At 60.5% G+C, this 57,671-nt stretch carries 45 protein-coding genes (2 of these 45 running past the window's edge); 11 read left to right on the top strand and 34 right to left on the bottom strand.

Going from position 1 to position 57,671, the window contains the following annotated elements; genetic code table 11:
• Both E8M77_RS04615 and E8M77_RS04610 read right to left on the bottom strand, forming a co-directional pair.
• On the bottom strand, positions 1 to 1,523 hold the 5' portion of the coding sequence (locus E8M77_RS04615; RefSeq protein WP_137129439.1) for a xanthine dehydrogenase family protein molybdopterin-binding subunit. Its footprint begins 844 nt before the window's first position; the window shows 1,523 of its 2,367 coding nt (coding positions 1–1,523); the start codon lies at positions 1,521 to 1,523; its stop codon lies off the left edge, out of view.
• A 111-nt stretch (positions 1,524 to 1,634) separates the two neighbouring features.
• On the bottom strand, positions 1,635 to 2,126 hold the full coding sequence (locus E8M77_RS04610) for a (2Fe-2S)-binding protein (protein WP_137129438.1): 492 nt from the start codon (positions 2,124 to 2,126) through the stop codon (positions 1,635 to 1,637).
• Between the two features lie 276 nt (positions 2,127 to 2,402).
• On the opposite strand from E8M77_RS04610, the gene E8M77_RS04605 reads away from it, so the two are divergent.
• The 6 genes from E8M77_RS04605 to E8M77_RS04580 all read left to right on the top strand — a co-directional run bounded on the left by E8M77_RS04605 (position 2,403) and on the right by E8M77_RS04580 (position 14,415).
• Positions 2,403 to 2,660, top strand: a complete 258-nt coding sequence (locus E8M77_RS04605) for a glycine zipper domain-containing protein (RefSeq protein WP_137129437.1) — start codon at positions 2,403 to 2,405, stop codon at positions 2,658 to 2,660.
• 185 nt (positions 2,661 to 2,845) lie between these two features.
• A complete protein-coding gene (locus tag E8M77_RS04600; protein WP_137129436.1) occupies positions 2,846 to 4,759 on the top strand; it encodes an autotransporter assembly complex family protein in 1,914 nt (637 codons plus the stop codon).
• Positions 4,760 to 4,824: 65 nt separating this feature from the next.
• The gene (locus E8M77_RS04595; protein ID WP_170975742.1) at positions 4,825 to 10,920 is read left to right on the top strand and encodes a translocation/assembly module TamB domain-containing protein; all 6,096 of its coding nucleotides are present in this window, start codon (positions 4,825 to 4,827) and stop codon (positions 10,918 to 10,920) included.
• 221 nt (positions 10,921 to 11,141) lie between these two features.
• Positions 11,142 to 12,932, top strand: coding sequence for a PAS domain-containing methyl-accepting chemotaxis protein (locus E8M77_RS04590; protein WP_137129434.1), 1,791 nt, complete (start codon positions 11,142 to 11,144; stop codon positions 12,930 to 12,932).
• Positions 12,932 to 13,411: a chemotaxis protein CheW gene (locus tag E8M77_RS04585; protein ID WP_137129433.1), complete on the top strand. Its 480-nt coding sequence runs from the start codon at positions 12,932 to 12,934 to the stop codon at positions 13,409 to 13,411. The genes E8M77_RS04590 and E8M77_RS04585 overlap by 1 nt, the downstream gene beginning before the upstream one ends.
• A 143-nt stretch (positions 13,412 to 13,554) precedes the next feature.
• The gene (locus E8M77_RS04580) at positions 13,555 to 14,415 is read left to right on the top strand and encodes an asparaginase domain-containing protein (RefSeq protein ID WP_137129432.1); all 861 of its coding nucleotides are present in this window, start codon (positions 13,555 to 13,557) and stop codon (positions 14,413 to 14,415) included.
• 79 nt (positions 14,416 to 14,494) lie between these two features.
• Here the strand turns inward: E8M77_RS04580 and E8M77_RS04575 are convergent, their stop codons facing one another.
• The 8 genes from E8M77_RS04575 to E8M77_RS04535 all read right to left on the bottom strand — a co-directional run bounded on the left by E8M77_RS04575 (position 14,495) and on the right by E8M77_RS04535 (position 24,647).
• Positions 14,495 to 16,147 (bottom strand): OFA family MFS transporter, encoded by a 1,653-nt coding sequence (locus tag E8M77_RS04575; protein WP_137129431.1) that lies wholly within the window; start codon positions 16,145 to 16,147, stop codon positions 14,495 to 14,497.
• A gap of 77 nt (positions 16,148 to 16,224) precedes the next feature.
• Positions 16,225 to 16,569: a formate dehydrogenase subunit delta gene (locus E8M77_RS04570; protein WP_137129430.1), complete on the bottom strand. Its 345-nt coding sequence runs from the start codon at positions 16,567 to 16,569 to the stop codon at positions 16,225 to 16,227.
• The gene (gene fdhD, locus E8M77_RS04565) at positions 16,547 to 17,332 is read right to left on the bottom strand and encodes a formate dehydrogenase accessory sulfurtransferase FdhD (protein ID WP_348639895.1); all 786 of its coding nucleotides are present in this window, start codon (positions 17,330 to 17,332) and stop codon (positions 16,547 to 16,549) included. The genes E8M77_RS04570 and fdhD overlap by 23 nt, the downstream gene beginning before the upstream one ends.
• Positions 17,333 to 17,379: 47 nt before the next feature.
• Positions 17,380 to 20,262 (bottom strand): formate dehydrogenase subunit alpha, encoded by a 2,883-nt coding sequence (fdhF, locus tag E8M77_RS04560; protein ID WP_137129428.1) that lies wholly within the window; start codon positions 20,260 to 20,262, stop codon positions 17,380 to 17,382.
• 258 nt (positions 20,263 to 20,520) lie between these two features.
• Positions 20,521 to 22,077: an NADH-quinone oxidoreductase subunit NuoF gene (locus E8M77_RS04550; RefSeq protein WP_137129427.1), complete on the bottom strand. Its 1,557-nt coding sequence runs from the start codon at positions 22,075 to 22,077 to the stop codon at positions 20,521 to 20,523.
• Positions 22,074 to 22,553 (bottom strand): formate dehydrogenase subunit gamma, encoded by a 480-nt coding sequence (locus E8M77_RS04545; protein ID WP_137129426.1) that lies wholly within the window; start codon positions 22,551 to 22,553, stop codon positions 22,074 to 22,076. Before E8M77_RS04545 ends, E8M77_RS04550 begins: the two co-directional genes overlap by 4 nt.
• A gap of 142 nt (positions 22,554 to 22,695) precedes the next feature.
• A complete protein-coding gene (locus E8M77_RS04540) occupies positions 22,696 to 23,631 on the bottom strand; it encodes a LysR family transcriptional regulator (protein ID WP_137129425.1) in 936 nt (311 codons plus the stop codon).
• An 83-nt stretch (positions 23,632 to 23,714) separates the two neighbouring features.
• Positions 23,715 to 24,647 (bottom strand): L-lactate dehydrogenase, encoded by a 933-nt coding sequence (locus E8M77_RS04535; RefSeq protein ID WP_137129424.1) that lies wholly within the window; start codon positions 24,645 to 24,647, stop codon positions 23,715 to 23,717.
• 217 nt (positions 24,648 to 24,864) lie between these two features.
• On the opposite strand from E8M77_RS04535, the gene E8M77_RS04530 reads away from it, so the two are divergent.
• Genes E8M77_RS04530 through E8M77_RS04520 form a run of 3 tightly spaced genes read left to right on the top strand, consistent with a single transcriptional unit; the run spans position 24,865 to position 29,130 of the window.
• Positions 24,865 to 26,292: an aldehyde dehydrogenase family protein gene (locus E8M77_RS04530; RefSeq protein ID WP_137129423.1), complete on the top strand. Its 1,428-nt coding sequence runs from the start codon at positions 24,865 to 24,867 to the stop codon at positions 26,290 to 26,292.
• Entirely contained in the window at positions 26,292 to 27,509 is a 1,218-nt protein-coding gene (locus E8M77_RS04525; protein WP_137129422.1) for a mandelate racemase/muconate lactonizing enzyme family protein, read from the top strand. The genes E8M77_RS04530 and E8M77_RS04525 overlap by 1 nt, the downstream gene beginning before the upstream one ends.
• A gap of 4 nt (positions 27,510 to 27,513) precedes the next feature.
• Complete coding sequence (locus E8M77_RS04520; RefSeq protein ID WP_137129421.1) at positions 27,514 to 29,130, top strand: GMC family oxidoreductase N-terminal domain-containing protein; 1,617 nt, start codon at positions 27,514 to 27,516, stop codon at positions 29,128 to 29,130.
• A gap of 62 nt (positions 29,131 to 29,192) precedes the next feature.
• Here the strand turns inward: E8M77_RS04520 and E8M77_RS04515 are convergent, their stop codons facing one another.
• The 8 genes from E8M77_RS04515 to E8M77_RS04480 form a co-directional block, all read right to left on the bottom strand.
• Complete coding sequence (locus tag E8M77_RS04515) at positions 29,193 to 29,600, bottom strand: F0F1 ATP synthase subunit epsilon (protein ID WP_137129420.1); 408 nt, start codon at positions 29,598 to 29,600, stop codon at positions 29,193 to 29,195.
• 72 nt (positions 29,601 to 29,672) lie between these two features.
• Complete coding sequence (atpD, locus tag E8M77_RS04510) at positions 29,673 to 31,145, bottom strand: F0F1 ATP synthase subunit beta (RefSeq protein ID WP_170975741.1); 1,473 nt, start codon at positions 31,143 to 31,145, stop codon at positions 29,673 to 29,675.
• Between the two features lie 27 nt (positions 31,146 to 31,172).
• Positions 31,173 to 32,048 (bottom strand): F0F1 ATP synthase subunit gamma, encoded by an 876-nt coding sequence (locus E8M77_RS04505; RefSeq protein ID WP_137129419.1) that lies wholly within the window; start codon positions 32,046 to 32,048, stop codon positions 31,173 to 31,175.
• 27 nt (positions 32,049 to 32,075) lie between these two features.
• The gene (gene atpA / locus E8M77_RS04500; protein ID WP_137129418.1) at positions 32,076 to 33,605 is read right to left on the bottom strand and encodes a F0F1 ATP synthase subunit alpha; all 1,530 of its coding nucleotides are present in this window, start codon (positions 33,603 to 33,605) and stop codon (positions 32,076 to 32,078) included.
• Positions 33,605 to 34,171, bottom strand: coding sequence for a F0F1 ATP synthase subunit delta (locus E8M77_RS04495; protein WP_170975745.1), 567 nt, complete (start codon positions 34,169 to 34,171; stop codon positions 33,605 to 33,607). Before E8M77_RS04495 ends, atpA begins: the two co-directional genes overlap by 1 nt.
• 251 nt (positions 34,172 to 34,422) lie before the next feature.
• Positions 34,423 to 34,812, bottom strand: a complete 390-nt coding sequence (locus E8M77_RS04490) for a DUF4345 family protein (RefSeq protein ID WP_137129416.1) — start codon at positions 34,810 to 34,812, stop codon at positions 34,423 to 34,425.
• A gap of 62 nt (positions 34,813 to 34,874) precedes the next feature.
• On the bottom strand, positions 34,875 to 37,094 hold the full coding sequence (locus tag E8M77_RS04485; RefSeq protein WP_137129415.1) for a primosomal protein N': 2,220 nt from the start codon (positions 37,092 to 37,094) through the stop codon (positions 34,875 to 34,877).
• A 43-nt stretch (positions 37,095 to 37,137) separates the two neighbouring features.
• A complete protein-coding gene (locus tag E8M77_RS04480; RefSeq protein ID WP_137129414.1) occupies positions 37,138 to 38,058 on the bottom strand; it encodes a 1-acyl-sn-glycerol-3-phosphate acyltransferase in 921 nt (306 codons plus the stop codon).
• A gap of 406 nt (positions 38,059 to 38,464) precedes the next feature.
• Here E8M77_RS04480 and E8M77_RS04475 point away from each other — a divergent pair, with 406 nt between their 5' ends.
• Together E8M77_RS04475 and E8M77_RS04470 are read left to right on the top strand one after the other, a co-directional pair.
• Positions 38,465 to 39,400, top strand: coding sequence for a tyrosine recombinase XerC (locus tag E8M77_RS04475; protein ID WP_137129413.1), 936 nt, complete (start codon positions 38,465 to 38,467; stop codon positions 39,398 to 39,400).
• An 85-nt stretch (positions 39,401 to 39,485) separates the two neighbouring features.
• Positions 39,486 to 40,568 carry a TraB/GumN family protein gene (locus tag E8M77_RS04470; RefSeq protein ID WP_137129412.1) on the top strand — a complete coding sequence of 361 codons (1,083 nt, stop codon included), beginning with the start codon at positions 39,486 to 39,488 and terminating at the stop codon, positions 40,566 to 40,568.
• A gap of 9 nt (positions 40,569 to 40,577) precedes the next feature.
• Here E8M77_RS04470 and E8M77_RS04465 read toward each other — a convergent pair whose 3' ends face one another.
• From E8M77_RS04465 to sdhA, 16 genes are all read right to left on the bottom strand, one after another.
• Positions 40,578 to 41,072 carry a cytochrome b/b6 domain-containing protein gene (locus E8M77_RS04465; protein ID WP_137129411.1) on the bottom strand — a complete coding sequence of 165 codons (495 nt, stop codon included), beginning with the start codon at positions 41,070 to 41,072 and terminating at the stop codon, positions 40,578 to 40,580.
• A 170-nt stretch (positions 41,073 to 41,242) separates the two neighbouring features.
• Positions 41,243 to 41,761: a DUF2867 domain-containing protein gene (locus E8M77_RS04460; protein WP_137129502.1), complete on the bottom strand. Its 519-nt coding sequence runs from the start codon at positions 41,759 to 41,761 to the stop codon at positions 41,243 to 41,245.
• A 135-nt stretch (positions 41,762 to 41,896) separates the two neighbouring features.
• A complete protein-coding gene (lpdA, locus tag E8M77_RS04455; protein ID WP_137129410.1) occupies positions 41,897 to 43,303 on the bottom strand; it encodes a dihydrolipoyl dehydrogenase in 1,407 nt (468 codons plus the stop codon).
• 26 nt (positions 43,304 to 43,329) lie between these two features.
• Entirely contained in the window at positions 43,330 to 44,088 is a 759-nt protein-coding gene (locus tag E8M77_RS04450) for an SDR family oxidoreductase (protein WP_137129409.1), read from the bottom strand.
• 11 nt (positions 44,089 to 44,099) lie between these two features.
• The gene (locus E8M77_RS04445; RefSeq protein ID WP_137129408.1) at positions 44,100 to 44,744 is read right to left on the bottom strand and encodes a LysE family translocator; all 645 of its coding nucleotides are present in this window, start codon (positions 44,742 to 44,744) and stop codon (positions 44,100 to 44,102) included.
• Positions 44,741 to 45,154 carry an MAPEG family protein gene (locus tag E8M77_RS04440; RefSeq protein WP_137129407.1) on the bottom strand — a complete coding sequence of 138 codons (414 nt, stop codon included), beginning with the start codon at positions 45,152 to 45,154 and terminating at the stop codon, positions 44,741 to 44,743. The genes E8M77_RS04445 and E8M77_RS04440 overlap by 4 nt, the downstream gene beginning before the upstream one ends.
• Positions 45,155 to 45,175: 21 nt before the next feature.
• Positions 45,176 to 46,402: a 2-oxoglutarate dehydrogenase complex dihydrolipoyllysine-residue succinyltransferase gene (odhB, locus tag E8M77_RS04435; RefSeq protein WP_137129406.1), complete on the bottom strand. Its 1,227-nt coding sequence runs from the start codon at positions 46,400 to 46,402 to the stop codon at positions 45,176 to 45,178.
• Positions 46,403 to 46,456: 54 nt separating this feature from the next.
• On the bottom strand, positions 46,457 to 49,453 hold the full coding sequence (locus tag E8M77_RS04430; RefSeq protein ID WP_137129405.1) for a 2-oxoglutarate dehydrogenase E1 component: 2,997 nt from the start codon (positions 49,451 to 49,453) through the stop codon (positions 46,457 to 46,459).
• Between the two features lie 188 nt (positions 49,454 to 49,641).
• Positions 49,642 to 50,544, bottom strand: a complete 903-nt coding sequence (sucD, locus tag E8M77_RS04425) for a succinate--CoA ligase subunit alpha (RefSeq protein ID WP_137129404.1) — start codon at positions 50,542 to 50,544, stop codon at positions 49,642 to 49,644.
• Between the two features lie 18 nt (positions 50,545 to 50,562).
• Positions 50,563 to 51,756 carry an ADP-forming succinate--CoA ligase subunit beta gene (sucC, locus tag E8M77_RS04420; protein WP_137129403.1) on the bottom strand — a complete coding sequence of 398 codons (1,194 nt, stop codon included), beginning with the start codon at positions 51,754 to 51,756 and terminating at the stop codon, positions 50,563 to 50,565.
• A 33-nt stretch (positions 51,757 to 51,789) separates the two neighbouring features.
• Complete coding sequence (gene mdh / locus E8M77_RS04415) at positions 51,790 to 52,752, bottom strand: malate dehydrogenase (protein ID WP_137129402.1); 963 nt, start codon at positions 52,750 to 52,752, stop codon at positions 51,790 to 51,792.
• A gap of 176 nt (positions 52,753 to 52,928) precedes the next feature.
• Positions 52,929 to 54,095 carry a cell division protein ZapE gene (zapE, locus tag E8M77_RS04410; protein ID WP_137129401.1) on the bottom strand — a complete coding sequence of 389 codons (1,167 nt, stop codon included), beginning with the start codon at positions 54,093 to 54,095 and terminating at the stop codon, positions 52,929 to 52,931.
• Between the two features lie 39 nt (positions 54,096 to 54,134).
• Positions 54,135 to 54,674 (bottom strand): protease inhibitor Inh/omp19 family protein, encoded by a 540-nt coding sequence (locus E8M77_RS04405; RefSeq protein WP_137129400.1) that lies wholly within the window; start codon positions 54,672 to 54,674, stop codon positions 54,135 to 54,137.
• A 171-nt stretch (positions 54,675 to 54,845) separates the two neighbouring features.
• The gene (locus tag E8M77_RS04400) at positions 54,846 to 55,625 is read right to left on the bottom strand and encodes a succinate dehydrogenase iron-sulfur subunit (protein ID WP_137129399.1); all 780 of its coding nucleotides are present in this window, start codon (positions 55,623 to 55,625) and stop codon (positions 54,846 to 54,848) included.
• A gap of 9 nt (positions 55,626 to 55,634) precedes the next feature.
• On the bottom strand, positions 55,635 to 55,976 hold the full coding sequence (locus E8M77_RS04395) for a succinate dehydrogenase (RefSeq protein ID WP_137129398.1): 342 nt from the start codon (positions 55,974 to 55,976) through the stop codon (positions 55,635 to 55,637).
• A gap of 1 nt (position 55,977) precedes the next feature.
• Positions 55,978 to 57,671: the 3' portion of a succinate dehydrogenase flavoprotein subunit gene (gene sdhA, locus E8M77_RS04390; protein WP_137129397.1), read on the bottom strand. 148 nt of this gene lie beyond the right edge of the window; the window shows 1,694 of its 1,842 coding nt (coding positions 149–1,842); its start codon lies beyond the right edge, outside the window — the gene reads right to left on this strand; it ends in the stop codon at positions 55,978 to 55,980.

Genomic DNA, 57,671 nt, shown 5'->3' with positions numbered 1-57,671 from the left:
CCCTGGCCATGGCTGTGCGAGCCGGTGAGCACTTCGATCGTGCCAACGGCATTCACCCGCACCTCCGCCGATTCCCAAAGGCCGACGCCGGCACCAAGCGAGCCGACCGCCTGGGAGGGCGCGATGCCGCAGGCTTCGATATAACAGCTCATACCGATGCCGCGTTTCATGCCACGCGCTTCAGACTGCGCCCGGCGGGCCGGAAAGCCATCCCAATCCGCCGCCTGCATGGCGGCAGACAGCGAGGCTTCATAGTCGCCGGCGTCATAGGTCATGATCACCGGCGTCTGATAGGGGAAGGTGCGGATGAAGTTCTTGCGGCGAAGCTCGACCGGAGAAATGCCCAGTTCTCGGGCTGCCGTTTCGATCGTGCGTTCCAGAAGATAGGTCGCTTCCGGCCGCCCTGCCCCGCGATAGGCATCGACCGGCACCGTATTGGTATAGACGGTGCGGACATTGGCGTGGATGGCCGGAATGGCATATTGGCCAGACAGAAGCGTGGCATAGAGATAGGTCGGCACCGCCGACGAAAAGAGCGACATATAGGCGCCGAGATTGGCGACCGTATCCACCTTCAGCCCGGTAATGCGGTGATCCTTGTCGAAGGCCATCTTCACCGTCGATACATGGTCGCGGCCATGCGCATCGGTCAGAAAGGCTTCCGTGCGGTCGGACGTCCACTTGACCGGCACGCCGGTTTTCTTCGACGCCCAGAGACAGACGATTTCTTCCGGATAGATATAGATCTTCGAGCCGAAGCCGCCGCCGACATCCGGCGCAATCACCCGCAGCTTGTTTTCCGGGGCGACATTATAGAAGGCGCTCATCACCAGACGCGCGACATGCGGATTCTGGCTGGTCGTATAGCAGGTGAAGTGATCTTCCGCCTCGTCATAAATGCCGAGCGTGGCGCGCGGCTCCATCGGGTTTGGCGACAGGCGGTTGTTGAGGATATCGATCTCGATGACATGGGCAGCCGCTGCAATGGCCGCATCGGTGGCTGCCGGATCACCGATCTGCCAGTCGAAGATGAGATTGCCCGGCGCTTCCGGATGGATCTGCGGCGCATCGGCGCCAAGCGCTGCAAGCGAGGTGGTGACCGCTGGCAGTTCATCGTAATCGACCATCACCGCTTCGGCGGCATCGCGCGCCTCGGCTGCACTGTCGGCCACGACGATCGCCACCGCATCGCCGACATAGCGCACGGTATCGATGGCCAGCGGACGCCAGGCACCCATTTTCATCGGCGTGCCATCCTTGGAATGGACCATCCAGCCGCAGATGAGATTGCCGATACCATCGGCCTGCAACTGCTTGCCTTCCAGCACGGCGATAACGCCCGGCATGCCCAGCGCTACTGACGCATCAATGCCGGTGATCCTGGCATGTGCGTGCGGGCTGCGCACGAAGAAGGCGTGCTTCATGCCCGGCACGACCATATCGTCGGTGTAGCGGCCTTTGCCGGTGAGGAAGCGCTTGTCTTCCTTGCGGGTGACGCGTGCACCAATACCTTCCATACCCATGTTCATTTCCTCCAGAGAAATAGGGATTAGGCAAAGGGCAATCGGCAATAGCGAGGGCAAGCGACGGCGCAGGCGCCGTCAGACGATTGCCCGGTGGCTACTGCCGATGCCTTATTCGGCGGCCTGGCGCTGTGCACCATGCATCTGTTCATTGGCCGACAGCACCGCCTTGACGATGTTGTGGTAGCCGGTGCACCGACAGATATTGCCTTCCAGCTCCTGGCGCACGGTGGCCTCGTCCAGCTGGCCGCCATGGCGGGCAATCATATCGACGGCGGTCATCACCATGCCGGGCGTGCAGAAGCCGCATTGCAGGCCGTGATGCTGGTTGAAAGCGGCCTGGACCGGATGCAATTCGCCCTGAACGGCAAGGCCCTCGATCGTCGTGACGGTGGAGCCTGATGCCTGTACCGCCAGGATGGAACAACTTTTGACCGATTTGCCATCCATGTGCACAACGCAAGCGCCGCACTGGGTCGTATCGCAGCCCACATGCGTGCCGGTCAGACCCAGCCTGTCCCGGATGAAATGTACGAGAAGCGTGCGATCATCGCACTCTCCCGCCATCGCCCGGCCATTCACCGTCAATGTCACTTTCGCCATTTTTGTCCTCCCTGGAGCCCTGGCAAGGGCCTGTGTCTCCTCAAACACAGATCCATCATTTGCCTTTTTTTCCGGGGGATCAACTGGTCTTTTTCTTGGCGGCATAAATGGTCAAGCATCAGATTGCCATTTTGTTAAGAAAAAGCGCAGATGTGCATATGGACTTCCGAAGACGGAATCTTATTCTCCTCGCGCGCGGAGTACCCTTGAGAGCCGCGGACGAGGAGGGACCGGCTTCGAAGCGGCCCAGGCTCATGGAAAACAGTGGAGAGAGTAATGAAGAAAGCTTTGATGTTTATGTTGGTAGGCCTGACGATGGCAGGCTGCACGCAGACGGAAAAGGGTGCTGGCATCGGTGCCGGCGCTGGCGCCATCATCGGCGGCCTTGCCACTGGTAACGTTCGTGGCGCAGCCGTGGGTGCTGCCATCGGCGGTATATCTGGCGCCGTGATCGGCTCCGTCGCCGAACAGCCCGGCCAGTGCTATTATCGTGACCGCTACGGTCGCCGCTATGTCGATAGCTGCCCACGCTGATAGAGCAACGGCACAGGCTGACAATCGCGCCAAAGAGGCTCCGGCGGTATTGCCGGGGCCATTTTATCGCATATGTGACACAATGGGTGTACCAAGAGAGCTGATATGTGATTATATTAGTGACGTGTTGAGCAGGGCGATGTAGCCCGCAGGGTGGGAACGACACACTGAGTACGAGCAATGATATGCCCGGCCCGAAAGACGCATTCGCCCATCGAAAATCCGGCGTTGCTGTTGCTCTCGCCGTGACCCTGGCGGTCTTTCCGGGCTACGCCCCGGATGCCTATGCCCTGAAGATCTTCGGCCTGACCCTGTTCGAGACAGAGGAAGAGACGGCAGAGGTGATCAATCCGGTGCGATACGATGCCATCCTCGACATAAAGGGCGACAAAGGCGAGCTGCGGGAGCGGCTGGAAACCACCACGGCGCTGGTTGCCGACAAGGGTCAGCCGGTCTCCGGCGATCTGGGACTGGTGGTCAAGGCTCGCGAGGACCGCGAAAGGCTGGTTGCCGTACTCTATGAAGAAGCCCATTATGGTGGCGTGGTGCGCATCAGCATCGGCGGAACGGATCTTGATCAGCTGCCGCCGAACCCGGTTTTCGACCACAACAGCCCGGTTCCCGTCACCGTGACGGTGGAAGCCGGCCCGAATTTCACGCTCGGAAGCGTGACGCTGGAAGGCGATGCAAAAGGCCTCAACCCGGACGATTACGATTTGAAATCCGGCAGTGCCGCAGGTTCCGTCAAACTGATCCAGGCCGGTGAACGCATTGTCCGCGACCTCAAGGCACAAGGGCGACCGCTGGCCGAACTGACCTCCCGCAATGTCGTGGCAGATCATGCGACGAACACGGTTTCGGTCACCTATGCGGCCAGAAGCGGACCTGTCGCCTCGATTGGTGCCGTCAGCGTCAAGGGCAACCGGGCGGTCGAAGAAGATTTCATCCGCCGCTATTCAAGGCTCGACGAACAGCAGCGCTACTCGCCCGACCAGCTGAAGAAGGCGGGCGAGCGTTTGCGCGAACTCGGTGTCTTCTCCAGCGTAACGATCCGGGAAGCTGACGCGCTGGCCGCCGATGGCACGCTGCCGCTGACCATCGAGATTTCGGAAGGCAAGTTCCGCTATTTCGGCGCAGGTGCCGACTTCTCCTCGATCGATGGTGCTGGCCTCTCCGGCTACTGGGGCCATCGCAACCTGTTCGGCGAAGCGGAATCGCTGCGCATCGAAGGCAAGGTGTCCGGCATTGGTGCCACGACCGATTACACGACCTTCGACTATTCGGCGGGCATCTTCTTTTCAAAGCCCGGCGCCTTCTTGCCGCGCATCACGATGGATGCCAGCCTCCAGGTGCAGCGCGAAACACCCGATGCATTCACAGCCGATTCCATCACGGCGCTGACGACGCTCTCCTATGAGCTGAGCGACCAGGATACCGTGAAAGGTGGCGTGGAACTGGCCTTCGTGCGCGCCGATGATGCGTTCGGGCGCAATGACTACCTGACCTTCTCGACACCCCTTTCCTTCGAAAGAGACGCCCGCGACAACAAGCTGGAACCGACGCAAGGCTACCGCGCGCTTTTGTCGGCCCAGCCGAGCTACGAATTCGAGCGCGGCACAGTTTTTTCCTCTTTCGAGGGATCGATTTCCGGCTATCTGGGTTGGGGCGAGGAAGACCGGCTGGTGCTGGCGGCACGACTTGGTGCTGGAACAATTGTCGGCGCAGACAGTGTTGCGGACATTCCGACCACAAGACGCTTTTATGCCGGTGGCGGCGGATCGGTGCGCGGCTATGCCTATCGCGAGATTTCGCCCTACAATGGCGAGAACGAGGCTCTGGGGGGAAAATCCTATACGATCGCATCTTTTGAGGCGCGGGTGAAAGTCACGGAAAAGGTCGGAGTGGTGCCGTTTTTTGACATGGGTACCGTGTCGACCGGAATCGTGCCGAATTTCTCCGATATCCGCATGGGCGCCGGTATAGGCCTGCGCTATGCCACGCCTTTCGGTCCCTTGCGGCTCGATGTGGCGGTGCCACTGGACCGCTATGACGACGGCAGTGCATACGGTATCTATGCCGGCATCGGACAATCATTCTGATGTCGCGCGCAAACGAAGATCAGGATAATCAAGTCCGCAAAACAGCCAAGGGTGAACCTGCGTTCATGACATCACCGTCCCGGCCGAAGACAGGGGTTCTGCGCGTCACGCTTGCCGTGACGGCGATGCTGCTTGCCCTGTTGATGGCCGTCCTGCTCTTCCTTGGCTTTGTTCCGGTCGGCAACCGCGTTGTCGGCAGCCTGGTCTCGTCCCTGCTGTCCGGGCCCGGCCAGCAGGTCGCACTATCAGCGCCGAAAGGTCTCCTGACCGGAAACCTGAAGATCGATCAGGTCCGCCTGTCCGATAGCCAGGGACAATATGCCGAAGCGCGCGACATTTCCGTTGACTGGTCGCCGCTTGCGCTGCTGCGCGGAACCTTCCATGCCGATCGCATCGATATTGGCGGTCTGATGGTCAACCGCCGTCCGGTGACTGAAGCCGTGCAGCCGCCGGCGGACAAACAGCAGACGGCGAGCGGATTTTCCCTGCCACTGGCCATCGAAATTGACGCCTTCCACCTGCCCGATATCGACCTTGCCCCGGCGCTGACCGGTCGCCGCTTCGAGATGACGGCGGAAGGCTCGGTGGATGCTACCGACGAGCGGGTGGCGCTGAAGCTTTCGACGCACCGCAAGGATACGCCGAATGCACTGGCAAGCGCCGATCTCGTCTATGCGCCGGGACAGAACGAGCTGAAACTTCAAGCGCTTGTGGCAGAGCCGCAGGGCGGATTGTTGGCGCGGTTGCTGCGCCTGCCCGGCGCCCCGGCGCTTGCCCTTGCTCTGGATGGACAGGGGCCGCTATCCAGCTGGTCCGGCCAGATTCGGGCAACGGTGGACGGCCAACCGGTGATCAGCGTCGATGGCCGGCATACGCTGACGCCTGAGGGTGCGCATCGCCTTGAAATCAAGGGTGGTGGCCAGCTGACCGATCTGATGCCGCAGACCCTGCGACCACTGTTTGCCGGGCGAACCGATTTCAATATCGGCGCGCTCGTGGCGCCCTCCGGACGCATCGAGATCCGCACCGGCGAATTTGTGACCGGCGCAATCCGGCTGGCGGCATCCGGCGCGCTTGATCCCTCCGGCGACAACAGCCTGACGGGCAGTGCCACGGCAACCAATGGCGCGGTCGCCATCGACTGGCCCATGGAAGGCACGCCTGTTCGCGTATCGCTCGACAACCTAAATTTCACTTTGACCGGCCCGGCGGAATCCTCGCGGTTCAACGCAACGGCTGCGCTTCGCACTCTATCGGCCCTGGACGCGCGCTTTGAACAGGTGCGCCTGCAGGCCGAAAGCGAAGACCTGAACCTGGTGCAGCGCGCCGGCAGCATCCGCACGCGGCTGAGCGCTGCCAATGCCAGTTTCGTCAATCCGGATATCGACCGGCTGATCGAAGGGCCGATCCGGCTCGACGCACCGATCCGGCTGGCTTTGCCGGCAATCGGCCTTGATGCGGCAACGTTTGAAAGCGGCAATGCATCCGGCACGATCAGCGGCGCCTATAATCTCGCCCAGCAATCGGTGAAGGGCAATCTGCGCCTATCGCTGAGCCCCGATGGACTTCCGCCCGAAGCTGGCCGCTATTTTACCGATATGATCGGCCTTGAAGGCTATGTGGACGCCGTGATTGGCGGCCGCATGAGCCTTGAAAACCTGGTGATGAAATCCAACCTCATCGAGGGCCATGGCAATCTGCTGCTGGATGGCGGCAAGCTCGACGCCCATCTGGCCGGCCGCATTGGAGATATCGGCCGCCTGCGGCCCGACGCCAAGGGCGCCGTCGGCTATGACATGACCGTTTCCGGCCCCGTGGAAAACCCGGGCGTTACCGCCGCGATCAACGCCGCCGACCTGCGCTTCAACGGCCGCGTTCTGGAAGGCATCAGCATCAAGCTTGCAGGCACGCTGCCAGCCGGCAGGCCACAGGCGACCATGGAAGCCACCGGCCGTGTGGATGGCAAGCCGCTTCACATCCGAACCCAGGCGCAGCAAGTGGATGGGCTGATCTCCCTGCCGGAAATATTGATCGAGGCCGGCGCCAATCGGGTGACAGGTGCGGTCGCCTTGTCGGATGCTTTTCTGCCACGCGGCAGTTTTACTTTTGAACTGCCCGATCTTGGCCTTCTTGCAACCCTTGCCGGCCAGCAGGCGAGCGGCGACCTCAAAGGCAGGATGGAGCTTTCAAATGACGCAGGCATTTTGTCGGCAAAAATCAATGCCGACGGCCAATCGGTAACGGCTTCGGGCGCCACGCTCAAAAACCCGGTGGTCGACCTTGCCAGCAGCAATGTTCTGGCGCTCAACGTCAATGGCACGATCCGGGCCGCCGAGATTTCCATCGGTGCGCAGCAGATCAGCGATGTGGCGCTGACCATAACGCAGACCGGCGCCAAGACCGGCTTTGATCTTGTCGCCCAGTATTCCGGCGCACCGCTGGGTCTGACCGGCAGTCTCGATCGCACCGATCCGGCCGGGATGATCCTTGCGCTCGATCGCTTCACCGCCAAGCCCGCCGGGATCAATGTAGATCTGGCCAGTCCAACCCGCATTCGCATGGCCAATGGCCGCACCGATCTGGGCACGATCACCCTGCGCGCCGGTGGCGGCACGATAGTGGCCGAGGGAAGCGCTGCCGAGCAGTTGAATGTCGGTGTGCGCATCAGCGAACTTCCCGCCGCACTCGCCAATAGTTTTGTGGATAAACTCGGCACCGAAGGTTTGGTCGGTGGCGTGGTGACCCTTGGCGGCGCCACATCCGCGCCGGTTGCCCGCTACAGCCTGGAATGGGAAGGCGCACAGGTGGCGCAAACCAGAGCGCAAGGCCTGAAGCCTCTGGCGCTTGCCGCACAGGGTCGCTTCGAAAACAATCTGTTGACCCTGACGCAGATGACACTGCGCAATGAGGACGGCATTTCCGCCTCGGCCTCCGGTACCGTCTCAACGATCAATCCGCAAAGGCTCGATCTGACAGCCGAGATCGATGCGCTGCCGGCTTCTCTTGCCAATCGCTTCCGACCGGACCTCGATATGCGCGGCATGCTGCGCGCCACCGCGAGACTGACGGGGACCACAACCGCGCCGGTGGCGGATTTCATCCTCGCGCTGTCGAGTGCCTCGACTGCGCAGACCCGTACGGCAGGCGTTGACAACCTGACCGCCAGTCTTGTCGGACGCTTCGAAAACGAACTTCTGAGCGTCAGCAATTTTACGCTGACCGGCAAAGACGGGCTATCCGCCAAGGCCAATGGCTCGCTGTCTCTGGCCGAGGGGCGGCCCGTGACGCTGCAGGCAGACCTTGCCTCCATACCGGCAAGCCTTCTCAATGCTCTGCGTCCAGGTCTTGGCGCAAGCGGCACACTATCGGGCGCGCTCTCCGCCTCCGGCCCGCTTGTCGCACCGCTGGCCGATTTCAAGCTCGACTGGGCGAATGCCTCGGTGGAAGCAACCCGCAGCGCCGGGATAGATGGGCTATCTGCCACCGCCACCGGGCGATTTGCCGATCAGGTCGTAACGCTGGAGACGCTTGGCCTTCAGGGATCGCAGGGGCTTTCGCTGAATGCGCGGGGCACAATCGGCGTGAGCACTGATCAACCGCTGAATGTGACGGCGGAATTTGCCCACTTGCCGGCACAGCTGGCCGACATTGCCCGCCCGGACCTGAAGGCGAGCGGCACGCTGGCCGGCAACATTGCCGCAAGTGGCACCCTTGGCGCACCTGTGCTGCGCTACGATATCACCGCAACCGATGCCGCCACGGCTAAGAGCCGTGAAGCCGGCGTGAACGCGCTTGATCTTCTGGCGCGCGGCACATTCGACCAGGGCATTCTGACGCTTGAGGAAACCCGGCTGAGCGATCCCTCCGGCCTGTCGCTGACGGCCAAAGGCCGCGTGATCCTGGCCGGGCCGCAAGCCCCGGTGCTGGATCTGAATGCCACGATTGCCGCTCTGCCCGCCAATCTCGCCAATAGTTTCGTGCCGGACCTCAATGCCGGCGGCGTGATTTCTGGCAGCATTTCGTCCACGGGTTCGCCAGAGGCGCCCGCCACGCGCTTTGATCTTAGCTGGCAGAACGTACAGACCCGCCAGACGCTGAGCGCCGGCCTTTCAGGTCTGTCGCTGGAAGCGCGCGGCAGCCTATCCGGCGGCACGCTGACGCTGGAACAGCTGGGGCTGACGGGCCCCTCTGGATTATCCGCCTCCGCCAAGGGCTCGGTAGGCCTTGCTGGAGAACGTGCGCTCAACCTGACGGCCAATATCGGCTCCCTGCCCGCAAGCCTTGCCGGCGCATTCCTTTCCGGCATCCAGACGGGCGGCACGGTGACCGGATCAGCCAGTGTGGGCGGCACGCTGGCAGCACCGGCGGTACGCTATGATCTGCAATGGGCCGATGGCGTCATTCGCCGCCAAGGCGATGCCGGCATCAGCGGACTGGTACTGAAGGCCGCCGGCAGTTTCGAGAATGGCCGCCTCACTCTTGGCGACACCCGGTTGCGCGGCCCTCAGGGCCTGTCGCTCGATGCCAGTGGCCATGTGGTGATCGGCGGCGAGGCCGGCCCACTTCCGAGCCTCAGCGCCAGCATCAACGCCTTGCCGGCAAGCCTTGCCAATGCCTTCATGCCGGGCCTTGGCGCCAGCGGCCAAATCACCGGCAAGGTCTCACCCCTTCCCGGCGCCGCATCCGGGCAGCGCTTCGACCTGACATGGAGCGGTGCGGAACTCGCCCAGACCCGCTCGGCAGGACTTGCGCCTTTCACCATTGTCACCAATGGAACATTGCAGGACAGCCAGGTCCGCTTTGAAACCCGTTTGAGCGGGGTCGCTGGCCTTGCTCTTGCCGGCAGCGGTTCGGTGGGACTGACAGGCTCTCTGCCGCTTGACCTGCGGATAGAGGGCGGCCTTCCCTTTGCGCTCGCAGCAACCCAGCTGTCTGGCCAGGGACTGGTTCTGAACGGCAGCGCCAATGTGAATATCACGGTGGGTGGAACGGCAGCCGCTCCGCTTGTGAGCGGCACCGCATCGACTGCCGGCGCACGGCTGATCGATGTTCAGCGCAACCTCGCCCTCAATGCCATCAATGCTTCGGTGACATTCAACCGCGACCGCGCAACAATTTCCAACCTGACGGCGCAGGTCTCGACCGGCGGCAGCCTGTCGATTGACGGATCGATCGGCATTGGCGCGGACTATGCCGCCGATCTGCGCATCGTGCTCAACAATGCCACTTATGTCGATGGCACGCTGGTCACCGCCACGGTGAACGGCGCACTGACCGTGACCGGGCCCTTACTGGCCGGACCGACGCTTGGCGGCAGCGTGACGCTGGTGCGAGCCGATATCACGGTGCCGGCCAAAATTCCCGCATCGCTGGCGGAAATCGACGTGAAGCACCGCAACGCGCCCGCGGATGTGCTGGCACTTCTGGCAAGTCTGCAGCCGAAGGGCGGAACGGGTGCGCGAACCGGTATCAATCTCGATCTGCGGCTCAATGCACCCAATGGTATCTTCGTGCGTGGTCGTGGCATTGATGCGGAACTCGGCGGGGCGCTCGGCATTCGCGGCTCAACAGTCGAACCCGATGTGACGGGTGCATTCCAGATGCGCCGCGGTCGTATCATCATTCTCACCAAGCGGCTGGATTTCACCACGGGCAAGATCACCTTCGGCGGCAGCCTCATCCCGCTTCTCGACATGGTCGCATCGACATCGTCGGGCCAGACAACGATCAATATCAATGTGTCAGGCATTGCCAACGATCCGCAGATCTCGTTTTCCTCGTCGCCCGCCCTGCCGCAGGACGAGGTTCTGGCACAGCTGATCTTCGGCCAATCCATGGCACGGCTTTCGCCATTGCAGATCGCCCAGCTGGCGGATGCGGCAAGCCAGCTTGCCGGCGGCGGCGACACCTCGCTGATCCAGACATTGCGAGCAAATCTTGGTGTCGATGACCTCGACATCAACACCGACGAGACGGGACAGACGAGTGTTTCCGTCGGCCGCTACATCAACAACCGGACCTATTTTCAGCTGGAACAGGGCGGTAAAAGCGGCGGCGCGCGGGCCACGATCAACCTCGATATCGGGCGCGGCGTGAAGCTGAAAGGCTCGGCTGGAACCGATGGCGGTTCGGGCGGTATCTTTTACGAAAAGGAATATTGAGACCGTTTTCATTCGTCCGGTATCGATCCACGGCACGAGCACAACCTGAAACGCGCCGTTGCACAGAAGATGCTCATAAAGGCACAATTTCACAACCTTAAGCTATATTAGATATCGCCAGAATTTTAATCATTGGCTCCTATTCTTCGACTCAAGTGCCGAGCAAGCACGTAGACGCAGACAGACTGCCGTCTTCGCTTCGCCATTAAGGACTGGGGAAAATGATGGGATTGAGCATACTGGGTACAGCTGGCGCAAAGGCAACGCTGGCTGCACTGAGCCGTTCGCAGGCCATGATCGAGTTTGACACGGCAGGCAAAATCCTGACGGCCAATGAAAACTTCTGTAAGCCCATGGGCTACAGCCTCGGCGAAGTGCAAGGCCGACATCACAGCATGTTTTGCGCGCCGGACTATGCCCGCTCGGATGAATACAAGGCCTTCTGGGCACGCCTAGGTCGCGGCGAATTTCAGGCCGCCGAATATATGCGGCTCGGCAAGGATGGCAAGGAAGTCTGGATCCAGGCCTCCTACAATCCGGTCATGTCCGGTTCCACGGTGGTGAAGATCGTCAAGATCGCTACGGATATCACCGCTGCCAAATTGAAATCCATGGAAGATGCCGGCAAAATCGCAGCGATTTCCCGAACCCAGGCCGTCATCGAATTTACGCCAAAGGGCGACATCCTGACCGCCAACCAGAATTTCCTCGATTGTCTGGGCTATAGCTTGTCTGAAGTGCAAGGCAAGCATCACAGCATGTTCTGCGAGCCCTCCTTCCGCGACAGCCCGGACTATGCGCAATTCTGGCGCAAGCTTTCAGGCGGCGAAGCCATTACCTCCGAATTCAAGCGGATCGGCAAGGGCGGCAAGGTTGCCTGGATCCAAGCCTCGTATAATCCGATCCTCGATAGCGAGGGACGCGTTTTCAAGGTCGTGAAATTTGCAACCGACATCACACAGCGTGTGCAGGCCGTGGCCGCTATCGGCGCCGGATTGAATGCGCTGTCGCAAGGCGACCTGAACTTCCGCATCACCCAGCCTTTCATCCCCGCACTCGAAAAGATCCGCACAGATTTCAATGCGGCGCTGGAAACGCTGCGCGATGCGATGGAGATCGTCGGTCGCAATGCGACGGCGATCGCCTCAGGCTCCACCCAGATCCGTCAGTCGTCCGACAGCCTGGCCAAGCGCACGGAGCAACAGGCCGCCACCGTTGAGGAAACGGCCGCAGCCCTTGACGAAATCACCCAGACCGTTGCAACCAGCGCCAAGCGCGCCGAAGAGGCCGGCAATCTGGTGGCACGCACGACAGCCGGTGCGACCAGATCCGGCGAGGTGGTGACCAATGCCATTTCCGCCATGAGCCAGATCGAAAATTCTGCCGGCGAAATTTCCAACATCATTACCGTGATCGACGAAATCGCTTTCCAGACCAATCTTCTGGCCTTGAACGCAGGTGTCGAAGCCGCGCGCGCGGGCGAAGCCGGCAAGGGCTTTGCCGTGGTGGCCCAGGAAGTACGCGAGTTGGCTCAACGTTCCGCCAAAGCTGCCAAGGAAATCAAGGCGCTGATCAATACCTCGACACAGCAGGTGCTGAACGGCGTCTCGCTGGTCGGTCAGACGGGTACGGCACTGCAATCGATCATCACGGAAGTGGCGGAGATCAACCAGAACGTCAACGCCATCGTCGAAGCCAGCCGCGAGCAAGCGGTTGCTCTCAAGGAAATCAACAAGGCCATCAATCTGATGGATCAGAATACGCAGCAGAATGCGGCCATGGTGGAGGAATCCTCCGCCGCCAGCCATAGTCTGGCCAATGAAGCGGATGCCCTGCGCACATTGATCGGGCGATTCAGCTTTGAGAAACACTCTTCGTTTACTGTGAGTGTTGCGCGACCCGATGCACGCCCTATCGCATCCCCGGCACGCTCACTCATGGCGAAGGTTGCCCGTTCCAGTTCGGGCGCAGCAACCGCCGTCAAGGCATCGGAGAATTGGGAAGAATTTTGATGGCAACGACGATCACCACCACAAGCTTCAGCGGCGAAACGCTTGAGATCATCGCATTTCGCCTGCACGATCAGGAATTCTGCGTGAAGACCACGACCATCCGCGAAATTCGCGGCTGGGCACCGTCCACCCCAATTCCGCATGCGCCGGCCGACGTCATCGGCGTCATGAACCTGCGCGGCTCGGTCATCCCGATCATTGACCTTGCCTATAAGCTCGGCATGAAGAGCACGGTGGCCAATGAGCGCTCAGCCATCGTCGTGGCGGAAGTCCATAATATGGTCATCGGCATGCTGGTCGACCGCGTATCGGACATCCTGACCATTCCTTCGAGCCAGGTGCAACCGGTTCCGGAAGTGTCCGCCTCATTCGACAAGTCCTTCTCCGAGGGCATTATCGCCAATGAAAACGGCATGATCTGCTTCCTGAACCTTTCCAAGATGTTCAAGGGCAGCGACCTGGAAGACATGGCGGCCTGATCAGCCAGGCACGTCTATCGATATCGCAAGGGCAGCGCGGGCAACCGCGGCTGCCCTTTGTCGTTGCTCAGCAGCCGCTGCTCTTGATCCGCCGCGGCGGCTGGACTACCAGACGGACAAAGATCGAAGTTCGGGAAATCACCATGCGTCTGCTTCTCATCCACACCGGCGGAACGATCGGAATGGCGCAGGGTCCGGGCGGGCTTGCGCCACTGGAAGGCCTGGTCGAGGCAGCGGTCGCAGAACGGCTTCCCGCAGGCGCAACCCTTGTTACACAGATATTCCTGCCCCTCCTGGACAGTGCCGATGTCGGGCCAAAACATTGGAACGCCATGCTGGATGCCGTGCGCGCACATGAAGATATGCCGGTGATCATCACCCATGGCACCGATACCATGGCCTATACCGGCGCTGCCCTTTCCCAGGCGCTGGCCGGTGAAAACCGCCGCGTGATTCTCTGCGGCTCTATGATCCGGCTGGGCGGCGGCGGCGATGCCGAGGGCAACCTTGCGCTTGCCATTGATGCGGCCCTGGGCAAGATCCGCCTTGATGAGCCGGCAGATGTATCGCTGGCCTTTGCCGGGCAATTGCTGCCGGCGGCCGGTCTCGTCAAGCATGACAGCCACGACCTGCATGCCTTTCGCACGCAGGTGCAGGACATGCCAAAGCCACCTGTCTCGCGGCGCTTCGATGCCCGCCGCCTGGCTATCCTGACCTTGAGCCCCGGCATGTCGGCGGATCTGATCTCTGCGGCACTTTCAGTTCTGGATGGCGCAGTGCTTAGAGTGTTCGGATCGGGAACGGCAATGGATGACCCTGCGGTCATTGCAGCCCTTGGTCATGCTGTGAAAGCTGGCAAGCGCATCCGTGCCGTCAGCCAATGTGAGGCCGGCGGGCTGGAACCCGGCGCCTATGCAGCCGGTGCCGGCCTGTGGAGCACCGGCGTGGAGAATGGCGGGCGCGAAACGCCGGAGGCCGCCCTCATTCACCTCTGGCTGAACTGACAAGATCAGAACCGGCGACAATTGCGAAAGGCGACCGCAAGGCCGCCTTTCGTCGTTCAATCGATGTCGATCACAGGTTTCAGCCGAAAATCGCCAGGCTGTTTTTCATCGTTACCCAGACGCCCCAGAGAAGCGGGATGCCGACAACCGCCCAAGCCATGGCGGCCTTGGCATCAAACCCGCCCTTGCCGATACCGAACGAGCCGGTTGGACCCGCATTAGCCGCAGCCGTCTTGGCCTGAAGGGCCGCTACTTCCGCATCCGGCATGAACCACTTGTCGGAGAGAGGTTTGACGAAGGCATTGGCAATGAGACCAACAGCCAGCATGCCAGCCAGGATATACATGGTGCTGGTGTAAAGCGCCGGTCCCGGTGCGACGCCGGCGGCAATCTGCGCTTCACGGATATAGTTGACGACAAAGGGACCGGCGATGCCCGCTGTTGCCCAGGCCGTCAGCAGGCGTCCGTGGATGGCGCCGACAAATTGCGTGCCAAAGATATCGGCAAGATAGGCCGGGATGGTGGCAAAGCCGCCGCCATACATGGACAGGATGATGCCGAATGCCAGCACGAACAATGCCTTCGAGCCCATCAGCGCCAGCGTCGGTGCCAATGCATAGAGCACGATGCCGAGGATGAAGAAGCAGAAGTAGGTGTTCTTGCGCCCAAGCTTGTCGGACATCGACGCCCAGAAGAAGCGACCGCCGATATTAAAGAGCGACAGGAGCCCGGTGAAACCCGCCGCGATGGCGGCGATCTGCGCCTTCTGACCCGCATCAAGCTGTGCGAAGGCGACGCCCGGCATGCCGATGAGAGAGCCGGCAAAGATTTCCTGCAGCATGGGCGAGGCCATGCCGATAACGCCGATGCCCGCAGACACGTTGAGGCAGAGCACGGCCCAGATCAACCAGAATTGCGGGGTCTTGTGAGCATTCTTCAGATGCACATGCCGATGGGTGATCATGGCTGTCTTGGAAGCAGGCGGTGTCCAGCCTTCCGGACGCCAACCAGCCGGCGGAATGCGATAGCCAAAGGCGCCGCCCATCATGAAGACGAAATAGATGAGCGCCATGACGACAAAGGTCTGCCAGACGCCGACGGAAACATCCGTCTTGAAATGCGTCATCAACAGGTTGGCAAGCGGGGCACCGATCATTGCACCGCCGCCAAAGCCCATAATGGCCATGCCGGTTGCCATGCCGCGCCGATCCGGGAACCATTTCACCAGGGTAGAGACCGGCGAAATATAGCCAAGCCCGAGGCCTATGCCGCCGATGACGCCAGCCCCAAGCCACATCAGCCACAACTGATGGAACATGACGCCGAGCGCGGCCACGAGAATACCGCCGCACCAGCAGCAGGCCGAGACGAAACCCGCCTTGCGCGGGCCGACGCGTTCCAGCCAGCCACCCCAGATGGCCGCCGAACAGCCAAGCAGCACGAAGAACAGCGTATAGATCCAACCGAGATCGGCCACGCGCCAGTTGCAGGCCGTGGTAAACAGCGAGCCGGCAAGCGTCATGCCGGTGCAGCTTGGATCTGTTGTGGGAATTGCGCGGCTCAAGGGCAGCCAGAAGACGCTGAAGCCATAGGCCATGCCGATGCACAGATGAATGGCGAGCGCTGCCGGCGGGACAAGCCAGCGATTGAAACCCGGTTTTGCGATAATTCGTTCTCGATCAAGAAAGCCGGCACTCGCCACGCTTCCCCCCGTTACGTTTGCAACTGCCATAGACAATACCTCCCTATGGAATGTCAGGACATAAAATGTGCTTTACGCCGACCAGAACAGCCGGCGGCAATGCATGCTCAAACCATGCTTTCCGGAACGCTCGGTTCCGAAAGCGATTCACCGGCAGCGGTTCCCTTGCCGCCCGGTGCCCCTTCCGCGGCATCGGCACCAAGGCCGATAGCGCTATCATCACCCTCATCCGGGCGTTTGATCTTGGCGGATGCAAGCACGACCAGCGGCAGAAAGCCGCCAATGCCGGCATCGATCATTTCGAAGAAGCGATGGCGCATGCGCTTCTCCCAGAACTTGTTGATATGTGTTGCCACGCCATCCACCCGCACCGCTTCCGGCTGCGAGGCAAAGAATGTGGCAATCTGGTTTGCCATGCGGACAAGCTTCTCATCCGTGTGATGAAGCGACATGGGGAATACCTCCTTGGGCGATCAAACGGTCGGCGCGGGTAAAGATCTCGAAATCATTGCCGCGCACGATGCCGATCAGCGTCATGCCGGCCTGGCTTGCCGTGCGGATGGCAAGGGCTGTGGGTGCTGAAATGGCAGCCAGCATGCAACTGCCGAGAATGGCGGCCTTCTGCACCATTTCCACCGACAGGCGGCTGGTGACGACCACCATACCCTCGGCAGGCTCCCATCCGCCAAGCAGGACTGCTCCCACCAGCTTGTCGAGCGCATTGTGGCGGCCGACATCTTCTCGCATCGCGACAAGCCCCTCGCCCGGAATATAGAAACCCGCGCCATGCACGGCGCGTGTCTCACGGTTGAGGGCCTGCGCATCGCCCAGATGCACCATGGCCTTGGCCAGTTCAGCTGCCGACAGCCGAAAACCGCCATCCGAGACATGCGGCACTTCACGCATCGCCTGCTCGATCGATTCGATGCCACACAGCCCGCAGCCAACCGGCCCCGCCATGCGCCGGCGGCGCTTGGTCAGCGCCTCGGCCGTACTATCCTTGAGCACCACCTGCAAATCTATGCCATCGCCCGCCGCGATCGGATCGACCGACAGGATTTCGTCGGCTGAACGGATGATGCCCTCGGCCAGCGAAAAGCCGACGGCAAAATCCTCCAGATCATCCGGCGTCGCCATCATCACCGCATGAGTGGAACCGCCATAGGAAAAGGCGATCGGCACTTCTTCCGGCACCGTGCGACTGCCGGTGACCATGCGACCATCGCGCGCGCATATTTCGTCCACGCTGCGGGTGGTGGGTATCATTCCGCCGCTTCCAGCTTGCCCATGATGCGGCGAGAACGACGGCTCAGTTCCTCATAATCCTCCTGCCAATCTGTCGGCCCGTTGGACGGTGAAATCTGCACGGCCGTGACCTTGTATTCCGGGCAATTGGTCGCCCAGTCGGAAAAGTCCGTGGTGATGACATTGGCCTGCGTATTGGGGTGATGGAAGGTTGTGTAGATGACACCCGGTGCGACACGATCGGTAATCAACGCCCGCAGCGTCGTTTCACCGGCGCGGCTTGCAAGATTCACCCAGTCGCCATCCTTAATGCCGCGCTGTTCAGCATCATGCGGATGCACTTCCAGCCGGTCTTCCTCATGCCAGACGACATTTTCCGTGCGGCGTGTCTGCGCGCCGACATTGTATTGGCTGAGAATGCGGCCAGTGGTGAGCAGAAGCGGGAAGCGCGGGCCTGTGCGTTCGTCGGTTGCCACATATTCCGTGCGGATAAACTTACCCTTGCCACGCACGAAGCCATCCACATGCATGATCGGCGAGCCGACCGGGAATTTTTCGTTGCAGGGCCACTGCACCGAACCCATCTTTTCCAGATAGTCATAGGAGACACCGGCAAAGCTTGGCGTGGTGGCGGCAATCTCGTCCATGATCTGCGACGGATGGCTGTAGTTCCACGACAGCCCCATGGCCTGCGCCAGCTTCTGGGTCACTTCCCAATCCGCATAACCGTTCTTAGGGCTCATGACCTTGCGCACGCGGTTGATGCGTCGCTCGGCATTGGTAAACGTGCCATCCTTTTCCAGGAAAGTGGAGCCCGGCAGGAAGACATGCGCGTAATTGGCCGTCTCGTTGAGGAAGAGATCGTGCACGACGACGCATTCCATCGCAGCGAGTCCTGCCGAGACATGCTTGGTATCCGGGTCGGACTGCAAAATATCCTCGCCCTGGATATAGATGCCCTTGAACGTGCCATCGACGGCGGCATCCAGCATATTGGGAATGCGCAGGCCCGGCTCGTTGCTCAGCGTCACACCCCAGAGCTTCTCGAAGGTTTCGCGGGTCGCATCATCAGAGACGTGGCGATAACCCGGAAGTTCATGCGGGAAGGAACCCATGTCGCAGGAGCCCTGGACATTGTTCTGGCCGCGCAGCGGGTTAACACCGACGCCCGGACGACCGATATTGCCGGTGACCATGGCGAGATTGGCAATCGCCATCACGGTGGTGGAGCCCTGGCTGTGTTCGGTAACGCCCAGACCATAATAGATCGCGCCATTGCCGCCCTTGGCAAACAAGCGGGCGGCACCGCGCAAAGCTTCGGCCGGGACGCCGGTAAATATTTCCGTCTCTTCCGGCGAATGCTGCGGCTCAGAGACGAAACCGGCCCAATCCTCAAATTCCGACCAGTCGCAACGCTCGCGAATGAAAGCCTCGGCGAACAGGCCTTCGGTGACGATGACGTGGGCGAGTGCGGTGAGAACGGCGACATTGGTGCCGGGCTTCAGCGGCAGATGGAAGGCTGCCTCCACATGCGGTGTCTTGACCAGATCAATGCGGCGCGGATCAATGACGATGAGCTTGGCGCCCTTGCGCAGCCGCTTCTTCAGCCGCGAGCCGAATACCGGGTGGCCATCCGTCGGATTGGCGCCGATGACAAGAACCACATCCGAATGCTCGACCGAATCGAAATTCTGCGTGCCGGCAGAGGTGCCGAAGGCCTGGCCAAGACCATAGCCGGTGGGTGAATGGCAGACGCGAGCGCAGGTATCGACATTGTTATTGCCGAAGCCGGCGCGGATGAGCTTCTGCACGAGATAGGTCTCTTCATTCGTGCAGCGCGAAGAGGTGATGCCACCGATGGATTCGCGGCCATATTGATACTGGATACGGCGGAATTCGGATGCCACATAGGCATAGGCCTCTTCCCAGCTAACCTCGCGCCATGGATCGGAAATCTTCTCGCGGATCATCGGATTGAGGATGCGGTCCTTGTGGCTTGCGTAACCATAGGCGAACCGACCCTTGACGCATGAATGGCCGCGATTGGCCTGTCCATCCTTCCAGGGCACCATGCGCACCAGCTCTTCGCCGCGCATTTCCGCCTTGAAGGAACAGCCGACGCCGCAATAGGCGCAGGTGGTGACGAGCGAATGCTCCGGCTGGCCGATTGCGATCACCGATTTTTCCGTCAGCGTTGCTGTCGGACAGGCCTGCACGCAGGCGCCGCAGGAGACGCATTCGGATGACATAAAGGCTTCATGCGCGCCGGGGGATACGCGGCTGTCAAATCCACGACCTTCGATCGTCAGCGCAAATGTGCCCTGCACCTCTTCGCAGGCGCGCACGCAGCGCGAACAGACGATGCATTTGGACGGATCATAGGTGAAGTAAGGATTGCTCTCATCCTTCGGCAGCCACTGGGCGTTGACCTCACCGGCACCGGAGCGCGCCTTCACATGGTTCTCGCCTTCATAGCCGTATCGCACATCGCGCAACCCGACGGCACCGGCCATGTCCTGCAACTCGCAATCGCCGTTGGCAGCGCAGGTCAGACAATCGAGCGGATGGTCGGAGATATAAAGCTCCATCACGCCCTTGCGGATGGCCTTCAGCCGCTCCGTCTGGGTGTGGACGACAAGGCCAGGTGCCACTGGCGTGGTGCAGGAGGCAGGGGTGCCGTTACGGCCCTCCACCTCGATCAAACAGAGGCGGCAGGAGCCGAAGGCATCGACCATGTCTGTGGCGCAGAGTTTTGGCACCTGGATGCCGGCCTCCATCGAGGCGCGCATGATCGAGGTGCCGGTCGGCACTGTGATCGCGCGACCATCGATGGTGAGCGTCACCATGTCGGTCGATGTCGATGCGGGTGTACCGTAGTCGATTTCAGGAACGAGGGGCATGGATGGCCTCCTGTTTGAACGTCTGGATGAACATAGGATTAGAGTAGGGGGTACTACCCCCCTCTGGCCTGCCGGCCATCTCCCCCTCAAGGGGGGAGATCGGAAAGGCGCAACTGTCAGCGGCCACCATTAGCCTTGCAGGACGAAGCACAGGCATGCGTCGAGTGTTTTTTGGCAAAGCGCTGGCCGCTTGCTGATCTCCCCCCTTGAGGGGGAGATGGCCGGCAGGCCAGAGGGGGGTGAGCCGCGTAAGCCGCATCATTCCGCAGCCTCCACCACAGGCGTGGCCGCAAAATCCTGCGGAAAATGCGTCATGGCGCTCATCACAGGATAGGGCGTGAAGCCGCCAAGCGCACAGAGCGAGCCGAATTTCATGGTGTTGCAAAGGTCTTCCAGCAGCACCTTGTTCTTTTCCGGCTCGATGCCCTTGGCGATCTTGTCAACCACTTCGACGCCGCGCGTCGAGCCGATGCGGCAGGGTGTGCACTTGCCGCAGCTTTCCACCGCACAGAATTCCATGGCAAAACGCGCCTGGTTCAGCATATCGACCGTGTCATCGAAGACCACCAAGCCTGCATGGCCGATAAGCCCGCCGGCGGCGGTGAAGGATTCGTAGTCAAAAATCGTGTCGAACAGCGAGGGCGGGAAATAGGCGCCGAGCGGCCCGCCGACCTGCACGGCCTTGACCGCACGGCCGGAAATCGTGCCGCCACCGATATCGTTGATCAGTTGGCCGAGCGGCAGGCCGAAGGCCGTCTCGTAAAGCCCACCATGCTTCAGATTGCCGGCCAGCTGGATCGGGATCGTGCCATGCGAGCGACCGACGCCGAAATCACGATAGAAAGAGGCTCCCCGATCCAGAATGACGGGGATGGAGGCAAGCGACATGACATTGTTGACCACTGTCGGCTTGCCGAACAGGCCTTCAAGCGCTGGAAGCGGCGGCTTGGCGCGCACAATGCCGCGCTTGCCTTCCAGCGAATTGAGCAGCGAGGTTTCCTCGCCGCAGACATAGGCACCAGCGCCCATGCGCACTTCCATATCGAAGGCGTAAGGCGAGCCCATAACGGAGGCGCCTAGAATGCCCGCAGCCCTCGCAATCTCGATTGCCTCTTCCATCATGGCAATGGCATGCGGATATTCCGAGCGCGTGTAGATATAGCCCTTTGTGGCTCCGACCGCGATGCCGGCAATCGCCATGCCTTCGATCAGAACGAAGGGATCGCCCTCCATGATCATCCGGTCGGCAAAGGTGCCGCTATCGCCTTCATCGGCATTGCAGACGATGTATTTCTGATCCGCCACAGCGCCGGCGACCGTCTTCCATTTGATGCCGGTCGGGAAACCCGCACCACCGCGACCGCGAAGGCCGCTTTCGGTCACCTCGGCAATGATGGCATCCGGCGCCATGGCAATGGCCTTGGCGAGCCCTTTGAGGCCCTGGTAGTGGCGGTAATCCTCCAGCGACAGAGGATCGGTCACGCCGCAGCGGGCAAAGGTCAGCCGCGTCTGACCTTTGAGGAAGGGAATTTCGGCTGTCAGTCCATGGGCCAGTGGATGTTCGCCTCCGGTCAGGAAGCCGGCATCAAACAGCGAGGCGACATCGGAGGCCTTGACCGGGCCGTAGGCGACGCGGCCATGATCGGTGCGCACTTCCACAAGCACTTCCAGCCACAGCATGCCGCGCGAACCGTTGCGCACCACGCGGACATCAAGGTTGCGGGTCGCAGCTTCGCTTACAATGGCGGCGGCAACCTTGTCTGCGCCAACAGCCAGACTTGCGGCATCGCGAGGAACGAATAGGGTCACGCTCATCGGCGCATCTCCGCAACCATGTCGGTCAGACAGTCTTCGTCCAGTCGGGCATAAAGCTCGCCATCCAGCATGGCAGCCGGCGCCTGGGCACAGAGACCAAGACAGAAGACCGGCTCCAGCGTCACCGCGCCATCGGCCGTCGTCTCATGCCAGTCAATGCCGAGCATGCCCTTCAGTTTCAGGGAGAGCGCATCGCATCCCATGGACTGGCAGGCTTCGGCGCGACAGAGCTTCAGCGTATGACGGCCTGCCGGATGGCTGCGAAAATCATGATAGAAGGTGACGACGCCATGCACTTCGGCGCGAGACAGGTTCAACGCTTCAGCAATCACCTGCCTGGCGCTTTCGGGAATATAGCCGAATTCCTCCTGCACCTTGTGCAGGATCGGCAACATAGGCCCTTCCAAGTGCCGACAGTGATCAATTATTTCGGAAACCCGGCTGGCCTCATTCGGCACGACCGCACGTATATTCATCTGTCAGTCCTCCCAAACCGACGCAAAGCAGGCCACACAAGCGTGTCGTTCATGGCCTGCTGCTTCGGATCTGCTGGAAATCGAAGCTATGTCAGCAAACCGCTCTGTTTTTGCTAGATGATAAGTTTTCCGTTTGCAGGCACTAGGTCAATAGCGGCTTTCCGTCGGACGATAGGACATTTCTATCAAAGGCAGATGCTGCAGCGCGGGATCTGGCCTCATGCAACAGGCCCGAGACCAAAGGCGTATGAGGTTCACGATGGGTTACCACGAGACCGACCAGATGTTCGGCATCCGGATCGGTGATCGGAATCATCCGGATCTGTTCAGGAAAACCGAAGGATTCCGCCACATTGCGCGGCATGATGGAGGCCCATTGGCCGGTGCGGATATGGGAAAACAATACGATCATCGAATTGGATTCGAGCGTGGGCTTGGCCCAGACGCCGGCTTCCGCCATGTGCTTGTTGATAATGCGGCGATTTTGCATGTCCGGCGTCAATAGACAAAGCCGAAGACCGGAAACTTCCTTCCACGTCACGCTATCGCGATCGGCCAGCGGCGTGCCAGCCGCCGCAATCAGGTGATAGCGCTCCGAATAGAGCGGCACGGTGGTGACGCGACCGAGCGGCTCATTGTCGAGATAGGTGATGCCGGCGTCGATCTCGAGATTTTCGAGCTGGCTGAGCACTTGCAAGGACGTGCGCGAGGTAACCGAGAAGGTCACATCCGGATGGCGGGCCTGGAAGGGCTCGGTCAGCCTTGGTACCATGGCCAGCGCCGTTGGAATGACGGCCAGCCGGATATGCCCGGCCAGACCCTTGCGGGCGGCGCGCATTTCCTCGCGCATCGTGCGGGTATCGCCAACGATGCGCCGCGCCCATTCCAGCACGCGCTGGCCTTCCGGTGTCAGTCCCTGGAAACGCGAGCCGCGCACGACCAGCATGACCCCGAGCTGATCTTCCAGCTGGCGGATGGCCGCCGACAGTGTTGGCTGCGAAATACCGCATTCCTCGGCCGCCCGGCCAAAATGCTGGGCACCGGCCAGCGCAATGAAGAATTCCAGCTTGTCGATCATATCGTCCTCCCGCGCCAGAAGACGCAAGGACAGTTGTGACCCTAGCGCAGGGTGTCCGTCAACCGCGGCCGACAGACGAGAGATCAGAGCCGGATCGGCGCGGATTTCTCCTTCAGAAGCCGCGCACTGCGGCCAAGGGCTGCATGTTCCTCATCATCCAGTTCCGGAAGAAGGTCCATCAGCACGCCGGCTGCACCGATAACGCGGGGCACTGACAGCGCAACATCGGTCACGCCTTCCACCTGCGGCGTGACGATGGACACCGACAGCACGGCCCGCTGATCGAGCGCAATGGCCTTGACGATGCGGGCAAGCCCGGCGCCAATACCGTAATAGGTCGAGCCCTTGCCTTCGATGATGCGATAGGCGGCATTGCGGACATTGTTGTCGATCTCGGCGCGCACGGCAGAGGTCAGCGGTCGCCCCACCTGATCGGCAAAGGAGGCAACGGATACCGAGCCGGCGCGCGCATTCGACCAGGTCAGCACTTCGCTATCGCCATGTTCGCCCAGCACATAGGCGTGTACGGATTGGGGCGAGATTTCCAGATGCCGGCCAAGCAGGCTGCGGAACCGCGCCGTATCGAGAATGGTGCCCGACCCGATGACCCGCTGGGGGCTAAGGCCGGAGAGCCGCGTGGTGATATCCGTCATGATATCGACCGGGTTGGAGGCAATCAGCAGGATGGCATCCGGCGCAACGGACAGCACTTCGCCCACCACCTGGCGAAACACGTCGGCATTGCGCTCCAGAAGCGCCAGCCGATCCTCGCCGGGTTTCTGGCTGACGCCGCAGGCAAGGATCACCACGCCGGCATCCTTCAGGTCGTGATAGGCCCCTGCCGAAACGGTAGTGGCCGAATAGAAGGGCGTGGCATGGGCGATGTCTTCCGCCTGCGCAACCGCCAGTTTTTCATTCATATCGACCAGCACGACCTCGCTTGCGGTGCCCGTCAATGCCAGCGCATAGCCCGCCGAACTGCCGACCATGCCGGCGCCTACGATCCCAACCTTCATCCCGTCCTCCTTCGCTGCAAGGTTCAAAGCCTATAGCGGCTGTTCGTCCAACGCATGACATGGCGCAAGCGCGCGATAAAAACAGGTGACGGCGGCCCTCACACTCTGGTTTAATGAAAAATGACAGGGGGGAGCTTGCAATGCGGCGATGGCCGGCGCTGACGGCTGCGACGATGTTCCAAGGCTGCTTTTCCTGTAACCAGGGAGGCCAAGCCCCGTGACCCCATTGCGCAACTTTATTGGTGGCAGCTTCGTCGCGCCCAAAACCGATGCGATGATCGAGGTGCGCAACCCGGCAACAGGCCTTGTCTTTGCCGGCGTTCCCGCGGCAACCGATACCGAGGTGATCGAGGCAGTGGCGCAGGCCGCAAGGGCGCAGAAAACCTGGGCCAGACTGCCGGCCATCGAGCGCGGCCAGGCACTGCGCAGGCTGGCGGAATGCCTGGAGCAACAGGCCGCCGCAATCGGTGCAGCGCTGGCGCTCGAGAGCGGTAAGAGCCTTGCCGATGCCATTGCCGAAGTGGGCTATGGCGTGGAGCTGATGCGCTATCACGCCGAATGGGCGCGGCGCATCGAAGGCGAGGTGATCGAGAGCGATACGCCGAACGAAACGCTGCTGCTGCAGCGCGTGCCGATCGGCGTGGTGGCCTGCCTCATCCCCTTCAACTTTCCAATCTACACGCTGGTGCGCAAGATTGCGCCGGCGCTGATTGCCGGCAATGCGGTCATCGCAAGGCCGAGCAACCTGACCCCGACCTCTGCCTTCGCCTTTGCCAGAGCCATCGAGGCGGCAGACCTGCCGGAGGGGCTGATCAGCATTCTCACCATGACGCATGAAGTGGCGGCAACTCTCTGCACCCGAGCCGAGGTGGGGATGATCACGTTGACCGGCAGCGTGTCCGCCGGCCGCATGGTTCTTGACTATGCCAAGCAGAACATTGCCAAGCCATCGCTGGAACTCGGCGGCAAGACGCCGGTGATCATCGAGCCGGATGCCGATCTCGACCGGGTGGCTACAATGCTGCTTGCGGCAAAAACCGCCCATTGCGGCCAGGTCTGCACCTCCGTCGAGCGGCTTTACGTGCATGCCTCTGTCCATGATGCGCTGCTTGACAGATTGCGGACCGGTTTTGCCGCCCGCCGCTTCGGCGATCGTGCCATGGAGCCGGATGTGATGGGGCCTCTGGCAAACGGGGCCGCCCGCGACAGGCTGCATGGCATGGTGACACGCGCCATTGCGGACGGCGCCGTGCTAGAATGCGGCGGCGTGCTGCCCGATGGTCCAGGTTACTTCTATCCGCCGACGCTGCTGTCACGCTGCCGGCAGGACATGGAGATCGTTCAGGAGGAAATCTTCGGCCCCGTGCTGCCCGTTCTTGCCTATGCCCATTTCGATGAGGCTTTGGCCATGGCCAGCGACAGCCAATACGGGCTCGCCTCAGTGCTGTTTTCCAACGATTATGCCAAGGTGATGCAAGCGACGACCAGCATCGAAGCCGGCGAGCTTTACATCAACCGCTTCCCGGCCGATCCCTATCAGGGCTACCATGCGGGCTGGAAACGCTCCGGCCTTGGCGGTGATGACGGCAAGCACGGCATGCTGGAATTCACCCAGACGCGGCTTGTGGTTCTGGGAGGACGATGATGCGGGTTGTTTCGCTCTCCACCCATGTGGTTGCCGTTCCACCGCCCCATATCGGCGGCATGTACTGGATCTTCGTGGAACTGGAAACGGCATGCGGCATCCGTGGTCTGGGCGAAATCTACGCGACCGGGTTTGACCCGAACGCCCTTGTGCCGCTGATCGAGGATGTCTTCCAGCGCTATCTGGAAGGTTACGATCCGCACCGGATCGAACGCTTCTGGCGCGCCGCCTATTCAAGCGGCTTTACCCAGCGCCCCGACCTCACCATGATGGGCATCGTCTCGGGCCTCGAAATTGCCTGCTGGGACATTATCGGCAAGGCAGCCGGACGTCCGGTCGCCGATCTTCTGGGCGGCACCGTGCATGAGAAACTGCGCGCCTATACCTATCTCTATCCGAAAAACGCAGCCGGCGAGTATGACTACGGTGATCCGGATCTGGCGGCAGACGAAGCCCGGCGCATGGTGGAGATGGGCTTTACCGCCGTGAAGTTCGATCCGGCCGGACCCTATACGCAATATAGCGGGCACCACCTGTCGCTCGGCGTGATGGAGCGCTGCGAGACCTTCTGTCGCAAGATCCGTGCGGCCGTGGGCGCCAAGGCCGATATTCTCTTCGGCACGCATGGACAGATGGTGCCGGCCTCTGCCATTCGTCTTGCCAAGCGGCTGGAACCCTATGATCCGCTATGGTTCGAAGAACCGGTGCCGCCCGGCCAGGAAGCGGCCATGGCAAGCGTGGCGCGAGCAACTTCGATCCCTATCTCCACCGGCGAACGGCTGACGACCAAGTATGAGTTCCAGCGCGTGCTGCAGGAAGGGGCGGCCTCCATCCTGCAAATGAATGTGGCCCGCGTCGGCGGTCTCATGGAAGCCAAGAAGATCGCCGGCATGGCGGAAGCGTTTTATGTCGAGATCGCGCCGCATCTCTATAATGGACCGGTCGGGGCTGCCGCCAGCATCCAGCTTTCCGCCGCAAGCCCGAATTTCCTGATCCATGAATCGATCATAGACTTCGGTGGCTTCCATGCCGAAGTGCTGAAAACGAAACTGAAGGTCGAGGACGGCTATCTCATTCCCTCGCGCGAACCCGGCCTTGGCGTGGAACTGAACCAAGATGTGATTGCCGCGCACACGCCCTATCGCGGCGAAAGGCTGCATCTGCAAATGGCTGCAGATGCAGCCGATGTGAAACAGTTTTCTCCGGCCAAGGGGTGACACGATGGTGGAGTTCGATTTCATCATCGTCGGTGCCGGATCTGCCGGCTGTATCCTGGCTGACAGGCTGAGCGAAAGCGGACACTACCGGGTGCTGCTGATCGAGGCGGGCGGCAGTGACCGCTCCTTCTGGCTGAAAATCCCGATCGGCTATGCCAAGAGCTATTACAATCCCGCGCTCAACTGGATGTATTGGAGCGAGCCGGAAGCCGAGCTTGGCAACCGTCGCATCTATGTTCCACGCGGCAAGGTGCTAGGCGGTTCCGGCGCCATCAATGCGATGATCTACCTGCGTGGGGCCGCAGAAGATTTCGACGACTGGAAGGCGGCGGGAAATCCCGGCTGGGGAGCAGACGACGTATTGCCTCTCTTCAAGCGTCTGGAAACCCATGGCGATGGCGCAGGCGACTGGCATGGAGATCGCGGCAAGATCCACGTGACGCCGATGCGGCGCGACATCCACAAGGCGAGCACCGTCTTTCTTGCCGCCTGCATGGAGCTTGGCCTGCCCGCCAATCGCGATTTCAACGGCGCAACGCTGGAGGGCGCCGGCGTTTATGACATCAACACTCGCGATGGGCAGCGCTCACATTCCGGTGCGGAATACCTGCGTCCCGCCGCCAACCGCCGCAATCTGACCATCGCCCAGAATGCGCAGGCGCAACGCCTGTTGTTTGGCGAAGACAGACGAACAATCGGCGTCGAACTGGTGCAGGAGGGGCAGACCCACCGATTCTATGCCGGGCGAGAGGTGATCCTGAGTGCAGGCGCCGTTCACACGCCGCATCTTTTGCAACTGTCCGGCATTGGCGATGGCCAGAACCTCCAGACGCTGGGCATATCGACGCGCCACCACCTGCCGGCCGTCGGTCGCAATCTGCAGGACCATCTCTGCGCCAGCTTCTACTATCGTTCCCGGCATCCCACCCTGAATGGCAGCTTTGCAAGCCTGTTGGGCAAGGCGAGCATGGGCCTGCGCTATCTCTTGAACCGAAGCGGTCCGTTTGCCATGAGCGTCAACCAGGCGGGTGGCTTCTTTCGCGGTGACGCGCGTGAGGAGCGCCCCAATTTACAGCTCTACTTCAATCCGCTGTCCTATCGAATTCCCAGCAACCCGAAGGCCGGATTGCAGCCGGAACCCTATGAAGGCTTCCTGATGGCGTTCAGCGCCTGCCGCCCAAAAAGCCGCGGCGAGATCAGGCTGTCCGATGCCAATGCCGCGAGCCCTCCCCTTATCCAGCCAAACTACCTGACGCATGCCGATGATCTGCGCGAAGCACTGCAGGGCATGCGCCTGATGCGCCGCATTGCCGGTACCGGTGCGCTATCCGACTGGGTGGAGGCGGAGATTTCACCCTCTCCCGCCATTGAGGAGGACGAGGCTCTGATCGACTACTTCCGGCAAAATAGCGGATCAATCTATCATCTCTGCGGCACCTGCGCGATGGGCCCGAACCAGCAGCGCGCCGTGGTGGATGCGCGGTTGAGAGCGCATGGCATACCGGGCCTGCGGGTCGTCGATGCCTCGATCTTTCCCAATATCACCGCCGGTAATATCAATGCCCCGGTGATGATGGTGGCAGAAAGAGGCGCAGAGATGATCCTTGCCGATGCGCGATAGCCAAAACGGCAAAAGCCGGACACGAGGCCCGGCCTTTATCAGTGCTCTTCAGAAAATCCAGCTCAGCCCGGCATAACGGAATTATGCACATGGGTCAGTTCCGACATCATCTGCTCGAGCTTCGTGCGATGCTCATCCGTCGGCGCATCCGAGATATCCGCACGAAGCGCAGCAATGCGCTTGTCGAACATATCGCGGCTTGCCTCTTCCTGGGGAATGGCAGATTCGGCAAGCACAGTGCAGCCAGTCGGCAGGATATCTGCAAAACCGCCGAAAACGACATATTTCTGCGTCGCGCCGGAGGCAAGCTTCACCCGGACAACACCCGCCTTGATGGTCGTCATCGTCGGGGCATGCTTTGCCAGCACGGTCATTTCGCCAAGCGTCGCGGGAATGATGACTTCCGTCACCTTCTCGGAAACGAGCAGGCGCTCGGGCGAAACCAGTTCAAAATCGAAAGTGTCGGCCATGACGGTCCACTTCTCAGGGGCGTTATGCGGAAAAGAGCGGCGCATGCTGTTGCATGCGCCGTCTGTTGATCATCAAGCGGCAGCAGCCAGCTTCTTGGCCTTCTCGATGGCTTCCTCAATGGAGCCAACCATGTAGAAGGCGGCCTCCGGCAGATGGTCGTAATCGCCGTTGACCAGGCCCTTGAAGCCCTTGATCGTGTCTTCGAGCGAAACCAGCTTGCCCGGCGAGCCGGTGAAGATTTCAGCAACGTGGAAGGGCTGCGACAGGAAGCGCTCGATCTTGCGGGCGCGGGCAACCGTCTGCTTGTCGTCTTCCGACAGTTCGTCCATGCCGAGGATGGCGATGATGTCCTGCAGAGCCTTGTAGCGCTGCAGTGTCGACTGAACCTTACGGGCGACGTTGTAGTGCTCTTCGCCGATCACGATCGGGTCGAGCATGCGCGACGTGGAGTCGAGCGGGTCAACGGCCGGATAGATGCCCTTTTCGGCAATCGAACGCGACAGAACCGTCGTTGCGTCCAAGTGGGCGAACGAGGTTGCCGGTGCCGGGTCGGTCAAGTCGTCGGCAGGAACGTAGATGGCCTGAACCGAGGTGATCGAGCCCTTGTTCGTCGTCGTGATGCGCTCCTGCAGGGCGCCCATGTCGGTGGCAAGCGTCGGCTGATAACCCACGGCCGAAGGAATACGGCCGAGAAGAGCCGACACTTCCGAACCAGCCTGGGTAAAGCGGAAGATGTTATCGACGAAGAACAGAACGTCCTGACCCTTGTCGCGGAAGTCTTCCGCGATGGTAAGACCGGTCAGAGCAACGCGTGCGCGTGCGCCCGGAGGCTCGTTCATCTGGCCATAGACGAGCGCGCATTTGGAACCGGCAGCAGAACCACCGTTTTCATGCGGATCGACATTGACCTTGGATTCGATCATTTCGTGGTAAAGGTCGTTGCCCTCACGGGTACGCTCACCAACGCCGGCGAATACGGAGTAACCACCGTGTGCCTTGGCGACGTTGTTGATCAGTTCCATGATGAGAACGGTCTTGCCAACGCCAGCGCCGCCGAACAGGCCGATCTTTCCGCCCTTGGCGTAAGGTGCCAAGAGATCGACAACCTTGATGCCGGTCACGAGGATCTGCGAATCCGTTGCCTGATCGACATATTCCGGAGCCGGCTGGTGAATGCCGCGACGGGCTTCCGTCGGGATCGGGCCGAGTTCGTCAACCGGCTCGCCGATGACGTTGATGATGCGGCCAAGCGTTTCGTCACCGACCGGAACCATGATCGGCGAACCGGTATCCATGACCTTCTGGCCGCGGACGAGACCTTCGGTCGAATCCATGGCGATGGTGCGGACGGCATTTTCGCCGAGATGCTGGGCCACTTCGAGAACAAGGCGATTGCCATTGTTGTCGGTTTCCAGTGCGTTCAGAATTGCCGGCAGTGCGCCGTCGAACGTAACGTCAACCACGGCGCCGATAACCTGCGTGACACGACCGACGGACGTGCTCGTGGACATCGAGGTGGTATTCAGGGTCGCTGCTCTAGCCATTGTGTCTTACCCTTCTTTCTTGGGCCTTCAGAGCGCTTCCGCGCCCGAAATGATTTCAATGAGTTCCTTCGTGATCTGGGCCTGACGCTGGCGGTTGTAGGATAGCGTCAGCTTGTTGATCATGTCACCGGCATTGCGCGTTGCACTGTCCATTGCGGACATCTGCGCGCCGTAGAAGGAAGCGTTGTTCTCCAGCAGGGCACGGAAGATCTGCACTGCGACATTGCGCGGCAAAAGATCCTCCAGGATTTCCTGCTCACTCGGCTCATATTCGTAGAGTGCGCTCGTTTCGGGCGCTGCATTTGCCTCGAACTTGGCCGGAATGATCTGCTGGGCCGTTGCGACCTGCGAAATCACCGACTGGAAGCGGGCGTAGAACAGCGTCGCAACGTCAAACTCCCCCGCTTCAAACAGCGTGAGAACCTTCTGCGCGACCATGTTCGCATTGGTGAAGCCAAGCTGCTTGACTTCACGAAACGTGACGTAATCCACGATGTTTTCGCGGAATGTACGGCGCAGAATATCGTTGCCCTTGCGACCGACAGTCAGGATCTTGACGGTCTTGCCTTCCGCAAGCAGCTTCAGCGCATGGTCGCGGGCCATGCGGATGATTGAGGAGTTGAACCCCCCGGCCAAGCCGCGTTCGCCCGTTGCGACGATGAGCAGATGCGTCTGGTTCTTACCGGTGCCTGCGAGCAGGAGCGGCGCTTCCGCATTGTCTGCGTTGGCGGCGCTCAGCCCTGCCAGGACATTTGTCATCCGTTCCGCGTAGGGACGAGCAGCTTCCGCTGCCTCCTGCGCACGGCGCAGCTTCGCCGCGGCGACCATTTTCATCGCCTTGGTGATCTTCTGCGTCGCCTTGACGGAGGCGATCCGGTTTTTCAGATCCTTAAGTGAAGGCATCCGTTATCGGTCCTTAGACTTTTGCGTTCAGGCGAAAGACTTGGCGAAGGTTTCCAGCGCAGCCTTCAGCTTGGCGCGGGTATCATCCGACAGCTGCTTTTCGGTGCGGATGGCATCCAGGATGGCCTTACCTTCGGTGCGCAGGTAGTTCAGCAGGCCCTGTTCGAACTTGCCGACATCTGCAACCGGCAGCTTGTCCAGATAACCATTGACGCCAGCGAAGATCACCGAGACCTGCTCTTCCGTCTTCAGCGGCGAGAACTGCGGCTGCTTCAGAAGTTCGGTTAGGCGTGCACCGCGGTTCAAGAGACGCTGCGTCGAGGCATCGAGGTCGGAGCCGAACTGAGCAAATGCCGCCATTTCGCGGTACTGCGCAAGCTCACCCTTGATGGAGCCGGCAACCTGCTTCATGGCCTTGATCTGAGCGGCAGAACCAACGCGCGAAACCGAGAGACCCACATTCACGGCCGGGCGGATGCCCTGGTAGAACAGGTCGGTTTCGAGGAAGATCTGGCCGTCGGTGATCGAGATCACGTTGGTCGGGATGAAGGCCGAAACGTCGTTACCCTGAGTTTCGATGACCGGCAGAGCCGTCAGCGATCCCGCACCGGCAGCGTCGCCCATCTTGGCGGCGCGCTCGAGAAGACGCGAATGGAGATAGAAAACGTCGCCCGGATAGGCTTCGCGGCCCGGCGGACGGCGCAGCAGCAGCGACATCTGACGATAGGCAACAGCCTGCTTCGACAGGTCGTCGTAAGCGATCAGGGCGTGCTGGCCATTGTCACGGAAGTATTCGCCCATGGCGCAGCCGGCAAACGGAGCCAGGTACTGCATCGGAGCCGGATCAGAGGCGGTTGCCGCCACGATGATCGAATACTGCAGCGCGCCACGCTCTTCGAGAACCTTGACGAACTGAGCAACGGTCGAACGCTTCTGACCAACAGCCACGTACACGCAGAACAGCTTTTCGCCGTCCGGGCCGTTATCGTGGATAGCCTTCTGGTTCAGGATCGTATCGAGAATGATGGCGGTCTTGCCGGTCTGGCGGTCGCCGATGACAAGCTCGCGCTGGCCGCGACCAACCGGGATCAGGGCGTCGATGGCCTTGAGGCCGGTCGACATCGGCTCATGAACCGACTTGCGCGGAATGATACCGGGAGCCTTGACATCGACGCGCGAACGACGGGTCGCATTGATCGGGCCCTTGCCGTCGATCGGGTTGCCCAGCGCATCAACGACGCGGCCGAGAAGTTCCGGGCCGATCGGCACGTCAACGATAGCGCCGGTCCGCTTGACGGTGTCGCCTTCCTTGATGTCACGGTCGGCGCCGAAGATAACCACGCCAACATTGTCGGCTTCGAGGTTCAGCGCCATACCGCGGATGCCACCGGGAAACTCGACCATTTCGCCGGCCTGGACATTGTCCAGACCATAGACGCGGGCGATACCGTCACCGACGGAGAGAACCTGACCAACTTCAGAGACCTCAGCCTCCTGGCCGAAATTCTTGATTTGATCTTTCAGAATTGCGGAAATTTCCGCGGCGCGGATATCCATCAGCCAACCTCTTTCAGTGCAAGCTTAAGGGTGGAAAGTTTGGTGCGGAGAGACGTGTCGATCTGGCGGGACCCGACCTTGACGATCAGACCACCGAGAATCGACGGATCGACGGCGACATCCAGAGAGACATCCCTGCCCGTCACGCCCTTCAGCGCCGACTTCAGTTCGTTTTCCTGCGCTTGCGAAAGCGCATGGGCCGAGACGACCTCGGCAGTCAGTTCACCGCGATGACGGGCGACGATATCGCGGTAACCGCGAATCATGCCTGGCAGCGCAAACAGGCGACGGTTGCCGGCGACAACCTTCAGGAAGTTTGCGACGAGACCCTTGATGCCGGCCTTGTCGGACAAAGCAACGATGGCACGCGCCTGATCTTCGGATGAGAAGACCGGGCTGGCGATCAGCCGCTTGAGATCATCGCTGTCGTCGATCATTGCCTGAAAACGGTCAAGATCTGCGCGCACCTGATCGATAGCGCCTGCTTCGAGCGCAAGCTCGAACAGGGAAGATGCGTAACGGTCAGCAACGCTGGAAGTCCGCTGGGATGTGTCTGCCACGGGCACAATTTCCCTGATTTTCATTCAAGCGCCTGGCCTGTTTTCGGAGGTCAGACAAACGCTTGAATTTGCTTCTTTTTCTTAATTTCGGCAGAGGCAAGCCTCAACCTTTTTCCGAAATTCGCGGTTCGTCTAGCATAGGACGTGGGGACTCGCAACACGCGCAGCACCCGAAACAGCCTCAGAAGCAAGGGCTTGCGACGATTCTGCGCCGATCTGTGCACAAATCGTGTTGACCGCCTGCACTGGCCGCACCCTCAGACTGCGAAGTAGCCGAGCACGTAAGCGAGCGGCAGGCCGCCGACAACAACCTGAAGCAGAGCCAGGACAATATTGCGCGGCGTGACAGCCCGGTCCAAAAGCGCCGAGAGCAGACGGCCAATCGCCGCCATGGCCATTGCGGCGCCAAGCGCCAGATAGGTCCAGTCCTGCGCCAGAAGCAGGGCTGCAAGAGCAAGGCCTAGATAGAGCCCGCCGCTGGCGCGTGTTGCGGCATAGCCATCCGGCGTCACCTCACCGACCATAAAGCCGCCAAGCTTGAGGGCCGTCTGCGGCAGGAGAAAAAGGAAAAGGCCGATAAGGGCCGCTGCTGCGGCACCAAAGAAAGCCAGCTGTTCGGGAAGTTCGCTTGGGAAATAGAGTTCCATGCCGGATCCTGGATCGAAATGTCTTTGGGGGTTGGCCGGACTTAGCAGGAGAGCGCTGATTCTCATAGAAAGCTTTGCGGATCGACATCCAGTTGCACATGCACCGTGCCGCGCACCTTCGGCCCATTGGCCAGCATCTGACGCAGATAGGCCTGCATGTCGCTGTTGCGCCTCCCATGCACCAGCAGCCGGAAGCGATGGCGGCCACGCACCAACGCAAGCGGCGCTTCGGCCGGCCCCAGCACGGCAATGCCGGAGACCTGTGGAGCGGCAGCGCGCAGCCCGCGCGCATGCGCTTCGGCATCGACCCGCGAATCAGCAGAGACGATGATGGAGGCGAGACGACCGAACGGCGGCAGCAGGGCCTTTTCCCGTTCGCCAATCTCGCGCTCGTAGAAGGCCGAGGCATCGCCGGATACGATCGCCTGCATGACCGGATGCTGCGGCTGATAGGTTTGCAAAAGTCCGTGGCTTTTCAAGCCGGTCCGCCCGGCACGACCGGTGACCTGGCTCAAGAGCTGGAAGGTGCGCTCTGCCGCGCGCGGATCGCCATTGGCCAGACCCAGATCGGCATCGATAATGCCGACCAGCGTCATCAACGGAAAATTATGCCCCTTGGCGACCAGCTGCGTGCCGATGACGATATCCGCCTCGCCCTTGGCGATCGCTTCCAGTTCCAACCGCAGACGCTTGACGCCGCCCAGAAGATCCGAGGACATGACGATGGTGCGGGCATCGGGAAAATGTTTTTCCACCTCTTCGGCAATCCGCTCGACACCGGGGCCACAGGCCACCAGATGGTCAAACGTGCCGCATTCCGGGCAGGCTTCCGGCGTCCTTTCCGAATAGCCGCATTGATGGCACTGGATCTGTTCCTTGAAACGATGTTCCACCAGCCAGCTGGAACATTGCGGGCATTGGAACCGGTGGCCACAGACGCGGCAGAGCGTGAGCGGCGCATAGCCGCGCCGATTGAGGAAGAGCAGGGCCTGCTGGCCCTTTTCGAGGGTTCTCTTCACCGCCCGCAGAAGCACGGGCGACAGAAAGCCGCCGCGTTCTGGCGCATGACGGCGCATGTCGACCAGATGCAGATCCGGCATGGCCGCATCGCCAAAGCGCGTCGGAAGATGGACCATGTGATAGCGTCCGGTCTGGCCGTTCACCTGACTTTCGACGGAGGGCGTGGCCGAGACCAGCACGACCGGAAAATCACCGATCCGGGCGCGCACCACGGCCATGTCGCGGGCATTGTAGAAGACACGGTCCTCCTGCTTATAGGCCGGATCATGCTCCTCATCGACAACGATAAGGCCCAGTTCCTCAAACGGCAGGAAGAGCGCCGAGCGCGCGCCGGCCACCACACGCACCTCGCCCGTCACCACCCCGCGCCAGACCTTTTCGCGCATGCGCGGCGCCAGATCCGAATGCCATTCGGCAGGCTTTGCGCCAAAACGATCCTGGAAACGCTCCAGAAAGCTGGCGGTCAGGGCGATTTCCGGCAGAAGGATCAGCACCTGCTTGCCCTTGCGTAGCGCCTCGGCGATGGCCTCGAAATAGACCTCCGTCTTGCCCGATCCCGTCACGCCATCAATCAGCGAGGCGGAAAAGCCGCCAGCCTGCATGCTTTCGACAATTTCCGAAGCTGCCTGTTTCTGCGGACCTTCGATGCGCGGTTCGACATAATCCGGATCGGGCAGCGCCACGACCGGCGGCGGCGGCAGGAAAACCGTCTCGAACAGGCCCTGCTTGACGAGGCCATCGATGACGCTGGGCGACACGCCGGCGGCATGCGACAGGCCGCTGCGCGTCCAGGGCAGGTCTTCCGTAACAAGATCGAGGATGCGGGCACGGGCCGGTGTCAAGCGTTCCGGCTGGCCGCCGCGAAAGCGCAGGGCCTCCACCATCGGTTCCGGATCAAGCGCTGCCGGCGCACGCACCGCCATGCGGGCAACCAGACCCGGCGGCGACAGCGTATAGGAGGAGACCCAATCGATGAAGCGGCGCATGTCCACTGTCAGCGGCGGACAATCGAATGCAAGCGTGATGGGGCGCAGCTTCTTCGGGTCAAGGCGCAGATCCTCTCCGCCATCCCAGACAACGCCGATCACCTGGCGCGGACCAAGCGGCACCTGTACGACAGAGCCCGACTGCACTGCCATGCCCTCCGGCACGGCATAGCTATAGGCTTCCGGCACCGGCAAGGGCACCAGAACCGGCACGGATCGGTTCAGCTTGGGCGCATCAAACAGCGCGCCGAAGAGATCGGACGAATCTTTTCCCATGGCGCGGGACCATGCCTCGACGCGGAACAAAAGGGAACCGAAATCAGGCGGGCACACTCTCTCCCAAGCGAACAAACCGCGCATCCGGTTGAGATGCCAGGTCAAGCACCGTGTGTTTCTCCAGCGCCCTCGTCACCTCGACCGGATCCCCCTCCAGTTCATCCGGCTGGATCATCTGGCCAATGGTGAAATCGAAGAGATCACCCTTCTTGTTCAACAGCTCGTAGAAAACCGTCATGTCGCGCAGTTCGGTCGACCATTTGGCAAACCAGTAGAACAGGCCGGAATTGCGCGCCTTCATGTGCATGGGCAGGATCGGCAGATTGTATTTGCGGGCAAGGCTGACGACGGACGTCTTCCACGGGCGCTCATTCAGCCGGCCATTATCCCAGTAGGCGATGCGGCCAGAGGGAAACAGCACGGTGACCTTGCCCTTTTCCACTGCATGATGGGTGAGCTTCAGCGTTTCGCGGGCCTTCAGCTTCGTCTTGTGCTGCTCGCGCCATTCCACCGGAATGATCATTTCCGAAAAGCGCGGATTGACGCGCACGGCATCGCGATTGGCAAAGAACACCATGTCCGGCCGGTGGGCCTTCAAGAGGTCAAACACCGCCACGCCATCGGCAATGCCTGTCGGGTGGTTGCTGACGAGGATGAAGCCGCCGGAGCTTGGAATGCGCTCGGCATTGTGCACGCGGATATCCAGATGCAGGATATCACTCAGATGCTCGAAGGACTGGAAGCCGGACAGGCTTTCGATTGCGTTGGCAAATTCGATCGCCTTGCCATAGCGCAGCAGCGCATAGAGAAATGGCCGCATGACCGGCCAGAGCGGATGGTGGATGATCCGTGTGCCGCGTTCGGCAATCAGCGTATCGACGATATGGCCGGGGCGGCCCTGGGATACAAGCGAGATCGCTTCTGCGAACTGGCCAAAGGTGGAGATGGGTTCACGGCGTTGCATAGGGTCTCCCGCCAACTGATCCATATTCTATTACAGCGCTGTATGATCCAGTACCAAATCTCGATGATACGAACCTATTGCGCCGGAGCGATTTTGATTTCCGGCTAGGAGAAAACCGCAGTCGGACCTTTCGGTCCGGCGAGGATTTTCGACAACGTCCGCGAGGCAAAAGCACCCGGTCCTTCGCATGGGCCGGATTTCGTTCACCGGCTATGTCGCAATCCTCGACCGATGCCAAAAGCATCGCTCTCCGGTATGCTCCTTGCCGGATGAACGTCTCCGGTCCCACGCAATGGGTTCCTATCATCGACACTTGGTATAACTATGACAACGCCTTGGCTTAGCGAATTGGTAACCCCACGCGCAGCAATGTGGAGCGCTGAAACAGAACGTCAACGGATATGCCGTGAACGAAATCCTCATCCTTGCAACGCCAGAGCTTCTGGACAAGCGCCGGCAGTGGCTGGAAAACCTTGGAAACGAACGGCGTCTGGCTGCCAATACGCTGGAAGCCTATGAGCGCGATACGCGCCAGTTCCTGGCTTTTCTCACCCGCCATCTCGGCGGGCCGGCCACGCTTTCCGATATCCACACGCTGCGCACGGCGGATCTGCGCTCGTTTCTGGCGCAGCGGCGTCGCGAAGGCTCCGGCGCCCGCTCGCTCGGCCGGCATCTGGCCGGCCTTCGCTCCTTCCTGCGCTATCTGGAGCGCAATGGCCTTGCCAATGCTGCAGCCGCCGGCGCCATCCGCGCCCCCAAACAACCCAAATCACTGCCCAAGCCGCTTTCGGATCGACAGGCGCTGGAACTGGTGACGACGCAGGCACAATTGCATGAGGAACCGTGGATTGCCGCGCGCGACGCAGCCCTCCTGACCGTGCTTTACGGCTGCGGTCTGCGTATTTCCGAAGCGCTGGACCTGACGCCCGCCGATGTGGCGCAAGGCGCAACCACGCTGCGTGTCACCGGCAAGGGTGGCAAGACGCGGCTGGTGCCGCTTCTGCCTATCGTTCCCCAGGCTATTGCGGCCTATCAGAAGCTCTGTCCCTATCATCTGGCCGCTGATGAGCCACTGTTTCGCGGTGCGCGCGGCGGCAAGCTCAATCCTGGCGTGATCCAGCGTGAAATGCAGAAGCTGCGCGGTGCGCTGGGCCTGCCAGACAGCGCCACGCCGCATGCGCTTCGCCATTCCTTTGCCACGCATCTTCTGGCCGGCGGCGGCGACCTGCGCTCAATCCAGGAACTGCTCGGCCATGCCAGTCTGTCGACCACGCAGGTCTATACCGGCGTCGATCAGGCACGGCTGCTCGACGTCTATGACCGTGCCCATCCGCGCGCCTGAACCAATCACGATTTTGCCGCGCCGCTATGCCATTAACCATAGGCGTTAAGCCTCCGTGGAGGCAAAGAACGGTAGGAAATCGGCCATGAACACGCACCCGGCCTTCGACATCTTTCGCTCCCCGCGCCGCCCGAGCGATATCGCTCTCTGGCTGATCGCCGCGCTGCATGCGGCAGCCTTCCTCTCCTTCCTACTGGTCATGGGCTTTGCCCAGCCGGCGCGGGCGCAAGGTCAGGATATGGCCTGCCGTGGCACGAACGTGCTGACGCAGTTGAAGGCGCAGAATCCAGCCGCCTATGCCAGGGTGGAAGCCGAGGCGGCCAAGGTGGAAAACGGCAAGGGCCTGTTCTGGAAGATCGACAAGCCCGGCCTTGCCCCCTCCTATCTGCTCGGCACCATGCATGTGACCGATCCGCGCGTATTGGCCATGCCCAATGGCGCCGTTGAGGCAAAAAGCAGTGCCAAGGTGATCGTGGTGGAATCCGACGAGATCCTCAACGAACAGCAGGCCATGGCCAAGATGCTGGCAAAGCCGGCGCTCACCATGATGACGGATGGCAAGACGATCCAGTCCTATCTGTCTGCCGGGGACCTTGCCAAGCTCGAGGCTGGCCTGAAGACGCGCGGCATTCCGCTTGCTGCCGTCTCGCGCATGCAGCCCTGGATGCTGTCGAGCTTCATTGCCCTGCCTGCCTGCGAACTCACCCGCAAGGCGCAGGGCGCCTCCTTCCTCGACAAGCAGATTGCCGAGGATGCGGTGCGCGCGGACAAGCCGGTAAAGGGGCTGGAAACCATGGAGGAACAGCTCTCGGCAATGGCCTCTATTCCAACCGATTTCCACATCAAATCGCTGATGGAAATGATCACGCTCGGTGACCGAATGGACGACGTCATGTTCACCATGACCGAACTCTATCTCTCCGGCGATGTCGGCATGACCATGCCCATGCTGAAGGCGGTTTCCCCGGACGGTGCCGATGGCGAAGGCTATGCAGAATTCGAAGAACGCATCGTCACCAAGCGAAACCACAGGATGGCGGAACGGGCTGCCCCCATTTTGAAGGATGGCGGCGCCTTCGTCGCCGTCGGTGCCCTGCATCTGGTCGGGCCCGACGGTCTGGTCAGTCTTTTGCGCCAGCAGGGTTTTGCCGTCACGCGGGTGGAGTGATACCCCTCTTCAGACACCCTTTGTCATGCGCGCCAGAACATTGGTCTTCCAGTAGAACTGATGCACCAGCGCGCCTGCGACATGGCCGGCAAGAAGCACCCAGAGCAGGATCTTCAACACATCCGCATGGACAAATCCAGCTGTCTCATTGCCGAAGTAATAGGCGCCGATCCCGGCAAGCGGCATGGCAAACAACAGCACATAGAGAAGACCATGGGTGATGTGGGCAACAAGGCGCAGCGGCAGCGGCTCGACGTCGGATGCCACGGGCACACCCTGCACAAAGCGCAGACAGAGGCGCACGACAGCCAGCACCAGAATGGCAATCCCGACATAGGCATGAATATTGGCGGAAGCCACATCATCCGGGGTCACCGTTTCGCCGCGCGCCACGAGCCTGTTCCAATGTTCCATACCATCGGCAAAAAGCAGGTTGAATAAAATCAGAAAAGCCATGCCCCAGTGCAAGGCCCTTTGTGGAATGGAATAAGAAAGCGGAGACATATCGTCACCTTTACAAAAGGTTACTGCTGTCTCCAAACTAGAGGACACCGCCTGTGTTACAAGCGGGGCCTTCCTTCATGTCGAAAATTTCGTCAAAAACTTGATGAATGACATGAGAATCGGCTTGAAGACCGCGGTGACAACAGATTCCGACAGGGGCGCACTCGTCGTCAGTGCACCACCGCCAAGCGCCGCGCAACATTGCCAAGTGCGGCCTTGACGATCAGGCGGTGGAACGGCGTGACGACGGCAATATAGATACGCCCGAACAGGTTCTTGCGATGGACCAGGGTTGTGACTGCAACCAAAGCCGCTGCTGGTCCCTGGTCAATGACATCGACAACCAATCGAAAGTCCAGATGAGAATCGTCAAACCCGAGCACGACCTGCCTGTCCGACGCGCTGACGATGGGAAAGAAGCCGATCAGGTTTTTCCGCGTCGCGGCAATATCGCGGGATGACTGCACCCCGAAAGGCTTCACAAGCGCGTTGCGCAGCCTGAGCAAAAGTCGAGCCCAGAGCGGAAACCAGCCAAGCGCCATATGAGCAGCATCGATTGCCAGGGGTCGCGGTTCTGCTGGAACAGTGAGCGCGTAACAATCTGCCCAGTCGGCCTGAAGAAGAGCAGGATGCGGCAATGGCACCTGTCTGGAAAAAGGCTTGGACGATGGGTGTGCCACAGCTTTCATGTGCGGATGATAGGCTCCGTTCCGCCATCCGGCCAGCACAAGAGTGCAATTGGTTATGCGACATGCGGTCACACAGCAAAAAGCCGTCGCCTGATCAACAGACGACGGCTTTGAAGACGCGAAGGATCGGGTCGATCACATGTGGATCGGCTTGAAGAAGGTGGCGAGTGCGGCCTCCTTCACGGCTTCCGACATGGTGGGATGCGCATGGCATGTGCGGCCGAGATCTTCCGACGAACCGCCGAATTCCATCAGAACGGCTGCTTCGTGGATCAGTTCGCCGGCGCCAAGGCCGATGATGTGAACGCCGAGCACCCGGTCTGTGTCCTTGTCGGCCAGAACCTTCACGAAACCATCGGTCGCCTGCATGGCGCGCGCGCGACCGTTTGCCGTGAAGGGGAACTTGCCGACTTTGTAGGAAACGCCAGCAGCCTTCAGCTCTTCCTCGGTCTTGCCAACAGAGGCGACTTCCGGCTGGGTATAGACGACGCCCGGAATGACATCGTAATTCACATGGCCATGCTGGCCGGCCAGAATTTCGGCAAGCGCCACGCCCTCATCTTCAGCCTTATGGGCGAGCATCGGACCCTTCACCACATCGCCGATGGCATAGATGCCGGCAACATTCGTGGCATAGTGACCATTGATCTCGACGCGACCGCGATTGTCGAGCACGACGCCCGCTTCTTCCAGGCCAAGGCCAGCGGTGAAGGGCTTGCGGCCGGTGGCAACCAGAACCACATCGGCATCGATTGTCTGGGCGTCACCGCCCTTGACGGGCTCGAACGTCACCTTGGCGCCGCTTTCCGTCTTTTCAACGCCGGTCACCTTGGCGCCGAGATTGAATTCGATGCCCTGCTTGGCAAGAATGCGCTGGAACTGCTTGGAAACCTCGCCATCCATGCCGCCAAGAATGCTGTCGAGATATTCGACGACGGTGACCTTTGCGCCGAGACGCGACCAGACCGAACCGAGTTCCAGGCCGATGACGCCGCCGCCGACGACGACCATGTGGCCCGGAACCTTGTCCAGCGCGATGCCGCCGGTGGAGGAGACAATGACCTTCTCGTCGATCTCGACGGCCACGCCCGGAATGCCGGCAACATCGGAGCCGGTGGCGATGACGATATTCTTCGTTTCCAGTTCCTGCACGGTGCCGTCGTCAGCGGTGACGGACACTTTGCCGGCCGAAACGATCTTGCCGGTGCCAATGAAGCTTTCGATCTTGTTCTTCTTGAACAGGAAGGCAACGCCATCGACGTTCGCCTTCACCGTCGCATCCTTGTGGCCCATCATCTTGTCGAGATTGAGCGTGGTGCCGGACACTTCGACGCCGAGATCGGCCATGCCGTGGCTGGCATGGGCAAACACTTCAGACGCATGCAGAAGGGCCTTGGAGGGAATGCAGCCGATGTTGAGGCAGGTGCCGCCGAAGGTTGCGCGCTTTTCAACGACGGCAACCTTCATGCCGAGCTGTGCCGCCTTGATAGCGCAGACATAGCCGCCGGGGCCGGTGCCGATTACGATGAGATCATAAGCCATGGAGTCCAGTCCTTCGTTCGGGCGTTCTATCTGCCGCCGCTGACATTCATGATGGCGCCGATCACATAGGATGCCTGCGGCGACAGGAGGTACAACACCGCCTCTGCCACTTCATCCGCCGTACCGGCGCGTTGCATGGGCACTAGGGGTGCCAGATCCCGTGCGCGATCCGGCAGGCCGCCGGAGGCATGGATATCGGTATCGATAATGCCGGGCCGCACGGCGTTGACGCGGATACCTTCCGCAGCCACTTCGCGCGCGAGCCCGATGGTAAAGGTATCAACAGCGCCCTTGGCCGCCGCATAATCCACATATTGTCCGGCACTGCCGAGAACGGCGGCCATGGACGAGATATTGACGATGGTGCCGCCCTTGCCGCCATGCCGCGTCGACATGCGCTTCACCGCTTCCGAAGCGCAGCGGATCTTGCCGATGACGTTGATGGCAAACATGCGCTCCAGCCGTTCGCGCGACATTTCATCGACACGGGCCGTCTGATCCACCACGCCGGCATTGTTGACAAGGCCATCGAGACGGCCGAACTCACGGTCTATCATCGCGAAAATCGCGGCTATCCCCTCCTCGGTTCCGGTATCGCCCTGCACAATGTGTGCTACGCCGCCCGCCTCCGTGATCGTATTTGCGACTGCCTCTGCCGCCTGCCTATTGGACAGGTAGTTGATAACGACTGCCCAGCCGGCAGCTGCAGCCTTCACGGCAACAGATGCACCGATGCCGCGACTGGCACCGGTGACAAGCAGGACTGGTTGTTGATCCGTCGGCATGTCGTCCTTCCCTACGAGGCTTTCTGCACAGCAAGCTTCAGGCCAAGCGCAATGAAGACCAGGCCGCTGGCCCGGTCGATCCACTGGCTGGCGCGCGAAAAGGCAGCCCGCATGCGTGGCGTGGTGAGAAAAATGCTCACACCGACGAACCAGGCAATCAGGCAGCTTGCCATGACCAGGCCATAGCCGAACTTCATCAGCATGGGCGTGTGGGCACTGACGGCAGTGGAGAAGATCGACAGGAAGAAAAACACCGGCTTGGGGTTCAGCGCATTGGCAGCAAAGCCGAGACCATAGGCACGCAGACCCGATTGGTGACGTGCATCTGCCGCGTCGCCATCCGCCGTCACCGACAGGTCGGCCCGGCCAGCGCGCAGTGCCTTCACGCCGATATAGAGGAGGTAGGCTACGCCGCACCATTTGACGATGTTGAACAGCGTGATCGACTGGGAAATGATCAGCCCGAGGCCAAGGATCGTATAGGTGACGTGAAACATCAGCGCAGTGCCGATGCCGAAGCTGGTGATGATTGCCTGTCGGCGTCCATGCACCAGAGACTGGCGCATGACCATGGCAAGATCCGCACCAGGCGAGACGATAGCGAAGGCGAAGATCGCCATCAGGGACGCAAGTTCGAGGAGATACTGATGGGTCATGCGAACAATCCAATGATCATCAGCACGAGGCCAGCCAGCGAACCGAGCCAGACGAGCGAGCGGATATAGGCAATGCCGAGAAGATAAAGCGGAATATAGCCGATGCGGCAGACAAACCACAGCCAGCCGCCGACCAGACCCCAGCCGCTCGCATCGCCATAGAAGGCCAGCGCAAGAATAAGGCCGACAAAGGCCGGATAGGTTTCGCGGTAGTTCTGCGAGGCGCGTTCGGCGCGTCCCGCAAGCGGTGACGCAGGTTTACGCCCCTCGTCGCGCGGCCCGGCATTCCATTTGGAGCCAAGTTCGCGCGTGGCGAGAAACCCCTGCAGCATGACATGGAGGACGAGAAGCACGATGCTGAGCACCAGAAGCGCCATATAGGGCGTCGCATGCTGAGCGATCTGATCCATCTCGTCCTCCTTCCTTCGTTATTAGAGATCGAGAACCAGGCGTTCGGGATCTTCCAGGCTTTCCTTGACGCGCACCAGGAAGGTGACCGCTTCCTTGCCGTCCACGATGCGGTGGTCATAGGAGAGCGCGAGATACATCATCGGACGGATGACGATCTGGCCGCCGACAACCATCGGACGGTCCTGGATCTTGTGCATGCCCAAAATGCCCGACTGCGGCGCATTGAGGATCGGCGAAGACATCAGCGAACCATAGACGCCGCCATTGGTGATGGTGAAGGTGCCGCCCTGCATGTCGGCCATGCCGAGCGAACCATCGCGGGCAGCCTTGGCGAGACGGCCAAGTTCCTTCTCGACGCCGGCAATCGACAGCTGATCGGCATCACGAATGACTGGAACGACGAGGCCCTTGTCGGTGCCGACGGCCATGCCGACGTGGCAGTAGTTCTTGTAGATGATGTCCGTGCCGTCGATTTCCGCGTTGACGGCCGGCAGTTCCTTCAGCGCGTGGGTCACGGCCTTGGTGAAGAAGCCCATGAAGCCAAGCTTCACGCCATGCTTCTTTTCGAACACGTCCTTGTAGCGGTTGCGCAGATCCATCACCGCAGACATGTCCACCTCGTTATAGGTGGTCAGCATGGCGGCTGTGTTCTGGGCATCCTTCAGGCGCTTGGCAATGGTCTGGCGCAGGCGCGTCATCTTCACACGCTCTTCGCGAACCGCATCCTGCGTGGCAGACGGTGCGCGCGGAGCAGCTGCAACCGGGGACGGAGCCGGCGCTGCCGGGCCCTTGGCGATGGCAGCGATTACGTCGCCCTTCAGAACCTGGCCACGCTTGCCGGACCCATCGACGTCAGACGTCGCGATATTGTTGTCGGCGGCAAGCTTGGCTGCAGCCGGTGCAGCCGGCATGGCTGTGCCGGAAGCGGCTGGCGCTGCAACGGCAGCCGGTGCCGGGGCAGCAACAGGGGCAGCGGCGGCCGGAGCGGACGCGGCCACAGAACCGGTAGCGCCTTCGGCGATCTGGCCGAGCAGCGCATTGAGGCCGACCGTTTCGCCGGCGGCAATGATGATTTCCGTCAGAATACCCGAAGCCGGAGCCGGGACTTCGACGGTAACCTTGTCGGTTTCCAGTTCAACGATCGGCTCATCGGCTTTGACCGTGTCGCCTACCTTCTTGAACCAGGTGCCGACGGTTGCCTCGCTGACGGATTCGCCGAGGGTTGGGACGCGAATTTCGGTGGCCATGATCTGTTTCCGTTTTTAACCGATGTCGTTGAACTTCAGACGGGGCGGCTGAACTCAGCCGCCGAGCGCGTCTTCGAGGAAGGCTTCGAGCTGCGCCAGATGCTTCGACATCAGGCCCGTTGCCGGAGAAGCGGCCGCCGGGCGGCCCGTATAGCGTACACGCTGGTACTTGGCATCAATATGCGCCAGCACCCATTCCAGATACGGATCGATGAAGGACCAGCCGCCCATGTTCTTGGGCTCTTCCTGGCACCACACCATTTCCGCATGGCGGAAGCGCGACAGCTCGTTGATCAGCGCCTTGGCCGGGAACGGGTAGAGCTGTTCCAGGCGCAGGAGATAGATATCATCGATGCCGCGCTTCTCGCGCTCTTCCAGGAGGTCATAATAGACCTTGCCGGAGCACATCACGACGCGACGGATCTTGGCATCCTTCTGGAGCTTGATCGGGCCGTCCTTGATGACCTCGGCATCATCCCAGAGCAGGCGGTGGAACGAGCTTTCGCCCGCCATTTCCGCCAGTGTCGAGGTGGCGCGCTTATGGCGCAGCAAAGACTTCGGCGTCATCATGATGAGCGGCTTGCGGAAGTCGCGCTTCATCTGGCGGCGCAGAATGTGGAAATAATTGGCTGGCGTCGTAACGTTTGCAACCTGCATATTGTCTTCGGCACACATCTGGAGCCAGCGCTCAAGACGGGCGGAGGAGTGTTCCGGACCCTGGCCTTCATAGCCATGCGGCAGAAGGCAGACGAGACCAGACATGCGCAGCCACTTGCGTTCGCCAGACGAGATGAACTGGTCGAAGACAACCTGCGCACCGTTGGCGAAATCGCCGAACTGGGCTTCCCACAGCGTCAGCGCATTCGGACGGGCCAGCGAATAGCCGTATTCGAAACCAAGCACTGCTTCTTCCGACAGCATCGAATTGATGACTTCGTAGCGGGCCTGGGTCGGCGAAAGGTTAGCCAGCGGAACATAGCGCTCCTCGGTATCCTGATCATAGAGAACCGAGTGACGTTGGCTGAACGTGCCGCGTTCGCAATCCTGACCGGAGAGACGCACCTTGTGACCATCAACGGCAAGCGAACCGAAGGCAAAGGCTTCCGCCATGGCCCAGTCGATGCCTTCGCCGGTTTCCACCATCTGCGCACGGTTGTCCATGAAACGCTTGATGGTGCGGTGGGCATTGAAGCCTTCTGGAATGGTCGACAGCTTGCGACCGATTTCCTTGAGGCTCTTCATCGGCACGGCCGTCTTGCCACGGCGCTGCTCGTCGGCATTGTCGGCCGAGCGCAGGCCCGACCACTGACCGTCCAGCCAGTCGGCCTTGTTCGGCTTGTAGCTCTGGCCGGCTTCGAATTCCTGTTCCAGATGGGCGCGCCAATCGGCCTTCATCTTCTGGTATTCGCCGTCGGAAATCAGGCCTTCGGCAATCAGGCGTGCGGCATAGATCTCGGTAACCGTCTGGTGGGCACGGATGACCTTGTACATCTTCGGCTGCGTGAACGCAGGCTCATCGCCTTCGTTATGGCCAAAGCGGCGGTAGCAGAACATGTCCACGACGACCGGCTTGTGGAATTTCATGCGGAATTCGGTGGCGATCTTGGCCGCATAGACAACCGCTTCCGGATCATCGCCATTGACGTGGAAGATCGGCGCTTCGATCATCTTGGCAACGTCGGACGGATAGGGCGACGAGCGCGAATAGGCCGGATTGGTGGTGAAGCCGATCTGGTTGTTGATGATGAAATGCAGCGTGCCGGCAACGCGGTGACCGCGCAGGCCAGACAGGCCGAGAATTTCAGCGGTAACGCCCTGGCCGGCAAAGGCGGCATCGCCATGCAGCAGCAGAGGCAGAACCTTGGCGCGTTCCTTCAGCGGAATGACATCGCCATCCCAGGATTTCGCCAGCATGTCCTGCTTGGCGCGCGCCTTGCCCATGACGACGGGGTTGACGATTTCCAGGTGGGACGGGTTTGCCGTCAGCGACAGGTGAACCTTGTTGCCATCGAATTCGCGATCGGAGGAGGCACCGAGATGGTACTTCACGTCGCCGGAACCTTCGACTTCATCAGGCTTGAACGAACCGCCCTTGAACTCGTGGAACACCGCGCGATGCGGCTTGTGCATGACATTGGTCAGAACGTTCAGGCGGCCGCGGTGGGCCATGCCGAGCACAACTTCTTCCAGACCATCCTGGCCGCCGCGCTTGATGATCTGCTCCAGCGCCGGGATGAGCGATTCACCGCCATCGAGACCGAAACGCTTGGTGCCTTTGTACTTCACATCGATGAACTGCTCGAAACCTTCGGCCTCGATCAACTTCTGCAGAATGGCCTTCTTGCCGTTTTGCGTAAACTCGACACCCTTGCCGGGGCCTTCGATACGCTCCTGGATCCAGGCCTTTTCTTCCGGGTTGGAAATGTGCATGAACTCGACGCCGAGCGTCGAGCAATAGGTACGCTGAAGGATGTCCAGCATTTCGCGAATGGTCGCGTATTCCAGACCCAGCACGTTGTCGATGAAGATCTTGCGATCGTAATCTGCCTCGGTAAAGCCATAGGCCGTCGGCGACAGTTCGTTATAATCCTCGACCGGGACGGCAAGGCCCAGCGGATCAAGCTTGGCATGCAGGTGGCCGCGCATGCGATAGGCACGGATCATCATGATGGCGCGCACGCTGTCGCGCGTGGCCTGCAACACGGCAGAAGGATCAAGAGCCTTGCCAGTGGTGGCGGCGGAAGCTTCTGCCTTGGCCTGAACCTTCTTCTCGATCACCTTTTCAACAACCGGCCAGTTGCCGTCCAGCGCCGAAACCAGATCGCCATGCGCGGCAATCGGCCAGTTCTTGCGCTGCCATGAGGCGCCCTGGGCGGCCTTCTTCACGTCTTCCGGATTGTCGGCCAGCGCCTTGAAAAAGGACTGCCATTCGGGACCGACAGAATTCGGATCCTCCTCGTAGCGCGCATACAACTGCTCGATATAGGCGGCATTCGCGCCATCGAGGAACGAGGTGATGAGAAACTGCTCGTTGGCTTCTTGCCGTGCCATGATCTCTACGCAGGCTTTGACGCCCGCCTCCTGACGTAATTGGGGGCCGGATCTTTAAGCGCCGACCGTCGCTTTCAGTCTGTTTATCCGCACCGAACCGGAAGATGCCAGTTTGAGCTGCGGTAAAAGCAGGCGAACCATCCTCTGATTCGCCTGCCCAAAGCTTATCAGCTTACGCTGATGTGGCGTCAGCCCTTGAGAACTTCAACCAGCGTCTTGCCGAGACGTGCCGGCGACGGCGAAACCTTGATGCCAGCGGCTTCCATCGCTTCGATCTTGGATTCGGCATCGCCCTTGCCGCCGGAAACGACTGCGCCGGCATGGCCCATAGTGCGGCCCTTGGGAGCGGTCCGGCCGGCGATGAAGCCTGCCATCGGCTTCTTGCGGCCCTTCTTGGCTTCGTCGATGAGGAACTGTGCAGCTTCCTCTTCGGCAGCGCCGCCGATTTCGCCGATCATGATGATAGACTGCGTGGCGTCGTCGGCGAGGAACATTTCGAGCACGTCGATGAACTCGGTGCCCTTGACCGGGTCGCCGCCGATGCCGACAGCCGTCGTCTGGCCGAGGCCTTCGTTCGAAGTCTGGAACACGGCTTCATAGGTGAGCGTTCCCGAGCGCGAGACGATACCAACCGAACCCTTGCGGAAGATCGAGCCCGGCATGATGCCGATCTTGCATTCTTCCGGCGTCAGGATGCCGGGGCAATTGGGGCCGAGAAGGCGCGACTTCGACTTTTCGAGCTTGGCCTTCACCCGCACCATGTCCATGACCGGAATGCCTTCGGTGATGCAGGTGATGAACGGGATTTCGGCTTCGATTGCCTCGATGATGGCATCGGCAGCGCCTGCCGGCGGAACATAGATCACGGTCGCATCTGCGCCGGTCTTTTCCTTGGCATCGGCAACCGTTGCGAAGATAGGCAGGCTTTCGCCCTTGGAGCCGGTCCAGGTTTCGCCACCCTTCTTCGGGTGGATACCGCCGACCATCTGCGTGCCGTAGTAAGCCAGCGCCTGTTCGGTGTGGAAGGTACCGGTCTTGCCGGTCAAGCCCTGTACCAGGACCTTCGTGTCTTTATTAACGAGAATAGACATTGTTTCCGGTCCTTCAGATTAGGCGTTGATCGCCGCGACGATCTTCTTGGCAGCGTCGTCCAAGTCGTCGGCAGCGGTGATCGCCAGACCCGATTCGTTGAGGATCTTCTTGCCAAGCTCGACATTGGTGCCTTCGAGACGCACGACCAGCGGAACCTTGAGGCCAACTTCCTGAACGGCGGCAACGACGCCTTCAGCAATGACATCGCACTTCATGATGCCGCCGAAGATGTTGACGAGGATGCCCTCGACCTTCGGATCAGCCGTGATGATCTTGAAAGCTGCAGCCACCTTCTCCTTGCCGGCGCCACCACCAACATCGCAGAAGTTTGCCGGCTCTTTGCCGTACAGCTTGATGATGTCCATGGTTGCCATGGCAAGGCCTGCACCATTCACCATGCAACCGATATTGCCATCGAGCGCCACGTAAGCGAGGTCCCACTTAGAGGCTTCGATTTCCTTGGCGTCTTCTTCGGTCTCGTCGCGCAACGCCTTGACGTCGTCATGGCGGAACATGGCATTGCCGTCGAAGGAAACCTTCGCATCGAGAACGCGCAGATTGTCACTCTTCATGACGATCAGCGGGTTGATCTCGAGGAGGGCCATATCCTTCTCGGTGAAGGCCTTGTAGAGGATCGGGAACAGCGACTTTGCGTCTTCAGCGGCTGCACCCGAAAGCTCGAGAGCCTTGGAAATGGCAGCAACGTCTGCTGCCGTCACACCGGTTTCCGGATCGATCGCGATCGTGTGGATCTTTTCCGGCGTATCATGGGCAACCGCTTCGATGTCCATGCCGCCTTCCGTCGAAACGACGAAGGCAACGCGGCCAACCGAACGATCGACCAGCAGCGAGCAATAAAGTTCGCGGGCAATGTCGGCGCCATCTTCGATATACAGGCGGTTGACCTGCTTGCCGGCTTCGCCGGTCTGCGCGGTCACCAGCGTGTTGCCGAACATTTCCTTGGCGTGGCTCTTGGCTTCATCGATCGAGAAAGCCAGGCGAACACCGCCCTTTGCTTCGGGCGGAAGTTCCTTGAACTTGCCCTTGCCGCGGCCGCCAGCATGGATCTGGCTCTTGACCACATAAAGAGGGCCGGGCAGCTGCTTTGCAGCAGCTTCGGCTTCTTCAGCAGAAAAGATCGCCACGCCTTCAGCGACCGGCGCGCCGTAGCTCTTCAGAAGAGCCTTGGCCTGATATTCATGAATGTTCATCGTCTAGTCCTTGGATCTTAGGCCGGAAGGCGATTACTTGAGGGAAGGCGCGATGGCCACGCAGGCTTCGCAGAGGCCGGCAACGGCGCCGACGGATTTCTGGAAGGCGGCCTGTTCCTCGCTGTTGAGATCGATTTCGATAACGCGCTCGATGCCGCCAGCACCGATGACAGTCGGAACGCCGACATACATGTCGTTAACGCCGTACTGGCCCGACAGATAGGCCGCGCAAGGCAGAACGCGCTTCTTGTCCTTGAGGTAGGATTCAGCCATCTCGATGGCCGATGCAGCCGGCGCGTAATAGGCAGAACCTGTCTTCAGCAGGCCGACGATTTCAGCACCACCATCACGGGTGCGCTGGATGATCTGCTCGAGACGCTCCTCGGTGATCCAGCCCATCTTGACGAGGTCAGTCAGCGGAATGCCGCCGATCGTGGAGTAGCGCGCCAAAGGCACCATCGTATCGCCGTGGCCACCCAGCACGAATGCCGTGACGTCCTGAACGGAGACATTGAATTCTTCCGACAGGAACAGGCGGAAACGGCCGCTATCCAGGACGCCGGCCATGCCGACGACCATGTTCTTCGGCAGGCCGGAGAACTTCTGCAGCGCCCAGACCATGGCGTCGAGCGGGTTGGTGATGCAGATCACGAAGGCGTTCGGGGCATATTTTGCAATGCCGGCGCCAACCTGTTCCATGACCTTCAGATTGATGCCGAGCAGGTCGTCACGGCTCATGCCGGGCTTGCGGGCAACACCGGCTGTGACGATGCAGACGTCTGCACCTTCGATCGCGGCGTAATCGCTGGCGCCCGACAGCTTGGCATTGAAGCCTTCAACCGGACCCGACTGGGCGATATCCAGACCCTTGCCCTGCGGAATGCCGTCGGCAATGTCGAACAGGACGATGTCGCCCAGTTCCTTCAGACTGGCCAAATGCGCCAGCGTGCCACCGATCATGCCGGAACCAATAAGTGCAATCTTCTTGCGAGCCATCGAAAAGCTTCCTCTCCATTCGAATGCACGGCCGGCATGAAAGCTGTCGACCGATGTCGGCAATCCGCATAGCTTTTATGCCAAAAAATGGCAACCGATTCTTTTGGGTGAAGCATTTTCAATCGTTTAGACGATAAAATTCTTACGTAAACGTAAGAAATTTTGTCACCAAAACATTAACCTGCATCACGTTTCTCGTGGTGCAGCGCAAGATAATCCGGGCTTCGCATCTCGAAGAGACGCGAAATTGTCCGGTCGAATTCAAAACCCTCGATACCATGCCTTTCTGTCAATAGTGCGTCAGGCTGGGCCGCAGCAGTGACGAAAATGCGGACCGATTTGTCGTAGAATGCATCGACAAGATTAATGAAACGCTTGGTTTGATTGCGTTTTTCAGGTCCCAGCATGGGCACGCCCTCAACGAAGACCACATCGTAACGGGCGGCAATCTCCAGATAATCTGCCGCGCCAAGCGGTTTCTCACAGAGATCTGCAAAGGAAAAACGCGCCGTACGACCGGCCACACAGGGCACATGGATGCTACGGCCCTTGCGCAGGATCTCGTCCGGCGCTCCCTTTACGCCATTCGTCACCTGCCGCCAGGCGGCCTGCATGGCAATCTCGGCCTGTCCGCCGAGCGGCGAAAGATAGACCGGCAGGCTTGCATGCTTTTCCATGCGGTAATCGATCGGCGAATCGAGCGAGGTGATATCGACATACTGCTTCAGCAGGACGAGGAAGGGCAGGAACAGGCTCCGATTGAGGCCATCTCGATAGAGATCATCCGGCGCCACGTTCGAGGTCGCGACAAGCACGCAACCGAGCGAAAACAATTCGGTAAACAACCGCCCCAGGATCATCGCATCGGCAATGTCCGTCACCGAGAACTCGTCAAAACACAGAAGCTCGGCCTCGGCAAACAATTGCGCGGCAACCGGCGGCACAGGATCGGCCTGCTTCGTTTCCCCCGCCTTCAGCTTCTGGCGATGCGCATGGATGCGACCATGAACATCCGCCATGAACTCATGAAAATGGCAGCGGCGTTTGCGCTTCACCGTTGCCTTGGCAAAAAACATGTCCATCAGCATGGTCTTGCCGCGCCCGACGGAACCATAAACGTAAAGACCGTGAATGCCCTGGTCAGAGCGCCTGCTCTTCTTGGCAAACAGCCAGCCGAGAGCGCTGGCCTTCCTAGCCGGCACGCGCTCGCGCAATTGCGCCAGCACATGATCGAGCTTTCCGGCAACCGCCATCTGGGCACCGTCCATCTGTAGCGTGCCGGCAGAGGTAAGCGAGTTCAGCTCATCGCTGACGCTGTTATTGTAGTCTGGGAGTTGTGCCATTGAAAGGCCCTGTGGCGCGGCAGCACGAAGGCTCCCGGTCTATCGGCTGAGGCTCAGCGGCTGCCCGGAATTGGTCGTTCCGTCAAAGCGGGTATCAGCGCTCTTGTAGACCCGACCAATGACATCGCCATTGCGGTTCTTGAACAGCACCGTTTTGCCGGACACTTCCCAGGACCCCATCATGGTGAGATCGCCGGCACAGCCGCGCGTTCCGCCACGTGCACCGCTGCCGAGATTGGTAAGCGTCAGGAACATGTCACAGCTTGCACCGCCGCTGCTGACCCGCCAGTTTCCAACCATGGATTCCTTTGTGACGTCGAGCGCTGTGGCCGGTGCTGCGCCGCCGGCACCACCGGGCGGCAGCGAGGCCACAGCCGTATTGGACGCCGGTGCAGCTGGAAACTGCGAAGGATCATCAATGCCCGGCGGCGGCAGTTGCCCTGCCTGAACGGAGGGAACAGGCTGAGCCTGCAGGGGCGCCGGCGACGGGAGATCGCTATAAGGATTGGACGAGGTCCGCTGGCAGCCGGCCAGCGATACTGCGACCAAAACACCGGTCACCACATATCTCAACTGCATTATAAAGCTCCCAATATCGCCTTCGCCCGCACCACGCGCACGCCTACCTTCGAATTATCGTCAAAGGTTGTGTCAAATCAAGCCATGGAAAGACGCTAATGCTTCAATTCAGACTCGACCTCACGCAGATGGGACGCAACCGCGTGAGGTCAAGAGGCCAGATGAGAAAGGTCAGACTCGACGCTCGACCATCATCTTCTTGATTTCGGCGATGGCCTTGGCCGGGTTCAGACCCTTTGGACAGGTCTGGGCGCAGTTCATGATCGTGTGGCAACGATAGAGACGGAAGGGATCTTCCAGATTGTCCAATCGCTCACCCTTGGCTTCGTCTCGGCTATCGATCAGCCAACGATAGGCCTGCAGCAGGACGGCAGGACCGAGATAGCGGTCGCCATTCCACCAGTAGCTCGGACAGGACGTCGAGCAGCAGGCGCACAGGATGCACTCGTAAAGACCATCCAGCTTCTGGCGGTCCTCATGGCTCTGCTTCCATTCCTTGGCCGGCGGCGGAGATACCGTCTTCAGCCAGGGCTCGATGGAACGGTGCTGGGCATAGAAATTGGTCAGATCCGGCACCAGATCCTTCACCACCGGCATATGCGGCAGCGGATAGACCTTCACGGTGCCCTTCACATCGTCCATGCCCTTGGTGCAGGCCAACGTATTGGCACCATCGATGTTCATGGCGCAGGAACCGCAAATGCCTTCGCGGCAGGAGCGTCGCAGCGTCAGCGTTGGATCGATATTGTTCTTGATATAGAGCAGACCATCGAGAACCATCGGGCCGCAATCGTCTACGTCGATATAGAATGTATCGATGCTCGGATTCTGGCCGTCATCCGGGTTCCAACGGTAGATACGGAATTCCCGGACGTTCTGGGCGCCGGCCGGCTTTGGCCAGACCTTACCCTCAGTCATCTGGGAGTTTTTCGGGAGAGCGAGTTCTACCATGATAAAATCCTAGTTTGCCGACAGGAAGTCCGTCTTCACATAACCCTTGCATCCGCCGAACATCGCGTTGCTGGCCCGAACCATGGCAACCGATTCGGCACGCTCAAGCACCTCAGCTTTGGTGCCGGGGCGCACGATGCAGGCAAGTTCTTTTGACATGAACTGGTTATCGATCACCAAAGATTCGTGGGCGCCCTTGGCTGCCTTCGCCGATTTCCAGACGCCAACTTCGTTGCTGGTGCGCGCCTCAATCCCGCCGGGAGCGCGCAGCTTGTATGACTCCGCGGCGATCAAAGGCTGCGCATCGACAACAGCGGCGATTACAAGCGAAAGAAAGGCAATCTTCCGCATCTCAGTACACACGCGCCTTCGGTTCGATCTTTGCAGGATCAATACCACCGGTCAGAAGTTCTGTGTGCACCGGACGGTAATCAAGCTTCACGTCACCGGCTTCGGAGACCCAGGCCAGCGAATGCTTGCGCCAGGTCACGTCATCACGACCGGCAAAGGCGCCATCCGTGTAATCCTCGCGGGCGTGGCTGCCACGGCTCTCCTTGCGCGCTTCGGCGCTGTAGACAGTCGTGATGGCATTGGCCATGAGGTTTTGCAGTTCCAACGTCTCGACCAGATCCGAGTTCCAGATCATCGAACGGTCGGTGACCTTCAGATCCTTCATCTCGCCCCAGATCGCCGACAGGCGCTTGCAGCCCGATTCCAGCGATTCCTGCGTGCGGAACACGGCGGCATCATCCTGCATGGCGCGCTGCATCTTGTCGCGCAGCACCGCTGTCGGCGTTGCACCCGAGGCATGACGCAGACCGTCGAAACGATCCATGATCTTGTCGCAGGCGGCGACATTGAGGGCCGGCACCGGAGACACGCGATCGATGACCTGACCGGCGCGGATAGCGGCCGCGCGGCCAAACACCACGAGATCGATCAACGAATTGGAGCCGAGACGGTTTGCCCCATGCACGGATGCACACCCGGCTTCGCCAACGGCCATCAGGCCCGGCAGCAGCCGTTCCGGATTGTTGCTATCGGCGTTCAGCACTTCGCCCCAATAGTTCGTCGGAATGCCGCCCATATTGTAGTGAACGGTCGGCAGAACAGGGATCGGCTCGCGCGTCACGTCAACGCCGGCAAAGATCTTGGCGCTCTCGGAAATCCCCGGCAGGCGCTCATGCAGAACAGCCGGGTCGAGATGGTCGAGATGCAGGAAGATGTGGTCCTTGTTCTTGCCAACGCCACGGCCTTCGCGGATTTCCAGCGTCATGCAACGGGAGACCACGTCACGCGAGGCAAGATCCTTGGCGGACGGCGCATAGCGTTCCATGAAACGCTCGCCTTCGGAATTGACGAGGTAACCGCCTTCGCCGCGCGCACCTTCTGTGATCAGACAGCCGGAGCCGTAGATGCCGGTCGGGTGGAACTGCACGAATTCCATGTCCTGCAGCGGCAGGCCGGCACGCGCCACCATGCCGCCACCGTCGCCGGTGCAGGTATGGGCAGAGGTTGCCGAGAAATAGGCGCGGCCGTAACCGCCGGTCGCCAGAACCACCATCTTGGCCGCAAAGCGGTGAATGGTGCCGTCATCGAGGTTCCAGGCTACGACGCCCGTGCAGCGGCCATCATCCGACATGATGAGGTCGAGCGCGAAATATTCGATGAAGAATTCGGCATTGTGCTTCAGCGACTGGCCGTAGAGCGTGTGCAGAATGGCGTGGCCGGTACGGTCGGCAGCGGCACAGGTGCGCTGCACCGGTGGGCCGGCGCCGAAATTCTGCATATGGCCGCCGAACGGACGCTGGTAGATCTTGCCTTCCTCGTTACGCGAGAAGGGCACGCCGTAATGTTCCAGCTCATAGACGGCCTTGGGCGCTTCCATGACCATGTACTGCATGGCATCGACGTCGCCGAGCCAGTCAGAACCCTTCACGGTATCGTAAAGGTGCCACTGCCAACTGTCCGGCGTCATGTTCTGCAGCGAGGCTGCAATGCCACCCTGCGCCGCAACCGTGTGGCTGCGGGTGGGGAAAACCTTGG

It is taken from the genome of Rhizobium sp. FY34, assembly GCF_005222845.1.
In the GTDB taxonomy this organism is placed as follows: domain Bacteria; phylum Pseudomonadota; class Alphaproteobacteria; order Rhizobiales; family Rhizobiaceae; genus Neorhizobium.
The sequence above is the reverse complement of the archived record's forward strand: the minus strand, read 5'-3'. Positions and strand labels throughout refer to the sequence as shown.

Coding starts and splice junctions, on each gene's coding strand:
- E8M77_RS04610 (WP_137129438.1), bottom strand. CDS start 2,126: ATGGCGAAAGTGACATTGACGGTGAATGGCCGGGCGATGGCGGGAGAG.
- E8M77_RS04605 (WP_137129437.1), top strand. CDS start 2,403: ATGAAGAAAGCTTTGATGTTTATGTTGGTAGGCCTGACGATGGCAGGC.
- E8M77_RS04600 (WP_137129436.1), top strand. CDS start 2,846: ATGCCCGGCCCGAAAGACGCATTCGCCCATCGAAAATCCGGCGTTGCT.
- E8M77_RS04595 (WP_170975742.1), top strand. CDS start 4,825: ATGACATCACCGTCCCGGCCGAAGACAGGGGTTCTGCGCGTCACGCTT.
- E8M77_RS04590 (WP_137129434.1), top strand. CDS start 11,142: ATGATGGGATTGAGCATACTGGGTACAGCTGGCGCAAAGGCAACGCTG.
- E8M77_RS04585 (WP_137129433.1), top strand. CDS start 12,932: ATGGCAACGACGATCACCACCACAAGCTTCAGCGGCGAAACGCTTGAG.
- E8M77_RS04580 (WP_137129432.1), top strand. CDS start 13,555: ATGCGTCTGCTTCTCATCCACACCGGCGGAACGATCGGAATGGCGCAG.
- E8M77_RS04575 (WP_137129431.1), bottom strand. CDS start 16,147: ATGGCAGTTGCAAACGTAACGGGGGGAAGCGTGGCGAGTGCCGGCTTT.
- E8M77_RS04570 (WP_137129430.1), bottom strand. CDS start 16,569: ATGTCGCTTCATCACACGGATGAGAAGCTTGTCCGCATGGCAAACCAG.
- fdhD (WP_348639895.1), bottom strand. CDS start 17,332: ATGGTCACCGGCAGTCGCACGGTGCCGGAAGAAGTGCCGATCGCCTTT.
- fdhF (WP_137129428.1), bottom strand. CDS start 20,262: ATGCCCCTCGTTCCTGAAATCGACTACGGTACACCCGCATCGACATCG.
- E8M77_RS04550 (WP_137129427.1), bottom strand. CDS start 22,077: ATGAGCGTGACCCTATTCGTTCCTCGCGATGCCGCAAGTCTGGCTGTT.
- E8M77_RS04545 (WP_137129426.1), bottom strand. CDS start 22,553: ATGAATATACGTGCGGTCGTGCCGAATGAGGCCAGCCGGGTTTCCGAA.
- E8M77_RS04540 (WP_137129425.1), bottom strand. CDS start 23,631: ATGATCGACAAGCTGGAATTCTTCATTGCGCTGGCCGGTGCCCAGCAT.
- E8M77_RS04535 (WP_137129424.1), bottom strand. CDS start 24,647: ATGAAGGTTGGGATCGTAGGCGCCGGCATGGTCGGCAGTTCGGCGGGC.
- E8M77_RS04525 (WP_137129422.1), top strand. CDS start 26,292: ATGCGGGTTGTTTCGCTCTCCACCCATGTGGTTGCCGTTCCACCGCCC.
- E8M77_RS04520 (WP_137129421.1), top strand. CDS start 27,514: ATGGTGGAGTTCGATTTCATCATCGTCGGTGCCGGATCTGCCGGCTGT.
- E8M77_RS04515 (WP_137129420.1), bottom strand. CDS start 29,600: ATGGCCGACACTTTCGATTTTGAACTGGTTTCGCCCGAGCGCCTGCTC.
- atpD (WP_170975741.1), bottom strand. CDS start 31,145: ATGGCTAGAGCAGCGACCCTGAATACCACCTCGATGTCCACGAGCACG.
- E8M77_RS04505 (WP_137129419.1), bottom strand. CDS start 32,048: ATGCCTTCACTTAAGGATCTGAAAAACCGGATCGCCTCCGTCAAGGCG.
- atpA (WP_137129418.1), bottom strand. CDS start 33,605: ATGGATATCCGCGCCGCGGAAATTTCCGCAATTCTGAAAGATCAAATC.
- E8M77_RS04490 (WP_137129416.1), bottom strand. CDS start 34,812: ATGGAACTCTATTTCCCAAGCGAACTTCCCGAACAGCTGGCTTTCTTT.
- E8M77_RS04485 (WP_137129415.1), bottom strand. CDS start 37,094: ATGGGAAAAGATTCGTCCGATCTCTTCGGCGCGCTGTTTGATGCGCCC.
- E8M77_RS04480 (WP_137129414.1), bottom strand. CDS start 38,058: ATGCAACGCCGTGAACCCATCTCCACCTTTGGCCAGTTCGCAGAAGCG.
- E8M77_RS04470 (WP_137129412.1), top strand. CDS start 39,486: ATGAACACGCACCCGGCCTTCGACATCTTTCGCTCCCCGCGCCGCCCG.
- E8M77_RS04465 (WP_137129411.1), bottom strand. CDS start 41,072: ATGTCTCCGCTTTCTTATTCCATTCCACAAAGGGCCTTGCACTGGGGC.
- E8M77_RS04460 (WP_137129502.1), bottom strand. CDS start 41,761: ATGAAAGCTGTGGCACACCCATCGTCCAAGCCTTTTTCCAGACAGGTG.
- lpdA (WP_137129410.1), bottom strand. CDS start 43,303: ATGGCTTATGATCTCATCGTAATCGGCACCGGCCCCGGCGGCTATGTC.
- E8M77_RS04450 (WP_137129409.1), bottom strand. CDS start 44,088: ATGCCGACGGATCAACAACCAGTCCTGCTTGTCACCGGTGCCAGTCGC.
- E8M77_RS04445 (WP_137129408.1), bottom strand. CDS start 44,744: ATGACCCATCAGTATCTCCTCGAACTTGCGTCCCTGATGGCGATCTTC.
- E8M77_RS04440 (WP_137129407.1), bottom strand. CDS start 45,154: ATGGATCAGATCGCTCAGCATGCGACGCCCTATATGGCGCTTCTGGTG.
- odhB (WP_137129406.1), bottom strand. CDS start 46,402: ATGGCCACCGAAATTCGCGTCCCAACCCTCGGCGAATCCGTCAGCGAG.
- E8M77_RS04430 (WP_137129405.1), bottom strand. CDS start 49,453: ATGGCACGGCAAGAAGCCAACGAGCAGTTTCTCATCACCTCGTTCCTC.
- sucD (WP_137129404.1), bottom strand. CDS start 50,544: ATGTCTATTCTCGTTAATAAAGACACGAAGGTCCTGGTACAGGGCTTG.
- sucC (WP_137129403.1), bottom strand. CDS start 51,756: ATGAACATTCATGAATATCAGGCCAAGGCTCTTCTGAAGAGCTACGGC.
- mdh (WP_137129402.1), bottom strand. CDS start 52,752: ATGGCTCGCAAGAAGATTGCACTTATTGGTTCCGGCATGATCGGTGGC.
- zapE (WP_137129401.1), bottom strand. CDS start 54,095: ATGGCACAACTCCCAGACTACAATAACAGCGTCAGCGATGAGCTGAAC.
- E8M77_RS04405 (WP_137129400.1), bottom strand. CDS start 54,674: ATGCAGTTGAGATATGTGGTGACCGGTGTTTTGGTCGCAGTATCGCTG.
- E8M77_RS04400 (WP_137129399.1), bottom strand. CDS start 55,625: ATGGTAGAACTCGCTCTCCCGAAAAACTCCCAGATGACTGAGGGTAAG.
- E8M77_RS04395 (WP_137129398.1), bottom strand. CDS start 55,976: ATGCGGAAGATTGCCTTTCTTTCGCTTGTAATCGCCGCTGTTGTCGAT.